Origin of the sequence: Pseudomonas sp. Pc102, assembly GCF_018408275.1 — a bacterium.
Taxonomy (GTDB): domain Bacteria; phylum Pseudomonadota; class Gammaproteobacteria; order Pseudomonadales; family Pseudomonadaceae; genus Metapseudomonas; species Metapseudomonas tohonis.
In genome coordinates, this window is sequence record NZ_AP021905.1 from 2136177 (window position 1) to 2193687 (window position 57511).

A 57511-nucleotide genomic window follows, 5' to 3' on the forward strand; every position below is an offset into this window, starting at 1 on the left:
AGGCCAGCCGTGCGCCGAGGCGATGGCCTTCACGCAGGGCCTGCCATTCCGGCGAGTAGTCGCAGAAGGGGAAGAACGCCGAGCGCGGCGGCGCGTCCGCCGTGGCGCCGCTGCGGTGCTGGGAGAGGATCGCCAGGGGCGGGCGGCTGCGCGGGTCGAGCAGGTCGGGGATCAGGGCGTCGAAGTCGGCCGGCCCTTCGATCAGCACCGCCGCCGGGCGCAGTTCGTCCAGCTGCGCGCGCAGGGCGAAGGCACAGGCCGGGCTGTGGTGGCGCAGCGGCGCGAAGTGCACGCCGGCCGCGGCCAGCGCCTGGCGGTTGCGCTCGGCGGCCTGCAGCCGCGCGGGCAGGCGCGGATCGGCGGCGGGGCTCGATTCGGGCGGCATGGGTCAGTCCAACAGGCCCTTGCTGGCGTCGAAGAAGTGCTTCCACTGGCCGTCACGGCGGGCGCGTTCGCGCACCACGCTGTCCAGGTAATGGCGCAGGCGCTTGGCGTCGTCGCGGTTGTCCTTGAACACCACGCCGAGCAGCTGCCGCGCCAGCTCGGCCGGGCCCAGGCGGCCGTCGCCGAGGTAGCGGGCCTCCAGCGCGGCGGCGTAGGCCACGCTGACCGCCTCGGCGGTGGACATGACCGCGTCCGACGCCTTGATCGCGGTGCCCTCGCGGGTGGTGCCGCCGCGCAGCTCCTGGAACACGGTGACCAGCAGGCCGATGACGTCGCGCTCGACCACCACCTTGCCGGCCTCCTCGCCCAGCTCCCGCAGCAGCTGGCGCATCACCAGTTCCACCTCGAACTCGCCGTCGGCGATGGGGCGCACCGTCTCGAAGTTGAAGCGGCGCTTGAGGGCGGCGGACATCTCGTGCACGCCCCGGTCGCGCAGGTTGGCGGTGGCGATCAGGTTGAAGCCGGGGCGGGCGTGCAACCGCCCGGTCTCGCCCAGCTCGGGGATCATCATCTGCTTTTCCGAGAGCAGGGAGATCAGCACGTCCTGGATTTCTGGCGGGCAGCGGGTGATCTCCTCGAAGCGCACCAGCTTGCCCTGGCTCATCCCCTGGTGCAGCGGCGAGCCCACCAGGGCGCGCGGGGTCGGGCCCTCGGCCAGCAGCAGGGCGTAGTTCCAGGAGTACTTGATGTGGTCTTCGGTGGTGCCGGCGGTGCCCTGGATGGTGAGCATCGAGTCACCGCTGATGGCGGCGGCGAGCAGCTCGGAGAGCATCGACTTGGCCGTGCCCGGTTCGCCCACCAGCATCAGGCCCTGGCGGCCGAGCAGGGTGACGATGGCGCGGTCCACCAGGGCATCGTCGCCGTAGAACTTGCGGCTGACGCCGAGCGCCTCGTCCCCGAGGATGAAGCGTCGCACCGAGCGCGGCGAGCGCAGCCAGCCGGGCGGCAGGTCGGCGCCGGCCTGCTGGTCGGCCTGGGCCAGGCGTTGCAGTTCCTCGGCGAAATGCTGTTCCGCAGCCTGGCGGAGAACGGTGCTTACCATGGGGTCTTCTTCTCCCACTGGGGATCGAAGCCGACGCAGGCATCGGCGGCGGCGCGGTAGTCGGCATAGGTTTCGGCGAGCAGGACCGGCGGGATGTCGGCCAGCGGCAGGCTGTCGCCACCGGACCAGCGACGGCCCATCTTCTCGAAGGAGAGCCGGGTCAGCGCGGCGGGGACGTTCTCCTCCGGCAGGCAGTTGCCGGTGAAGCCGATGTTCACGCGCAGGCCCAGGCTGTTGAATTCCTTGAAGTAGTGGTCGAAGAAGCCGCCGTCCTCGGCGGCCGCGCGCTGGTAGCCGAGCTTGGTCAGCGTGCCGCGCAGGGTGAAGGTGTCGCTCAGCCAGCCCAGGCGGTCGCCGATGGCGTTGCCGCTCTCCTGGTCGGCGACGGCTTCGGCGCTGATCTCCGGCAGCTGGCGCGACATCTGCGCGAACAGCGGCTTGACCTTGTAGTCCTTGAAGTGGCGGACCCAGGCCTTGGCCGTCTCGGCGTCCACCAGGGCGGCGTGGGCGAGGCGCACGAGGCTGCCGTCGGCCAGCTCCACCTCGTCATCGTCGAGGTCGATCAGGCTGCCGTCCTCGGTGGGGCGGAACAGGCGCGTCGCACCCTCGGCGCCCACTTCGGCCCAGACCAGGCGCTGCAGCAGGTGGCGCATGATCGGGTGCTGCTGCAGGTACTCGCGCCATTCCGCCACGGGCCACAGGCGCGCCGCGCACATGGCTTCGTAGAGGCGCTGGCTTTGCAGGTCGATCACCTGCTTGAGCTCCTTCTTGCTGGTGGAGAACTGCGTCTTGGCTTCCTTGATCAGCGCCGGGTCGTCGCTCTTGCGCGGCTCCGGCAGGGCCTTGACCACCTTGCCGTCGGGGTTGCACAGCTCCAGCTTGAGTGCGGCATCGAGGCGCGCGGTGAACAGGCGCTCGCCGTACTGCAGGGCGAGCACGCCGTTTTCGTCGAAGCCGGCGCTGGGGATGGTGCGGTCGGCCAGTTCGTCGGCGCTCCAGCCGTTGCGCTGGGCGATCTGCTCCACCAGCTCGCGGGCGCGTGTCTGTACCGAGGCGGTGCGGTGGCGGCGGGCGATGGACAGCAGCAACTGGATCACCAGCGGCTCGTTGCTGTTGGCGGCGGCGCTGAGCATGGCTTCGATCTGCGAGCGGCGCGGGTAGTGGTCGCGCATGTAGGCCTGGATCAGGCTCACCTGCTCGTGGCCGGTGGTGTGCCAGGTGAGGGCGAGGATGCCCTTGTCGGCGATGGCGCTGCCCAGGTAGGTGCCCAGATGCTCGCGCTTGAGCGATTCGAAGGCCTGTTCCTGGGTGATGTCGGCGTATTCGGGCGAGTACTTCGCCCAGGCCTGGTAGTTCTGCATCTGCCGCGCGACATTGGCCTGGGCGTAGGCGATGGCCTCTTCCAGGGTCGGGTTGCGGGTGTCCTGGGCGATGAAGGCCAGCAGCAGGCTCTTGCCCAGGGTGTTGCGGCTGGCGGGGGCCAGGCGCTCCAGGTAGCGGTTGAGCAGGCCGTTGCCGGCGGGCTCCTTGAGCTTGCAGGCGAGGATCACCCACCAGCGCAGGATGGCCGGCTCCACCGGGGTGCCGTCGAGCCACTGGCAGGCGGGCAGGTGGTCGAGGTCGAGCCAGGCGAGGCTGGCCGGCGGCTTGGCCTGCAGGCCTTTGTGCGCCTCGGCCAGCAGCACGTCCGGGGCCAGGTGGCCGGAGATGTCTTCGCCGAGGCTTTCCAGGGTGGTGAGCAGGGCGGCGCGCACGGTTTCGCGCTTTTCCTTGGCCAGGGTCGCCTTCAGCGCGGGAATCGCCTCGCGGTAGCCCAGGCGCTGCAGCCATTCGGCGGCCAGGGTGCGGATCTCCTGCTTGCTCGATGCCAGGGCTTCCACGGCGCGGTCGCCGATGTCCGGCAGGGTCTCCAGCAGTTGCTGGGCTTCGGCGCGGTTGGTCTTGCTGCTGCCCAGGGCCAGCTCCAGCAGCACGGGGATGAAGCGCGCCGGCAGGACGGGGAACTGCTCGAGCAGGGTCAGCGTGGTGGCCACGCTGTAGCTGTAGCGGCCCGGAGCGGGGCGCAGGCCGAAGGCCTCTTCGATGAACTCGGGGTGCTCGGCGAAGAAGGGCCAGACGCGCTCGGGGGCGATCTGCCCGAGGGGCGAGTTCCAGGCGAAGCAGATATCCGCCGTGGCCCGGGCGGGGTCGTCGTGGCCGCAGCGCTGCAAGGCGTCTTCCAGGGTGCGCAGGTCGAGGCGTTGCAGGGCGTCGCCCTTCAGCCAGTCGGCTACCTGGTACCAATTGAAGTGGCGGTTGCTCGGGGCGCGGAGGACATGCAGCAGGTTGACCTCGGCGTTGGCGGCCAGGCGCCCCTTGTATTGCAGCACCGCGTCGATGCCGGCCGGGGTCTTGCCGCGCGCGCCGCCGTTGAGGCGTTCCAGGGCGTCACGCAGGTCGGACTCGCCGAGTGCCTGGAGCGACTTGTAGGTCTTCTGCCGCCAGTCCCACTTGCGCTTGTGCTCGAGGTTCTGGCGTACCTCCTCCTCGGCGGCGAGGCGGCTTTCCTCCAGCAGCTCGGCGAGGTTCTGCCGCAGCAGCTGCAGGACGGCATCGCCCAGTCGGACTTCGGGGCAGCGCTCGAAGTCGCCGGCCTCGGGCAGCTCTTCCTGCAGGGCGCGGGTCTGGCTGTCCAGGCGTGCCAGGGCACTGGCCAGTGCCTGTTGCACGGGCTTGGAACTCTCCACCTCCAGGCGGGCCTGCAGCAGGGGGCGGGCTTCTTCGCCTGCGCGGGCGAGCATGTCGGCGGCCTGGGCGCGTTCGGCGTTGTTTCCTGCTTCCAGCAGCTGCTGCAGGTGGGAGAGCTTGACCTGCAGCGGCAGTGTCTCCACCTGGGGCGCGGCTTCGGCGCGGACGCTCTTGGCGGCGCTCACCGCCAGGCGCACCAGTACGTCGGCGTAGGCGTCGGCGAGGGTGCGCTGGCTGCCGAGCAGCTTCACCAGGGTCAGGCAACCGCTCGCCGACAGCCGCGAGGGCAGGGCGCGGGTGCTGGAGGGGTGCTGCAGCAGGTATTCGCCGGTGCCGGGCAGGTTGGGCAGCGCGGCGAGGTCGCGCCAGTGGTATTCGTTGAGGTCGCGGCGGTCGAGGATCAGCAGCAGGGCGTCGTCGGCCGGCAGGTCGTCCACCGCCAGCAGGCGTACCAGCAGGTCGAGGTTCCAGTGCTTGCGCAATTCCTCGCCGTGCTTGTTGCCGAGGTTCTTCAGGGTCGTGTGCAGGGCGTCGACCGCCAGGTAGATGAGCCAGTCGGGCACCTTGGCGATGCGCACCAGGTTGGCGCCCTGGCAGGCGGCTTCGAGCACCTTGCCGAAGCGGGCGAGGGCGAGCACGTCGGTCCCGGGGGTTACGACATAGAGCCGGGCGCGGGCGTTGGCGGCGGCGTTGATGCGCTTCTTGTGCTTCTGCGCGTCGTTGCGCAGGTTGCCGGAGGGGTGCCACCAGCCCAGCGTGGCGGGCATGTCGAGGAGCACGACGGCCTCCTCGGCCGGCACCTTGCGCAGGTCGAGCAGGACGCCTTCGTCCTGGCCGCTGAGCACGTGGGTGGCGGCGCGCTCGGCCAGGCCGGGCACCAGGATGTCGAGCACCTCGAGGCTTTCGACGACGTGCTTGGCAAAGGGCGTGGCCGGGGTGGAGGTGGTGGAAAGGCCGATTTTTTCCAGCAGCTTCTGAAACATGGTGAACCTGTCCTTGGCGATGCGGTGCCCGATGGTAATTCATCGGGGCGGTTCAAGGCCTCTGTCACGGGCGGTCCAATGTGCATTTCTGTTGCTCAGCTCATGTTTTTCCGGCGCGGGGCCATCCTGGGGATGTGCGAGGTCGATGGGGTGGCTTGAGAGGTTGAAGGTCCTGGTCTTAACTCGTGGACGTAGCGCCCATAACCACAACAAGGGGATGCCATGAGCGATCACACCGAGGAATCCAGTTCTGACAGCGGCATCGACGCTGTCGCCATCTTCTGCCTGATCCTGATCGCGGTGGCCACCGCGGTGTTCTGGGTCAGCCACCAGTAACCGACCCGCCGCCCCCTCTGGCAGCCAGCCACGGAACCCCGCAGGGCGTTGCCGCCCTGCGCGGGTTGCAGGCGGTATCCATGGGCTCCGTCTGTTTTGGTTGTTGCGGATTCAACGAGCTCGGGCACGGTGCCTTTCGGCTATGCATGGCACCCTGCCACGACCACCGCGTGGGTTTCGCTTCGCTCTACGCCACGCTACGGATGCGCTGCGCGCGCATCGATGACGACTCTGGTCAGGCGTGAGGGCTCCCGATGCCCTCAGTCGGGGCGTCAGAGCCCGGCGAGGTGCAGCACCAGCTTGACCACGCCGAACAGCGTCAGCGCGAAGACCAGGGTGAAGAGCACCCCGAGGATGATGAAGTGGCTGGGCTTGCCGCGGCTGAAGTCGCGCGAGCGATTCTTGCCGCTCTGTACCCCGAAGGCGGCGGCCGCGACGCTGTGCAGCATCTCGCGGAACGTCAGGGGGCGTTGGTTTTCGTCGTTGCTGTCGTCCATGGTGCACCTCCGTGGGGCACAAGCTTAGCTCGCCCCCGGCAGGCTGCCCGGATCAACGTGCGCGATGCAGCAACTGGCGGGTATCGAGCGTCCCGGCGCGGGCGCGCAGTTGGCCGCAGCCTCCGTCGATGTCCTGGCCGGCGGAGTTGCGCACCTTGGTCAGCACGCCACGGCTGTGCAGGTAGCGCACCAGTTCGACGATGCGTTCGCCGCCCGGGCGCTGGTAGTCGTCGGCTTCCAGGCTGTTGTAGGGAATGAGGTTCATCACCGCGAACTTGCCCTTGAGCAGGCGCAGGATGCCGTCCGCTTCCTCCAGGCTGTCGTTGATGCCGGCGAGCAGCGTCCACTGGTACTGGATGGGGTAGTCGGTGGTACGGGCGTAGGCCTCGCCCAGCTCGACCAGTTCCTCGGGGCTGATGCGCGGCGCCTTGGGCAGCAGGCGCTCGCGCAGCTCGGCGCGGCTGCTGTGCAGCGACAGCGCCAGGGCCGGCTTCACCCGTTGCTGCGGCAGGCGCTCGAACACCCGGGGGTCGCCCACGGTGGAAAACACCAGGTTCTTGTGGCCGATGCCGCCGTCGGTGCCCAGCAAGTCGATGGCCTCCAGCACGTTGTCGAGGTTATGGGCCGGCTCGCCCATACCCATGAACACCACCTTCTTCACCTTGCGATAGCGCCGCGCCAGGGCTACCTGGGCGACGATCTCCAGGCTGCCGACCTGGCGCAGCAGGCCGCTCCTGCCGGTCATGCAGAACACGCAGCCCACGGCGCAGCCGACCTGGCTGGAAACGCACAGGCCGTCGCGCGGCAACAGCACGCTTTCGACCATCTGGCCGTCGGCCAGGCCTACCAGGAGGCGCGCCGAGCCGTCGGCGGCGGGGTGTTCCGAGCGCAGCCGCGCCAGGTTGTCCAGCTCCTCGGCCAGGGCCGGCAGGCCTTCGCGCACGCTGATGGGCAGGAAGTCCTGGGCCTGCTGGCGCAGGGTGCAGGCGTCGAGGGGCTTGCCCTGCAGCCAGGCGCGTATCACCCGGCCCTGGTGGATGGGCTTGGCGCCGAGGGCGGCGAGGCGGTCGTGCAGGTCTTGGATGCGCATGGGGCGCGAATCCTACCACCGGCGTTGGCGCTTAAGTAGGGGCGCCCTGCCAGCGCAGGCGCCCCTCTGCGTACCGCGTCCTTCAGCGGCCCCGGCTCAGCTCCGCCAGGCGCGTCGCCGACTGGCGCATCGCCTGGCCGAGGGCGTCGAGGTCGACGGCATCGCGGGCGTTCTCCTCGCTGGCCGAGTGGATGCGCACCGCCAGTTCGTTGATTTCCTGGGTCACGTGGCTCTGTTCCTGGGCGGCGACGGCGATCTGCTGGGCGCGCTGGGAAATGTCGTCGAAGCTCTGCACCGTGGTGGACAGCGCCGCGGCGGCGCCTTCGGCTTCCTCCACCGCGTGGCGGGTGCGTGCCTCGCCGGCCTGCATCGCCTGTACCGCCTGGCGCGAAGCCTGCTGCAGGTTGGCGATCATGCCGCTGATCTCGTTGGCCGAACTCTGGGTCTTGGCCGCCAGGGAGCGCACCTCGTCGGCCACCACGGCGAAGCCGCGCCCCTGCTCGCCGGCCCGCGCGGCCTCGATGGCGGCGTTGAGGGCCAACAGGTTGGTCTGCTCGGAGATGGCCTTGATCACGTCCAGTACGGCGCCGACCTGCTGGCTGTCCTGCTCCAGGCGGGCGATCACGGTAGCGGCCGCCGCCATTTCGCTGGACAGCGACTGGATGGAGCGGCTGTTGGAGGCGACCTTCTGCTGGCCGTCGTTGACCACGGCCTGGGAGCGTTGCGCGGTGTCGGCGCAGTCGTTGGTGTTCTGCGCCACTTCGTTGGCACTGGAGGACATCTCGGTGATGGCCGCCGCCAGTTGGGTGTTCTCCTGGCGCTGCTGTTCGGCGCGCTGGAGCAGGGCGCCGCTGAGGCGGCCCAGGCTGGTGGCTTCGTCCTGCAGGCGCCGGGATTCGTCGGCAATCACCTGGAGCATGCCCTGCAGCCGGCCGGCGTACTGGTTGACCGAACGGCGCAGGCCGCCGATCTCGTCGTCGCGGAGGATGGTCAGCGCGCCGCCATGGCCCTGGCCGCTGCCGAGTGCGTCGATCTGTGCGGTGGTCTCGCCCAGTTGCTCGAGGATCTTGCGCCCGGCCAGCCAGACGAAGAACAGCAGCAGGCCGAGCAGCGGCAGGAGGAAGGCCAGCAGTTCATAGGTGAGCGCCTGGGCGAGCCCGGTGACCCGTGCCCTGGGCGTGACCAGGCCGACGGTCCAGTGGGTTTGCGGCATGACGAAGAGATTGGCCTGGCTGGCTTCGCCGAGCACCGCGTCGTCATCCAGGGTCACGCTGGCGGTGCCACCGGAGCCGAGCTTGCGGCGGGCTTCCGCCAATGGCGCCAGCCAGGCTTCGCGACCGGCGAGTTCGTCGAACTTCTGCATGCTGGCTTCGGCGGCGCTGCCCGGCAGGGGGAAGAACAGGATGTTGCCGGCCGGGTCGAGGGCGAAGGCGTAGCCCCCGGTGACCTTGCCCTGGTCGCGGAGGAAGGCGGCCAGGTCGTCGAGGCGCAGGTCGATGGTGCTGACCCCGGCGAAGCGGCCCTGCAGTTTGTACGGCACGCTGCAGGTGACCATGGGCACCTTGCTCACCGGGTCCTGGTAGGCCTCGGACCAGACGCAGGCATTGCCCGCTGCGCTGCGCGCGCCGGTGTACCAGGCGTCGTTGTGGTAGCCGGGGCCGTCGGGCTTGTTGTAGTCGTCGGAGTATTCCAGCGCGCCACCGGCGCCACGGGCCCAGAAGAAGCTGCGGCGGGCGGTGCCGTCGGCGAAGGCGTTCGGCTCCGGCCAGATGCCGCCGCCGGCGATGGCCGCATCGCCGCCGTTGTCGATCAGGTTGGGGAAGTTGTCGCGGTACAGCGCCTCTTCACGGGGCAGGACCTCGGCCAGGTGCGCCATGCCGACGGCCAGGCCTTCGATGCCGGCCAGCTTGAGGCCGAGCTGGCGGACGATGGCGCTGCCCGTCTGCTCGATCAGGGCGTTGCTTTCCGCCACCACCCGCGGCTGGCCGCGGAACACCATGATGGCGAAGACGGCGAGTGCGGTGAGCAGCAGGAGAAAGATCGCGCCTAGGGTCAGGCGGCTGGAGATGCGGTCAGGCAGCAGAGACATTCGGTACTCCTCGATTCCCGAGCTGGAAGGCGGCACACGGCAGAGGCGCGGCAGGCTCTTCTTATGCAATAGCAGTGCCCGCGCGGTTGCGCCTCTAGAAGGCGTGTCGGCAGATGTCGGGGTTCCTGCAGCGATTTCGGAGGAGCGGTCGTTTCTGGGGGCGTTCAGGGAGTGGTCGAGCGTGCCTTTGGCATCGCGGTGATGGGTTTCGCTTCGCTCGCGGAACGCCGCCCGACCCATCCTACGAAGAGCACCAAGCCGCGCGGACTGGGCACCCGTGGGGTGGGTAGAGCCCCGCGAAACCCATCGTTGCGCCGCTGGGAGCCAGAAAGAACCGGGCCCGCATTGCGCGGGCCCGTTCGTGATCAGTAGTCGTAGCCGAGGTTCGGCGCCAGCCAGCGTTCGCTCACGGCCTGGTCCTGGCCCTTGCGCTTGCTGTAGCTCTCCACCTGGTCGCGTTCGATCTTGCCGACGGCGAAGTACTGCGCCTCGGGGTGGGCGAAGTACCAGCCGCTGACGGCCGCCGCCGGGAACATGGCGTAGTGCTCGGTGAGGAACACGCCGCTCAGGCCGGCCTTGTCGAAGCTGGCGCTCGGGTCCAGCAGGTCGAACAGGGTGCCCTTCTCGGTGTGGTCCGGGCAGGCCGGGTAGCCGGGGGCGGGGCGGATGCCGTTGTACTGCTCCTTGATCAACGCCTCGTTGTCCAGGTGCTCGTCGGCGGCGTAGCCCCAGTACTCCTTGCGCACGCGCTCGTGCAGCCACTCGGCGCAGGCTTCGGCCAGGCGGTCGGCGAGGGCCTTGACCATGATCGAGTTGTAGTCGTCGCCCTTGGCCTCATAGGCCTTGGCCACTTCCTCGGCACCGATGCCGGCGGTGGTGATGAAGCCACCGACGTAGTCGACCACGCCGCTCTCCTTGGGCGCGACGAAGTCGGCCAGGCACAGGTTCGGCTTGCCGTCGGGCTTGATGGTCTGCTGGCGCAGGTGGTGCAGGGTGGCCAGCGGCTTGCCCTGGTCGTCGCGCACTTCGATGTCGTCGTGGTTGACCTGGTTGGCCGGCCAGAAGCCGAACACGGCGCGGGCCTTGATCAGTTTCTCGTCGATCAGTTTCTTCAGCATCGCCTGGGCGTCGGCGAACAGCGCGGTGGCGGCTTCGCCCACCACCTCGTCGGTGAGGATGCGCGGGTATTTGCCGGCCAGGTCCCAGGAGATGAAGAAGGGCGTCCAGTCGATGTATTCGGCCAGCACGGCCAAGTCGATGTCTTCCAGCACGCGCACGCCGGTGAAGCTGGGCTTGGGCGCGCGGTAGCCGGCCCAGTCGAAGTCCGGCTTGTTGGCGATGGCGTCGGCGTAGGCCAGGCGCTCGGTGCGGGCGGCGCGGTTGGCGGTGCGTTCGCGGGTTTCGACGTAGTCGGCGCGGGTGCGCTCGACGAAGCCGGCCTTGAGCTCCTTGGACAGCAGCTGGGTGGCCACGCCCACGGCGCGCGAGGCGTCGGTGACGTAGACCACGGCGTCATTGCTGTACTGCGGGTCGATCTTCACCGCGGTGTGGGCCTTGGAGGTGGTGGCGCCGCCGATCATCAGCGGCAGGTTGAAGCCCTGGCGCTGCATCTCGCGGGCGACGTGGACCATTTCGTCCAGCGACGGGGTGATCAGGCCGGAGAGGCCGATGATGTCGCACTTCTCGTCGCGGGCGGTCTGCAGGATCTTCTCCGCCGGGACCATCACGCCGAGGTCGACGATGTCGTAGCCGTTGCAGCCGAGCACCACGCCGACGATGTTCTTGCCGATGTCGTGGACGTCGCCCTTGACGGTGGCCATGAGGATCTTGCCCTTGGCTTCGGGCTTGTCGCCCTTCTCCGCTTCGATGAAGGGGATCAGGTGGGCCACCGCCTGCTTCATCACGCGGGCGGACTTGACCACCTGCGGGAGGAACATCTTGCCCGAGCCGAACAGGTCGCCGACCACGTTCATGCCGGACATCAGCGGGCCTTCGATCACCTCGATGGGGCGCGCGCACTGCTGGCGGCACTCCTCGGTGTCTTCGACGATGAAGGCGGTGATGCCCTTGACCAGCGCGTGCTCCAGGCGCTTGTCGACCGGCAGCGAACGCCACTCCTCGTTCTCCACTTCCTTGGCCGCGCCGTCGCCCCGGTACTTGTCGGCGATGGCCAGCAGGGCCTCGGTGGCGTTGGGGCTGCGGTTGAGCACCACGTCCTCGACGGCGTCGCGCAGCTCTTTGGGGATCTCGTCGTAGATCTCCAGCTGGCCGGCGTTGACGATGCCCATGGTGAGGCCGTTCTGGATGGCGTAGTAGAGGAAGACCGAGTGGATCGCCTCGCGCACCGGGTTGTTGCCGCGGAAGGAGAACGACACGTTGGACACGCCGCCCGAGCTCAGGGCATGGGGCAGGTTGTCGCGGATGTAGGCGCAGGCGTTGATGAAGTCGACCGCGTAGTTGTTGTGTTCCTCGATGCCGGTGGCCACGGCGAAGATGTTCGGGTCGAAGATGATGTCTTCCGGCGGGAAGCCCACTTCATTGACCAGGATGTCGTAGCTGCGCTGGCAGATTTCCGCCTTGCGCGCCTCGGTGTCGGCCTGGCCGGCCTCGTCGAAGGCCATCACCACCACGGCGGCGCCGTAGCGCTTGCACAGCTTGGCGTGGTGCTTGAACTGCTCGACGCCTTCCTTCATGGAGATGGAGTTGACGATGCCCTTGCCCTGGATGCACTTGAGGCCCGCCTCGATCACCTCCCACTTGGAGGAGTCGATCATGATCGGCACGCGGGAGATGTCCGGCTCGCCGGCGATGAGGTTGAGGAAGCGCACCATCGCCGCCTTGGAGTCGAGCATGCCCTCGTCCATGTTGATGTCGATGACCTGGGCGCCGGCTTCCACCTGCTGCAGGGCGACTTCCAGCGCCTCGGTGTAGTTCTCCTCGCGGATCAGCCTGGCGAACTTGGCGGAACCGGTGATATTGGTGCGCTCGCCGACGTTCACGAACAGCGAACTGCGATCGATGGTGAAGGGCTCCAGGCCCGACAGGCGGCAGGCCTTGGGGATCTCCGGGATCACGCGTGGCGGATGCTTGGCCACGGCCTTGGCGATGGCCTCGATGTGCCCCGGGGTGGTGCCGCAGCAGCCGCCGATGATGTTGAGGAAGCCGCTGGCGGCGAACTCCTCGACCACCACGGCCATCTCGGCCGGGGTCTCGTCGTACTCGCCGAAGGCGTTGGGCAGGCCGGCGTTGGGGTGGGCGGAGACGTGGGTGCCGGCCTTGCTCGCCAGCTCGGCGAGGTAGGGGCGCAGTTCCTTGGCGCCGAGGGCGCAGTTCAGGCCCACGGAGATCGGCTTGGCGTGGCTCACCGAGTTCCAGAACGCTTCGGTGGTCTGGCCCGAGAGGGTGCGGCCGGAGGCGTCGGTGATGGTGCCGGAGATCATGATCGGCAGCTCGACGCCCAGTTCCTCGAACACGCCCTGCACGGCGAAGATCGCCGCCTTGGCGTTGAGGGTGTCGAAGATGGTTTCGATGAGGATGAGGTCGGCGCCGCCTTCCATCAGGCCACGGGTGGCCTCGGTGTAGTTCTCCACCAGCTCGTCGAAGGTGACGTTGCGGTAGCCCGGGTCGTTGACGTCGGGGGAGATGGAGCAGGTGCGGCTGGTCGGGCCGAGGACGCCGGCGACGAAGCGCGGCTTGTCCGGGGTTTCCAGGGTCTTGGCGTCGGCCACTTCACGGGCCAGGCGCGCGCCCTCGACGTTCAGCTCGTACACCAGGGACTCCATGCCGTAGTCGGCCTGGGACACCTGGGTGGCGTTGAAGGTGTTGGTCTCGAGGATGTCCGCGCCGGCGTCCAGATAGGCCTTCTCGATGGCCTGGATCACGTCCGGGCGCGACAGCAGCAGCAGGTCGTTGTTGCCCTTGACGTCGCTCGGCCAGTCGGCGAAGCGCGTGCCCCGGTAGTCCTCCTCCTGGAGCTTGTAGCTCTGGATCATGGTGCCCATGCCGCCGTCGAGGATCAGGATGCGTTCCTTGAGGGCTTTGTGAAGGGCGTGCAGGCGGGCGCTGCGATCGGTGAGCGGGCTGGACATGGAGGACCTGACTAGCTGGGCGGAAAAGGTCGCAAAGCATAGCAAAGATGAAGGGGATCGACCGCCCGCCGGCTGTTGCATGAATATGGCTCATGTTGCTGTGGGCCGAAGCCGGGCGGCGCCCTGGTGGGCATGGAGTGCGGGGATGCGGGCGGAGCGGGGGCGTGCGGGGAGCGCGGCCGTGGATGAGGCGGGGTCATCCACGGCGCGGGGTGGATCAGCCGCGGCAGCTGGCCGTGGCGTAGACGAAGTACTTCACCAGGTCGCGGTCGGTGCGGTTCCAGACCTCGCCCACCGAGCGCAGGCCCTGGCTCTGGCCGACCGCACCGGCGATGCTGCCGCACCAGACGCGCGGGTACTTGCCGCGGTACAGGGTGCCGCCGATGACCACGGCGACGTGGCCGTTGTTGCGCGCCGGGTTGTGGTCGCTGCCCTTGATGCCGGCGATCACGAAGTAGCCCTGGGAGGCCTTTTGCGCGGCTTCGTCACCGCTGGCCAGTTCCTTCCAGCCAGTGGCCTGGGGCAGGCCGCCCATGATGGCGTCGGCGTTGCCGCCGGGAATCGGTACGCCGAGGGTGGCGGCCACCGATTGCAGGAAGCCGGAGCAGTTGTTCTTGTTCTGGGTACCGGCGATGAAGCTCTGGTCCCAGGCCGCGGTGCAGGCGTTGACGATGCAGGTGTCGAGGCTCATTGACTATCCCTATCAGGGTTTGCAGAAAGGCTGTACGGGTTGCTTTGCTTGGGTCTTGCAGCTGCCGCTGTCGTCGCAGTCGGCGCCGAGCACCAGCTCCTCGCCCTCGACGCTGGCGCGCTTGCCGGTGATGTCCTGGCGGTGCAGCACCTTGCAGGTGGCGGTGTCGTAGGCCACCAGCTCACCGTTGGAGCCGCTGAACTCGTAGGTCACCAGGCGCTTCTCGTCGCGGCTGAGGAACAGCGGGTCGCGGGCCCAGATGCCCCCGTCCTCGATGTTGCAGCTCTTGCCGCTGGCCTTGTCCAGCAGCACCACCGGCGGCTCGGGGAAGGCGTCGGGTTCGGCGATGTCCGGGTTCTCGTTGACGAAGCGCACCTGCAGGCGCTGGCCGTCGCCAACGAATGTGCTGGGCGCTTCGGGGCTGGCCACCAGCTTGAGCGGGGCGAAGCCGCAATCGGAGGCCTGGGCGCAGGCGCTGAGGGTCAGGGCGGCGAGGGCGCCGGCGAGGGGTTTCATGGTCAGGATCTCCTGTGGCATGGCTGGAGCCGGCCGGGGGCGGTCGGTTGCAGTCAGGAGGGGCGGGCGCGCCGGACGGCGGCCCTGGAGCACGTTCCCTGTAGCTGCGCCGACATCATCCCTGGTGGCCTGGCGTGTCGGCAGGATACGCCGGTGGCCGGCGGCGGGGGATGACGGCGTTCACGTCTGCGCGGCTTTGCGCGCCCCGGCGGACGGACGGCGGCGCTGCGGGGTGAGGCCGGCGGCGCGGATTGTCGATGTGGGTCACGAAAGCCCGTTCCTGCGCTTCACAACGGGGGTGTGGCTGTTGCAGATTGATGCTGGCACCTGGCTAGTGCAGCAGGCGAGGCCCTCGACGTCGCGATTGACGTCCTCCCGCACGACAGACTGAACGCATACAAGGAAGCAGTTCGATGGAACACGCGAAGAAAGTGATGGAAATGGCCGGCTACTTTGCTGGACATGCGGTACAAGGCGTCGCCAGCGGCGAGATGCTGATCCCCATCGTCGGCTACCTGGGCACCGACCAGCAGACCAGCATGGTGCGGCTGCTATCGGACAGCTCCGTGGAGGCCATGCAGCAGGGCGAGGCGCGCATCACCAGCCTGGACGAGGACAAGCTGGGCGCGGTGTTCATCCGCGACGGCCTGGTCACCCTGCCCACCGGCAAGACCGACTGCCTGATCGTCGACATCCGCTTCGCCTCGGACAAGCAGCGCCATTTCCAGTGGCTGCTGCCCTACCGCAACGCCGGCCATGAAGCCGGCTTCGCCGTGCACAAACCCAAGGCCTCGGCTGGCGCGGGTTTCTCCAACGACCAGCTGCAGGAGCTGGCCGCAGCCTTCTTCGATGGCCTGGAGAACAACGAGGAAGCCCTGGAGGTGTGGAATAGCAACTTCGTCGAGCAGGCGGGCGAAAGCTCCGGGTTCCAGGGCCAGGAGAACACCCAGTTCACCGCCGAGGAGTTCCAGGCCCTGCGCCGGGCGCCCTTCATGGTGTTCCTGCTGGTGGCCGCCGCCGACGGCAAGCTCGACAACAAGGAGGCGCAGGCCTTCGTCAAGCAGCTGGGGGAGTCGGCCAAAAACGGCGGCCAGCTGTATTCGCGCATCATCACCAACGTCATCACCGACGTGCCGCAGCTGCTGACCGAACTGCTGACCACCCCCCTCAACCATGCCCAGGAGCTGCTGCGCATCCGCCTGATCGTCGAGACCAAGGTGGCGCCGGAGGAAGCACAGGCGTTCAAGCAGGCGTTGCTGGGCCTGGGCAAGGCGGTGGCTTCGGCCTCCGGTGGCTTCCTCGGCTTCGGCAGCAAGATCAGCAAGGAAGAGAAGGCCACCCTGGAGCGCATCGCCGCCGGCCTGGGCCTGACCTACAGCTGAGCCGCCCCGGCGGCGGGACGATGGGCTTGGGCTGCGCCGCGAGGGGCCGCCCATCCTTGGCTGCCGCTTCGCTGCAGCGCAGCGCGGATGCCGGTAGAATCGGTCGTCCGTTCGCCAAGGAAAAGGTCCATGCCGTACCGCGCGTTGTTCGCCGCCGCCCTTCTGTTCATGAGCGCTGCGGCGTGTGCCGAGGAAGTTTCCTACACCCGCGACATCCAACCGATCTTCACCGAGAAGTGCGTGGCCTGCCATGCGTGCTATGACTCGCCCTGCCAGCTCAACCTGGGCAGCGGCGAGGGTGCGGCGCGCGGGGCGACCAAGCTGCCGGTGTACGACGGTACGCGCACCCGCGCACAGGCCACCACGCGGCTGTTTTTCGACGCCCAGGGCGAGGCGGCGTGGCGCGACAAGGGGTTCTACTCCGTGCTGCAGGGCCAGGCCCCGCAGGCAGCGCTGATGGCGCGCATGCTGGAGCTCGGGCACAGCACGCCGCTCACGCCCAACGCCAAGCTGCCGGAAGACCTGGACATCGGCATCAATCGCCAGAACCAGTGCCCGACCCCGGACGAGTTCGACGACTATGCGAAGAAATTCGCCCACGCCGGCATGCCTTTCGCAGTGACCGGCCTGGACGACCAGCAATACCAGACGCTGCAACGCTGGCTCGCCGCCGGTGCGCCGGTGGAGGCGAGCACGGTGACGCCGACTCCGGACGAGGCACGGCAGATCGCCGAGTGGGAGGGGCTGCTCAATGCCCGGGGTGCCCGCGAGGTGCTGGTGGGGCGCTGGCTGTTCGAGCACCTGTTCCTCGCCCACCTGTACTTCGATGAGGGCAAGAGCGGGCATTTCTTCCAACTGGTGCGTTCGCGCACGCCCAGCGGCAAGCCCATCGATCCGATCGCCACGCGCCGTCCCAACGATGACCCGGGCACCGATTTCTACTACCGCCTGTGGCCCATCCAGGGCGTGATCGTGCATAAGACGCACATCACCTACCCGCTGAGCGATTCCAGGCTGGCGCGGGTCAACGAGCTGTTCTTCGGCAGCGACTGGACCACCGACAAGGTGCCGGGTTACGGCGCGCAACGCCGGGCCAACCCGTTCGAGACCTTCGAGGCCATCCCGGCCCAGGCGCGCTACCAGTTCATGCTGGATAACGCCGAGTACTTCGTGCGCACCTTCATCCGTGGCCCGGTGTGCCGCGGGCAGATCGCCACCGACGTGATCCGCGACAACTTCTGGGCGCTGTTCCAGGACCCGCAGCACGACCTCTACGTCACCGATGCCGCCTACCGGGGCGAGGCGACGCCCTTGCTGGCGATGCCCGGGCAGTTCGATGAGATCGGCGGGTTGCTGAGCCTGTGGCACAGCTACCGCGACAAGCGCAACGCCTACGAGGAGCTGCGGCGCGACGCCTACGCCGATGCCCCGGTGCCCACCTGGGCGGATATCTGGAGCGGCAACGACAACGCCCTGCTGTCCATCTACCGCCAGTTCGACAGCGCCTTCGTGCGCAAGGGGCTGATCGGCGAGGTGCCACAGACGATGTGGCTGCTGGACTACCCGTTGTTCGAGCGCACCTACTACCAGTTGGTGGTGAACTTCGACGTGTACGGCAACGTTTCGCACCAGGCGCAGACGCGGTTGTATTTCGACCTGATCCGCAATGGCGCCGAGGTCAACTTCCTGCGCCTGATGCCGGCCGAGTCGCGCACCGCGATCCTCGACGACTGGTACCAGAACAGCGGCAAATTGAAGATGTGGCTGGACTACGAGGACATCGACGACGACACGCCCACCGGGCTGTTCCTGCCGGTCGAGCGCGCCAAGGGCTCCTTCGCGGCGCAACTGCTCAAGCGCTACGCCGACCTCAATGCAAGGCCCGACCCGATCAACCGCTGCACCACCGGCAACTGCTACCGCCTGGGCATCGACCCGGCGCTGCAGCAGGCCGAGCAGGCGCTGAGCCAGCTGGTCAGCCGGCCGGCGGCGGGGCTCAAGGTGATCGACCAGATGCCGGAGGCGACGCTGTTGCGCGTCGAGCTGGCGGACGGGCACCGCGAGGTCTACAGCGTGCTGCGCAACCGCGCGCACAGCAACGTGGCCTTCATGATGGGCGAGGAGCTGCGCTACCAGCCCGGGCTGGACACCCTGACCATCTACCCCGGCGTGCTGACCAGCTACCCCAATTTCATGTTCAACCTGCGCGCCGAGGAAGTGCCGGCGTTCGTCGCCGCGCTCGGGCAGGTGAAGGACACGCCGGCCTTCGACAAGGTAGTGGAGCGCTGGGGTATCCGTCGCAGCCACCCGCAGTTCTGGCGTTATTTCCACGACCTCTCGGCCTACATCCACGAGACCGACCCGGTGGAGGCGGCCGTGCTGGACATGAACCGCTATCAGAACTTCTGAGGATTTGTCGCGAATTATTCCTACTAAAACACTAGGACTTTATCCGTAGGACCTGATTGGCGTACACTGCGCCCCATGTTTGCGAGGAGTTGCCATGAGCGCCATCACCATTACCCAGGCAGCCGAAGACTATCTGGCTGACCTGCTGTCGAAGCAGAACACCAGCGGTATCGGTATCCGTGTCTTCATCACCCAGCCGGGCACCCAGTACGCCGAAACCTGCATCGCCTACTGCAAGCCGGGCGAGCAGAAGCCCGAGGACACCCCGCTGGCCCTCGCGTCCTTCACCGCGTGGATCGACGGCCTGAGCGAACCCTTCCTCGAGGACGCCGTGGTCGACTACGCCACCGACCGCATGGGCGGCCAGCTGACCATCAAGGCCCCGAACGCCAAGGTGCCGATGGTCAACGAGGACAGCCCGCTGAACGAACGCATCAACTACTACCTGCAGACCGAGATCAACCCCGGCCTCGCCAGCCACGGCGGCCAGGTGAGCCTGGTGGACGTGGTCGACGAAGGCATCGCCGTGCTGCAGTTCGGCGGCGGCTGCCAGGGTTGTGGCCAGGTCGACCTGACCCTCAAGGACGGCGTCGAGCGCACCCTGCTCGAGCGCATCCCCGAGCTGAAGGGCGTGCGTGACGTGACCGACCACAGCAACCGCGAGAACGCCTACTATTGAGGCGTTGAAGCGGTAAGGAAAAAGGCAGCCCCCGGGCTGCCTTTTTCATGTCCGCAATTCCCCCGCAGGGTGGCGTAGAGCGCAGCGAAACCCATGCTGCCCGATGCCCGGGGACACGCCGGATCGATGGGATTCGCGGAGCTCTTCCCATCCTACGGCCAACGGTAAGGCTCATGACGCGGTTTGGGCCTGGGCGGCCCTGCCGCGACGCACCATGAACAGCGCCAGCAGGACCACCGCCACTAGCGGCAACATGCCGAGGTTCACCGCGCTCCAGCCGAGCCCGGTGATCAGGGCGCCGGAGGCGAAGGAGGCGCAGGCGGCCACCAGGCTGTTGCACAGCTCCATCAGGGCCTGGGCCTGGCCGCGCTCCTCGGTGGCGTGCCCTTCCGCCAGCAGCGTGGTGCCGGCCACCAGCATCAGGTTCCAGCCCAGCCCGAGCAGGAACGAGCTCACCAGGAAATACGCCATGCCCAGCCCGGCCAGGGCGATGCCGGCGCTGAAGAGCAGCAGCACGGCGCCCGACAGGGCCACGCGGCGGCTGCCGAAGCGGTCCACCAACGGGCCGGCGGCGAAGGCGGGGAGGAACATGCCGAGCATGTGCCAGCGGATCACCTCCGACCCGGCTTCCAGCGGCAGGCCGCAGAAGCTCATGGCCAGGGGCGTCGCGTTCATCACCAGGATCATCAGCCCGTGGCCGATGGCGGTCGTGGCGATGGCGGCGCGGACCAGCGGGCGCTTGAGCAGGGCCTGGGTGGCCGCCCAGCCGGCCTTGGGCGGCCTGGGTGCCTGGCCTTCACGCAGCAGGCGCAGCAGTGCGAGGGCAACCAGCGCCAGGGCGGCGATGGCGAGGTAGGCGCCGACGAAGGGCGTTTCCAGGGCGTTGCGCGACCAGAGCGCCAGGCTCGGCGCCAGCAGTGCGGCGCAGATGCCGCCGCCGACCACATAGGCGGTGGCGCGGCCCTTGTGCCTGTCGTCCACGGCTTCCTGGGCGGCGAAGCGGTAGTACATGGCCGAGGCCTGGTAGGCGCCGATCGGCAGCGCGCCCAGGCACAGCAGGGTGAAGTCGCCAAGCCAGACGCCCAGGGCGCTGACCAGGCCGCCGAGCACGCCGGCGGCGGCGCCGAGCATCAGCCCCGGGCGGCGACCGTGGCGCTGCATGAACAATGACAGCGGCTGCACCGCCAGCAGGTTGCCCAGTACCAGCAGCGCCAGCGGCAGGGTGGCCAGGGCGTTGAGCGGCGCCAGTTGCAGCCCCACCAGCGAGGTGAGGGTGATGCCGATCATCGAGCAGCTCCAGTACAGGGCCTGGCCGGCGAACAGCAGACGGATGCTCGGGTTGCGCAGCAGCATGGGGACCTCAGCGGCTTACCAGTATTTGGGGTAGCGGGCCTCGCGGCTCGCGTTGTTGTAGACCAGCGCCACCAGAACCAGCAGCAGGGCGCCGCTGAGGGTGGGGTAGAGCAGGAAATCCCAGCCCGGCTGCAGGAGGAAGACGATCACCGGATTGGAGCCGGCCGGCGGGTGCACGGTCCGGGTCGCCATCATCAGGGCGATCGCGCTGCCCACCGCCAGTGCCACGGCCCACCAGTGCGGGCCGCAGACATACAGGAAGGCCAGGCCCGTGAAGGTGCTCAGCAGGTGGCCGAAGACGACGTTGCGCGGCTGCGAGAAGGGCACGTCGGGGAAGCCGAAGACCAGCACACAGGAGGCGCCGAAGGAGCCGAGCAGCAGGCTCAGGGTCAGCGCGTCGCCCAGGCCGGCGATGCTGGCGATGGCGAGGAAGCCGCCGAGCCAGGCGATGAACACCTGGCGCGCGGCGGGGCGAGGGGGCAGGGCGACGGCGTCGCCACGGAATTTCTTCATCAATTCGAGCATGGTCGTCTTCCGGGTTCAGGCGCGCTTGGCGCAGCCAGCGGGGTTGTGGATGCGCTGGCTCGATGGCGGATTGGCGGCGAGCTTGGCGGCGGGTCGGATGGGGCGCCCGACCAGCTTGCCGGCGCAGTTGGGGCAATGGCCGGCGAGGTGGGTTTCGACGCAATCGCGGCAGAAGGTGCACTCGAAGGAGCAGATCATCGCCTCGGCGGAGTCGGGCGGCAGGTCCTTGTCGCAGCATTCGCAGTTGGGGCGCAGTTCCAGCATGGCGGTTTCCTCAGGGCGTGGTGGGGCGTCCGAAGCGCTCCGCGTATTCCTGCGGGCTGATGGACAGGTGCTTGTGAAAGGTGCGCCGCAGGTTCTCGGGATGGCCGAAGCCAGTGAGGCGGGCGACGGTGGCGATGGAGGCCTGGGCGTCCTGGAGCAATGCGCGCGCCGCCTCCAGGCGCACCCGTTCGACGTACTTGCCGGGGCCCATGCCCAGCTCCTGGACGAAGGCCCGGGACAGGCTGCGTGGAGCCATGCGCGCCTGGGTGGCCAGTGCCTCCAGCGACAGGTCGCCACCGAGGTTGCCGGGGATCCACTCCAGCAATGCGGCCAGGCGCGGCGTGCGGCTGGGTTCGCAATTGAGCAGGGCGCTGAACTGCGCCTGGCCGCCGGGGCGACGCAGGAACAGCACCAGCCGGCGCGCGACCGCCAGCGCCATGGTGCGGCCGAGGTCGGCTTCCACCAGGGCCAGCGCGAGGTCGATGCCGGCGGTGACCCCGGCGGACGTGAATACGTGCGGGTCGCCGTCGCGGCCGTCGGGGGCGTAGGTGTGCAGGCGATCGCCCTGCACGTCGATGTCGCAATAGCCGCCGAGGGCGGGCACGTCGGACCAGTGGGTGGTGGCGCTGCGCCCGGCCAGGAGGCCGGCGGCGGCGAGGATCAGCGCGCCGGAGCAGATGGAGCCGAGCCGTCGCACCCGGGGCTCGGCCTCACGCAGCCAGGCCAGCAGGGGCGGGTTGCGGCACATGCGCTCGACGCCCATGCCACCGGCCACCAGCAAGGTATCGAGGCTGGCCGGGTCGACTTCGTGATAGGCGGCCTCGGCGACCAGGGCGAAGCCGGCGGAGGTTTTAACCGCGCCGGCCTCGGTGCCGATCAGGCGGATCCGGTAGGCATCGGGGAGCCCCTGGCGCTGGCGTTCGACGTTGGCCGAGGCGAAGACCTGCAGCGGGCCGGTCACGTCCAGGCTCATCACATCGTCGAAGGCCAGGCAGGCAATGGTGCGCAGGGTGTCCATGGCGGATTCCATCAGGTTGATGGCGCCAGTCTGCGTCCTGCCGGGTTTGGCGACAATGACAATAACCCCACAGATATTGCCAAGGTGCTGGCCGGGGCGTTCAGCCCGCCGGGTCGGTGTGCAGCGCCTGGAGGAAGTTCATCAGTGACGCTTCCTCGGCGCTGAGGCCCTTGCGCTTGCGGGCTTTCTTCAGGCCCTGCAGCTCGCCGGCGAGGAAGGCGTCGATGATGGCCGGGTGGACGTAGCACTTGCGGCAGACGGCGGGGGTGTTGCCCAACTCGCGGGAGACCTGGCGGATCACCTCCACCAGGTGCTTCTTGGCGCTCGCCTCGTTCTGCCAGCGGTGCTTGCGCAAGTGCTCCAGGGCCAGGGCGCTGCCGGCCCAGGTACGGTAGTCCTTGGCGGTGAAGTCCTCGCCGGCGTGGCCGCGCAGGTAGTCGTTGATGTCGTGGGAGCTGACGGTGCGGCGTTCGGCACCGTCGTCGAGGTACTGGAACAGGTGCTGGCCGGGCAGTTCCAGGCAGCGCCGGAGGATGCGCGCCAGTCGCGGATTGCTGAGCTTCACGCTGTGCTCGACGCCGCTCTTGCCCTTGAACTCGAAGCGGATGCTGCTGCCCTTCACGTCGACGTGGCGGGTGCGCAGGGTGGTGAGGCCGAAGGATTTGTTGTCCCGCGCGTAGCGGCTGTTGCCGATGCGGATCAGGGTGCGGTCGAGCAGGGCGACGACGGCGGCCATGACCTTGTCGCGGCCCAGGCCGGGCTCGTCCAGGTGCAGGTCGATTCGCCGGCGCAGGGTCGGCAGGGCCTGGCCGAAACGCAGCAGGCGCTCGTACTTGGCGGCGTCGCGTATCTCGATCCACAGCGGGTGGTAGCGGTATTGCTTGCGCCGACGGGCATCCCGCGCGGTGGCCTGGATATGGCCTTGTGGGTCGGCGCAGATCCACACCTCCTGGTAGGCGGGCGGGATGGCCAGTTTGTTGATGCGCTGGATCTCCAGCTCGTCGCGGATGGGGCGGCCGGCGAGGTCGATGTAGACGAACTTGCCGCGCTGCAGGCGCCGGGCGAAGCCGGGCATGCTGTCTTCGACGTAGCGCAGTTGCGGCGGCAGGGCGGGTGGTGTTGCGGCTGTCATGCGTGCGCCTCCACGGGTGAGGCCTGGTGCTTGCGGCCCAGGGCGTGCGACCAGGCGTGGCCGTCGCAGCGGGGGCAATGGGCGTCCTGCCCGCGGGCGAGGCGCTGGGTGAACCCGCATCGGTTGCAGGCGTAGAGGCCGTCCTCGCTGGGGCGCTCCACGGTCTGGCGCAATTGGCGGGGTAGCACGGAGAGGCCTTCGCGCACCTCGCTGTCATCGAAGAAGTAGAGGCTGACATCGCCATTCACTTCGAGTATGGCCAGCCTTACCTGGCCCAGGTGCTCGACGCTCTGGCGGCGCAGCTCCATGAAGAACTCGTCGCTGGAGATGTTGTGACGGGCCAGGGCGTCGATGTTGTAGAGGCCGTCGCGGATGATCACCACCGGTTCGCCCTCCAGCCAGGCGCCGAAGCGGCGGCTGTGCTCCATGGCGTAGGTGGTGACGCGGTACAGCACCAGCAGGGTGACGAAGACCACGAGGACCGGCAGCAGGGGCACGTCTTCGTAGAAGGAAACGTCGCCGGCGGCGGAGCCGAGCGTGAGGATCACCAGGACCTCGAACAGGGATATCTGGCGGACACCGCGCCGTCCGGAGACCTTCAGGAACGCGAACACCACCATGAAGGCGAAGAGGGCGCGCAATGCGACTTCGGCGAGGAAGCCGAGGGGGAACTGATCGATGAGGATTCGCTGCCAATCGAATGGGCTCATGGCCTGTGTGCTCCTTGCGCGGGTCGAAACGAGGCTTCGCGGGCGGTTGCCGCATGTGCTCGGGGCTGCAAGGTTATGGACAGCGAAGGCGGGGAAATTTCGTCAGTGACAGACGAGGCGGCGTCGCGATGACGCCAGGGCGGGCAGCCGGGAAGCTGCCCGCCGCGCAGTGGGCACAGCGCTGGAAGGTGTTACTCGGGCATTTTCCAGGGGTCGAGGCTGTAGCCCTTGCGGCTCAGCTCCTCGCGGGACTGCTTGAGGATGCTGGCCAGTTGTTGGGGGTCGCAGTAGGTGCTGCTGGCGATTTTCGAGCGGCCCAGCAGGCGCGTGCTGGTGCGGTCGATGACGCTGAGGCTGAGCTCGCCGTTGCCATCCTGAGGGGCCCAGGCCACGCACTGGAAGGGTTGGAAGGCGCGGCCGGCGATGATCAGGGCTTCGTTGACGCGAAGTGTTGCGTTCATGGGGTGGGTCTCTCCGTATTGTGCCCAACGAGGTCGACGGGGGCGGTCGTATCGACCGTTGCCTGCCGTCGTGGATATGGATGGCGAAACCTGACCAGGAAGTCACAGCGGGTCGTGAATAAATAACTATTTGTCGCGGCAATGAATGGAATGGCGATAACGCTCTCGAAAAAGCGTCATTTCCGTGCGCTCGACGGCCCGGCTCGGGTATACAGATGCGCCGTGTACCGGGCCATCCGCGCCGGTATGATCCCTTCCATGTCCGCCATGCACCTGTGAACCATCGGGGTAGATGCAGTGCCTATTCGCCGTAACCGATCCCTTGCCGGCTGTGCCGTGCTCGCGTTTTCCATCCTGCTGGCGGCCTGTTCCGCCCAGCCCACCTCGCCGGGGCTGCGTGGCCTGCCCGAGGCGGTTGAGCTGAGCAACGTACCGTTCTTCGCCCAGCACGCCTACCAGAGCGCGCCGGCGGCGCTGGCAGCGCTCTTCACCCAGCAGGGGGAGACGGTGACGCCGGGCATGGTGGAGAAGGAATTGCGGCTGCCGGAACGCGAGGAGGGTCTGCAAGGGAACCTGGCCGATGTGGTGCACCGCCACGGGCTGCTGGTCTACCCGCTGGGCGACCAGGTGGAGGACCTGCTGGTGCAGGTGGCGGCGGGCAATCCGGTGCTGGTGCACCTGCGTCAGGGCTATGGCTGGCTGCCGTCCTGGCGATATGCGCTGGTGGTGGGCTATGACCGCCACAAGCAGGTGTTGCTGCTGCGGGCCGGCGGTGAGCGGCGCCTGCCGATAGGCTTCTCGGAGTTCGAGTCGGACTGGGAGGGGGCGGGCCACTGGGCGGTGCTGCTGCAGGCGCCGAACCAGTTGCCTGCCGAAGCGGACATGGCGCGCTGGAAGCAGGCGGCCGACGCCCTGGCGGGTGCCGGCCAGGCCGATGCGGCGAATATCGCCAGGAAGCAGCTGCGTTGAATGCCCGCACAGGGCTTCTGCCCCAGTAAAAATCCACGCTCGTGGAACCTGGACTTGCGTTGGCCCCCAAGTAAGAAGGGGCCAGCCAGACTTCGGAGTTTGGATGAAGGGTGTGCCACGCGCCTGGAGAGCCTGCCGGAAGCACCGTGCGGCGGTGCGCACGGCACGCCCCACAGCATGTGTTCATCCAGCGGGGCCCTCAATTCAAATCGTCACAGGCAGAGCCGATGACTCGTGACCGCGCCCCGGGGACGTGGTTTCCCGCGTTCCAATGAAAAACGGCGCCCGAGGGCGCCGTTTTCATGTCGCGAGGATCAGATCCCCAGCTTGTCACGCAGGCTGTAGTACCAGGCACCGATGGCGCTGAACGGGACCTGGAACAGACGGCCGCCCGGGAAGGGGTAGTGCGGCAGGCTGGCGAAGGCGTCGAAGCGTTCCGCCTGGCCGCGCAGGGCTTCGGCCAGGACCTTGCCTGCCAGGTGGGTGTAGGTGACGCCGTGGCCGCTGCAGCCCTGGGAGTAATAGATGTTGTCGCCGATGCGGCCGACCTGGGGCAGGCGCGAGAGGGTCAGCAGGAAGTTGCCGGTCCAGGCGTAGTCGATCTTCACGTCCTTGAGCTGCGGGAAGGTCTTGAGCATCTTCGGGCGGATGATCGCCTCGATGTTCGCCGGGTCACGCGCGCCGTAGACCACGCCACCGCCATAGATCAGGCGGCGGTCGCCGGAGAGGCGGTAGTAGTCCAGCAGGTAGTTGCAGTCCTCGACGCAGTAGTCCTGCGGCAACAGGCTCTTGGCCATTTCTTCCGACAGCGGTTCGGTGGTGATGACCTGGGTGCCGCAGGGCATGGACTTGGATGCCAGTTCGGGCAGCAGGTTGCCCAGGTAGGCGTTGCCGGCCACCACCACGAACTTGGCCTTCACCCGGCCTTTCGGGGTGTGCACGACCGGGTTGGCGCCACGCTCGACGCGGATGGCGGGGGATTGTTCATGGATGATGCCGCCGAGGGATTCCACCGCTGCCGCCTCGCCGAGGGCCAGGTTCAGCGGGTGGATGTGGCCGCCGCTCATGTCGAGCATGCCGCCGATGTAGTTCTCGGTCGATGCGACTTCACGGATGCGCTTGGCGTCCAGCAGTTCCAGCTGGGTATGGCCGTAGCGTTCCCACAGCTTCTTCTGGGCTTCCAGGTGGCCCATCTGCTTGGGCGTGATGGCAGCGAACACACCACCGTCCTTGAGGTCGCACTGGATGTCGTACTTGGCGATGCGCTCGCGGATGATGCGGCCACCCTCGAACGCCATCTGGCCGAGCAGTTGGGCGTCCTTCGGATTGGTGGTGCGCTCGATCACGTCGATGTCGCGGCTATAGCTGTTGACGATCTGGCCGCCGTTGCGACCGGACGCACCGAAGCCGACCTTGGCCGCCTCGACGATGGTGACCTTGAAGCCGTTCTCCAGCAGGAAGAGTGCGGTGGACAGGCCGGTGTAGCCGGCGCCGATGATGCAGATGTCGGTCTCGGTCTCGCCGACCAGCTCCGGGCGCTGCGGTACCGGATTGGCCGATGCTGCGTAATAGGATTGGGGGTAGGGAGTGTGCGTCATCTTGAATCTCTGTTTTTTATTTTTTACGGATGGCGTGATGCTACCCGAGTTGAAAATGGCCGGCTAGGGGCTGTGCAAGATATTTAACGCAGCGTCGAACAACAAAAACTTCACTTTTTCAGTCAGTTAGCGAAAAAAGTTGTTGACGCCGAAATGCATCGCTGTAGAATGCGCACCCATCGAAGGCACATAGCTCAGTTGGTTAGAGCACCACCTTGACATGGTGGGGGTCGTTGGTTCGAGTCCAATTGTGCCTACCAAATCGAAGCCGCTCAGGCGGTGCAAAGAAGGCGATCCGAAAGGGTCGCCTTTTTTGTTGCCCGCAAAAAATCCAAGCATGCGGCAGGGTGCAAGCACTGCCTCCCACTCCCTTCCGCTGCTCCTCCTCGCGCCGCCAGATGTCCATATATCGGAAACATGCTGCCGCTTCGCTTGGTTATGTCTGTGCGCTATCTAATCTTCATGGGCATTCACCAGCGAGGAGGCGGGTGCCATGGGGAATCGAGTCGGGTTCGTGCGCCGGGCGGCAATGGCGGCTGCCGGGGCGTTGCTGTTCTCGTCGGGTGGAGTCGCCCAGGCGGGTGATATTGGTTTCGGAGTCGGTGTCAGCTATGTCTTCGGCGGCGGCGTTGCGGCAGGGATAAAGGCATTCGGCGATGACGAGGACGCTATCGCGGTTGGCTCGGTCGGGCTCGACTATCTATTCGCCTCGTCTGCCTTTCGGCCAAACATAGGGATGACCTACCAGGGCGAGGGGTATTTCAGTGGCGGTGATGTCGGCTACAACCTCATCACTGAACGGGTGGATTTTGCTGCGGGAGCAGGTTGGGCGGATGAGGATGATGCCCATGCCCTGTTCGCGTCGGAGGAGCCTGTCTTCCTTCCGTGATGCGTGCTCGGTCCGGCGCGGTTCCGATGGATAAAAGAATGGGAGCAGTGCGGTATGCCCGCGCTGTCGAGGATGTGGTGCGATGCGGTCGCTGGGTTCAGATATCGGCGATGAGCATGCCGTGCATTACACGGTAGAGGCCGTCGTTGATCCTGATTGTCAGTGGCTCCCGGCCGATGATTCGTGCCCCTTCCTTGAGCAGTTCATCGATGTGCGCACGCAATGCATGAAAGTTCCGTTGTTCCTTCACGGATTGGTCTCCCCTGGAGAAGATGCGAGCAGAATAGCAGTAGCTGTGACAGGGCTCGTATTCTGAAATTCCGTTGCGCTTCGAAGGTTTCAACTATCGCGTGGAAGCATGGTGCGGAGATGGGCGCCAGTCATGGCAGAGGGAGTGCCGGGCGTAACGCCCGGACTCGATCAGGCGGCTGCGGAGTGGCTGATCAGCATCCCGCAGTTGACGCGATACAGATGGCCGCTGACCTTCAGGGTCAAAGGGTCGCGGCTGATAATGCGGGCTCCGTCCCTGAGCAGCTCATCGATGTGGGCGCGAAGAGCAAGGAAAGTACGTTGTTCCTTCATCGTATGACTCCTTGGTCGATTTATTCGGCGGAGCATATCAGCGCAACTGTGAACTGATATGGATTCTTGTGTGATTGTTGTCACATTTCGATGATGGCAATTGAATGTCAGTTCCGGGTCGGGGCTCGTCCTGGCAGTAGGTCATGGGGCGGCGGTCGATGAGTGTCGTGTCGAAGTCATGTCGCTTGCTTCTAAGCCACTGATTCTTTTGTGCTAAAGTGCCGCCCTTCGCGGTTCTTCCTGCTCCTTCCGTGTTCTTCGCGTCGCCAGCGCCAGTCGTCCTGCCTATATAAAGGCGTGCCGCTCGCGTCCACGCTTGTCACTGTCACGTGTTTCTGGAAGCATCCGCGGTTCTCGACACCTCCAGTGACCCTGGTTCGGCTCGGTTGGCCTTCGGGCTCTGCCATCGTGTGGCAGGCATACCACCGGATCAATTACTGGCTCATCCCAACCCATGTGGCCTTTGGTAGAGGTCACCACTAGGAGAGGAGGCGCCATGCCCATCATTACTCTTCCCGACGGCAGTCAGCGTTCGTTCGATCACCCCGTGTCCGTGCTCGAGGTGGCGCAATCCATTGGCGCCGGCCTGGCCAAGGCCACCGTCGCTGGCAAGGTCGACGGCAAGCTCGTCGATGCCTGTGACCTGATCGAAAACGACGCGACCCTGCAGATCATCACCCCCAAGGACGAGGCTGGAGTCGAGATCATTCGTCACTCCTGCGCTCACCTGGTCGGCCATGCCGTCAAGCAGCTCTATCCGACCGCCCGCATGGTGATCGGCCCGGTCATCGATGAAGGCTTCTATTACGACATCGCCTTCGAGCGTCCCTTCACGCCCGAGGATATGGCCGCCATCGAAAAGCGCATGGCCGAGCTGATCGACAAGGATTACGACGTCATCAAGAAGGTCACCCCGCGCGCCGAGGTGATCGAAGTGTTCAAGGCCCGTGGCGAGGACTACAAGCTGCGCCTGGTCGAGGACATGCCGGATGAGAAGGCCATGGGCCTGTACTTCCATGAGGAGTACGTGGACATGTGCCGGGGCCCGCATGTGCCCAACACCCGCTTCCTGAAAGCGTTCAAGCTCACCAAGATTTCCGGCGCCTACTGGCGCGGCGACTCGAAGAACGAGCAGCTGCAGCGTGTCTATGGCACTGCCTGGGCCGATAAAAAGCAGCTGGCCGCCTATGTCCAGCGCATCGAAGAGGCCGAGAAGCGCGATCATCGCCGCATCGGCAAGCAGCTCGACCTGTTCCACCTCCAGGAAGAAGCCCCGGGCATGGTGTTCTGGCATCCCAACGGCTGGACCCTGTACCAGGTGCTGGAGCAGTACATGCGCCAGGTGCAGCGCGAGCATGGCTACGTTGAGGTGCGCACGCCCCAGGTCGTGGATCGTATCCTCTGGGAGCGCTCGGGCCACTGGTCCAACTACGCCGAGAACATGTTCACCACGGCTTCCGAAAGCCGCGACTACGCCGTCAAGCCGATGAACTGCCCGTGCCACGTGCAGATCTTCAACCAGGGCCTGAAGTCCTATCGCGACCTGCCGCTGCGCCTGGCCGAGTTCGGTGCCTGCCACCGCAACGAGCCGTCCGGTGCCCTGCACGGCATCATGCGCGTGCGTGGCTTCACCCAGGACGACGCCCACATCTTCTGCACCGAAGAACAGGTGAAGAAAGAGGCGGCCGATTTCATCAAGCTGACCCTGCAGGTGTATGCGGACTTCGGCTTCAGCGATATTTCGATGAAATTGTCGACTCGCCCGGCCAAGCGCGTGGGATCCGACGAGCTGTGGGATCGCGCCGAAGGTGCCCTCGCGGACGCCCTGAACGAGTCCGGCCTGGCCTGGGAATACCAGCCGGGGGAGGGCGCTTTCTACGGTCCGAAGATCGAGTTCACCCTCAAGGACTGCCTCGGCCGTAACTGGCAGTGCGGCACCCTGCAGTACGATCCGAACCTTCCGGAGCGTCTGGATGCCAGCTATATCGCCGAAGATAACAGCCGTACGCGCCCGGTGATGTTGCACCGTGCAATCCTCGGCTCCTTCGAGCGCTTCATCGGCATGCTCATCGAGCACTATGCGGGCCTGTTCCCGGCGTGGCTCGCTCCGACCCAGGCGGTGATCATGAATATCACCGACAAGCAGGCCGATTTTGCCCTCGAAGTGGAAAAAACCCTCAACCAAAGCGGGTTCCGTGCCAAGTCCGACTTGAGAAACGAAAAAATCGGCTTTAAAATCCGCGAGCATACTTTGCTCAAGGTTCCCTATCTCCTGGTTATTGGAGATCGGGAGGTTGAGACACGATCCGTTGCTGTGCGAACCCGTGAAGGCGTCGATCTGGGCTCCATGCCCCTCGACCAATTCGTCACTACGCTTGCGCAGGCGGTTTCCCGGCGTGGTCGCCAAGAATTGGAGTAATCATTATTAAGCGTGAAATGAGACAAGATAAACGAGCTGCACCCAAGGCCCCGATTAACGAGAATATCTCGGCTCGAGAGGTGCGACTGATTGGTGCAGACGGCCAGCAAATTGGCGTCGTCTCGATTGATGAAGCGCTTCGCGCTGCTGAAGAAGCAAAGCTGGATCTGGTGGAGATTTCCGCTGATGCAGTGCCGCCCGTCTGCCGAATCATGGACTACGGCAAGCACCTGTTCGAGAAGAAGAAGCAGGCTGCTGCGGCGAAGAAGAATCAGCACCAGCAACAGATCAAAGAAATCAAGTTTCGTCCAGGGACGGAAGAAGGGGATTACCAGGTAAAACTACGCAACCTGGTACGTTTCCTTAATGAGGGAGACAAGGCCAAGGTATCGCTTCGATTCCGTGGTCGTGAGATGGCTCACCAGGAGCTGGGCATGGAGCTGTTGAAGCGGGTCGAAGCCGACCTCGCCGAACTCGGCACCGTTGAACAGCATCCTAAGCTGGAAGGACGCCAGCTGATGATGGTCATCGCTCCCAAAAAGAAAAAGTAACCACCAGGGCACTGGCAGGCCTTGCGGTTATGCGTAATCACTCAATGCGGAGTATCCGAACATGCCAAAGATGAAAACCAAGAGCGGTGCAGCCAAGCGTTTCCTCAAAACCGCTGCTGGCTACAAGCACAAACACGCTTTCAAGAGCCACATCCTGACCAAGATGTCCACCAAGCGTAAGCGTCAACTTCGCGGTAGCGAACTGATGCATCCGTCGGACAAGGCAAAAGTCGAGCGCATGCTGCGCGTTCGTTAATCGGTCAAGATTCTAGAGGAAATTACTCATGGCTCGTGTAAAGCGCGGCGTCATCGCTCGCAAGCGTCACAAAAAGATTCTGAAACTCGCCAAAGGCTACTACGGCGCACGCAGCCGCGTGTTCCGCGTTGCCAAGCAGGCGGTGATCAAGGCTGGCCAATACGCCTACCGTGACCGTCGTCAGCGCAAACGTCAGTTCCGCGCTCTGTGGATCGCTCGTATCAACGCTGGCGCTCGTCTGAACGGTCTGTCCTACAGCCGTCTGATCGCTGGCCTGAAAAAAGCGGCCATCGAGATCGATCGTAAGGTTCTGGCCGATCTGGCAGTGAACGAAAAAGCGGCGTTTGCTGCGATTGTCGAGAAAGCGAAAGCCGTACTGGCTTAAGTCCCCGACAATCACCGGGCCATCCCGGTGCTGAACGTCACCAATAGGGGAAGAGCCTTGCGCTCTTCCCCTATTTCGTATCTGGAGTCTGTACATGGAAAATCTGGATGCGCTGGTCTCTCAAGCGCTTGAGGCAGTGCAACAAACCGAAGACGTGAACGCCCTCGAGCAGATTCGCGTCCATTACCTTGGCAAGAAAGGCGAACTGACTCAGGTGATGAAGACCCTGGGCGACTTGCCGGCCGAGGAACGCCCCAAAGTCGGCGCGCTGATCAATACCGCCAAAGAGCGCGTTCAGGATGCCCTGAATTCCCGCAAGGACTCGCTTGAGCAGGCCGCCCTCGGCGCCAAGCTCGCGGCCGAGCGTATCGACGTTACCCTGCCTGGTCGTGGCCAGGTCTCCGGCGGCCTGCATCCGGTCACCCGCACCCTGGAGCGCGTCGAGCAGTTCTTCACCCATATCGGCTACGGCATCGCCGAAGGCCCCGAGGTCGAAGACGACTACCACAACTTCGAAGCGCTCAACATCCCAGGCCATCACCCGGCCCGCGCGATGCATGACACCTTCTACTTCAACGCCAACATGCTGCTGCGTACCCACACCTCGCCGGTCCAGGTGCGCACCATGGAATCCCAGCAACCGCCGATCCGCATCGTCTGCCCGGGTCGTGTCTATCGTTGCGACTCGGATATCACCCACTCGCCGATGTTCCACCAGGTCGAAGGCCTGCTGGTCGACGAGGGCATCAGCTTCGCCGACCTCAAGGGCACCATCGAGGAATTCCTCCGCGTGTTCTTCGAGAAGGACCTGGGCGTGCGCTTCCGTCCCTCATTCTTCCCCTTCACCGAGCCTTCGGCCGAAGTCGACATGCAATGCGTCATGTGCTCCGGCAAAGGCTGCCGCGTGTGCAAGCAGACCGGCTGGCTGGAAGTGATGGGCTGCGGCATGGTGCACCCCAACGTGCTGCGCATGTCCGGCATCGACCCGGAGAAATACCAGGGCTTCGCCTTCGGCATGGGTGTCGAGCGTCTGGCCATGCTCCGTTATGGCGTCAACGACTTGCGTCTGTTCTTCGATAACGACCTGCGGTTCCTCGCGCAATTCCGCTAGGCCCGCCGTCAGAAACGCGACCCTTGCCCGCATGGGCGTCGCGCAGTTCAGTTGAGTGACCCCCGCCCATGCGGGGTGGCGTTGACCAGGCCCGCCATCGGGCTTTCCGTCACCCCCGCGATGCGGGCCCGCTGAGCCGCCGACCACCGATGCACGCAAGGCCGAAACGAATCCTTAGGAGAGCTGGATGAAATTCAGTGAACAGTGGCTGCGGAGCTGGGTAAGCCCGCAGGTATCCCGCGACGAGCTGGTGGCCCGTCTGTCGATGGCCGGCCTGGAAGTGGACAGCGTCACCCCCGTTGCCGGCGCCTTCAGCGGCGTGGTGGTGGGCGAGGTGCTGAGCACCGAGCAGCACCCCGACGCCGACAAGCTGCGCGTATGCCAGGTGAGCAACGGCAGCGAGACCTTCCAGGTCGTGTGCGGCGCCCCCAACGTACGCCCCGGCCTGAAGATCCCCTTCGCCATGATCGGCGCCGAGCTGCCGGGCGACTTCAAGATCAAGAAAGCCAAGCTGCGCGGCGTCGAATCCTTCGGCATGCTCTGCTCGGCCAACGAACTGCAGATCAGCGAAGACCACGGCGGCCTCATGGAGCTCGCCGCCGATGCGCCGGTGGGTGAAGACTTCCGCCGCTACCTGGAGCTGGACGACGTCGTCATCGAACTGGGCCTCACCCCCAACCGTGGCGACTGCCTCAACCTCTCCGGCCTCGCCCGCGAAGTCGGCGCGCTGTACGACGCCCCGGTCACCCGCCTGGCCATCGCCCCGGTCGCTCCGGCCCACGACGAAGTGCGCCCGGTCGAAGTCCTCGCGCCCAAGGCTTGCCCGCGCTACCTCGGCCGCGTCGTGCGTAACGTCGACCTTTCCAAGCCCACCCCGCTGTGGATGGTCGAGCGCCTGCGTCGTGCCGACGTACGCAGCATCGACGCCGCCGTCGACATCACCAACTACGTGATGCTCGAACTCGGCCAGCCCATGCACGCCTTCGACCTCGCCGAAATCAACGGCGGCATCCGCGTGCGCATGGCGGAGGAGGGCGAGAAGCTCGTCCTGCTCGACGGCCAGGAAGTCAGCCTGCGTGCCGACACCCTCGTCATCGCCGACCACACCCGTGCCCTGGCCATCGCTGGCGTGATGGGTGGCGAGCACAGCGGTGTGAGCGACAAGACCCGTGACCTGTTCCTCGAAGCCGCCTTCTTCGACACCATCGCCGTGGCCGGCAAGGCCCGTTCCTATGGCCTGCACACCGACTCCTCGCACCGCTTCGAGCGGGGCGTGGACTGGCAACTCGCCCGCGAAGCCATGGAGCGCGCCACTGCGCTGCTGCTGGAAATCGTCGGTGGCGAAGCCGGCCCCATCATCGAGAGCGTGAGCGAAGCCGACCTGCCGAGCATCGCCCCCATCACCCTGCGCGCCGAGCGCATCGCCCAGATGCTGGGCATGGAGATGGACGCCGCCGAAGTCGAGCGCCTGCTCACCGCGCTGGGCCTGGGCGTCACCTCCGTCGGCCAGGGCCAGTGGAAGGTGGAAGTCCCCAGCCACCGCTTCGACATCAGCCTGGAAGTGGACCTGATCGAAGAGCTCGGCCGCCTCTACGGCTACAACCGCCTGCCGGTTCGCTACCCGCAAGCGCGCCTGGCGCCCAAGGCCCGTGCCGAATCCGCCGTCGAACTGCCGGCCCTGCGTCGCCTGCTGGTTGCCCGTGGCTACCAGGAAGCGATCACCTACAGCTTCATCGATCCCAAGCTGTTCGAGCTGTTCAACCCCGGCGTGCAGCCGCTCATGCTGGCCAACCCCATCTCCGCCGACATGGCTGCCATGCGCTCCTCCCTGTGGCCGGGCCTGGTCAAGGCGCTGCAGCACAACCTCAACCGCCAGCAGAGCCGCGTCCGCCTGTTCGAAAGCGGCCTGCGTTTCGTCGGCCAACTGGAAGGGCTCAAGCAGGAAGCCATGCTCGCCGGCGTCGTCTGCGGCAAACGCCTGCCCGAAGCCTGGGCCCACGGCCGTGACGGCGTGGACTTCTATGACGTGAAGGCCGATGTCGAAGCGCTGCTCGGCGCCGCCGGCGCGCTGGATGACTTCGACTTCGTACCCGGCGAACACAATGCCCTGCACCCGGGCCAGACCGCCCGCATCGAGCGCGACGGCCAGCTGGTCGGCTACCTCGGCGCCATCCACCCGGAGCTGGCCAAGGCCCTGGACCTGGATCAGCCGGTCTACCTGTTCGAACTGGTACTGGCCGAAGTCATGCGTGGTCGCCTGCCCAAGTTCCGCGAGCTTTCGCGCTTCCCCGAAGTGCGTCGCGACCTGGCCCTGCTGGTTGATCGTGAAGTGGCCGCCGAGGCCGTACTCGACACCATCCGCGAGGCGGCAGGCGAGTGGTTGACGGACCTCAGGCTATTTGACGTCTATCACGGTAAAGGCATTGATCCGCTTAGAAAAAGCCTGGCCGTCGGCTTGACCTGGCAGCATCCATCGCGCACTCTTAACGACGATGAGGTGAACACCACAACGCAAAACATCGTCACCTCGCTGGAAGAAAGGTTCAACGCCACGTTAAGGAAGTAGCGTATGGGGGCTCTGACGAAAGCTGAGATGGCTGAACGTCTGTACGAAGAGCTTGGCCTGAATAAACGGGAAGCCAAGGAACTGGTGGAGCTGTTTTTCGAGGAAATCCGTCAGGCGCTGGAGCATAACGAGCAGGTGAAGTTGTCGGGTTTCGGCAACTTCGATCTGCGGGATAAGCGTCAGCGTCCGGGGCGTAACCCGAAGACAGGAGAGGAAATCCCGATCACGGCTCGCCGTGTCGTGACGTTCCGTCCGGGGCAGAAACTGAAAGCCAGAGTCGAAGCTTATGCTGGAACCAAGTCATAACGACGAATTGCCGACGATACCCGGCAAGCGTTACTTCACCATTGGCGAGGTCAGCGAGCTCTGCGCAGTCAAGCCCCACGTGCTGCGTTACTGGGAGCAGGAATTTCCCCAGCTCAACCCGGTAAAGCGGCGCGGCAACCGGCGCTACTACCAGCGCCAGGATGTGCTAATGATTCGGCAGATCCGGGCGCTGCTTTACGATCAGGGCTTTACCATCGGCGGGGCGCGCCAGCGTCTCTCCGGCGACGAAGCGAAGGACGACACCACCCAATACAAGCAGCTCATCCGGCAGATGATCGCCGAGCTTGAAGACGTCCTCCTGGTTCTGCGTAAGTAAAAAAACCTGAAAAAAACCTTCCACAATTCAAAAGCTTAAAGTATAGTTCGCTCCGTTCCGCAAAGCGGGGCAAGCAACAAAGTCGGGGCGTAGCGCAGCCTGGTAGCGCACTTGCATGGGGTGCAAGGGGTCGAGTGTTCGAATCACTCCGTCCCGACCAAAAAACCCTAGAAAATCCAGTCACTTAGCGGTGACTGGATTTTTTTATGGGCGCATTTTTTATCTCAGGCCCTAGAGAGTACTTGTGGTGACCGTTTGGTGACCGTTTGTGCTGGGCTTGGTTCTTTAACCTGGGGTACCCCTCAAGTAATCGGCCAAAAGCGGACGTCCGTGACTGGCTCTATTGAGCCGAAGTGGCCATTCGCTTTCCCAAGATCCCATTGAGTTACTCGGCCGCTAGTCGCTTGCCACTGGATATGCCATACAGGTCCATTGGCACGCGTTTCTTCACAAACGCATCCGCCCCCTGAGACGTTCAACAAATGCGAGGCTCAGCAAGTAGCTATGATTTGCGTTGATTGCATAAGGCCGGCTCCACTCAAGAAATTGGTCGACACACACGGCGCGGAGGGTGAATGCAAGTACTGCGGCCGTCTTGGGCATGCTATAGAGTCGAAGCAGCTGTTCAACTACGTTTACGAGCGCGTTGCGGAGAATGTTGCCAGCAAGGATGACCTGTCCCACTACGAGCTCGGCTTGCTATATCACTGTGGATCGGACTTCGTTGCCGTTTCGACTATCGATATCGTCCTCGCGGAGTGGTTTGAGCTCGGCAACGAACCTTACTTTGAGGATCTCTGCGGTGCCGTTCCACCTGAGTTCAAGGTGGATGACGCGGGGGACGAAACGCATTTTTATAGCGATGATGGCACGTTGGAGCAGAACATCTACGAGGACCGCTGGAAGAAGTTCATTGAGGATGTCCACTACAAACACCGCTACTTCAATGTCGGAGCCGACCAGTTCCTCCATTCCGTTTTTTCGGTGCTGGTGAGCGACGGCAACCAGCCAAAGCCGGAGGTAGTGCGGACCATCGCACATGGCGAGGTGCTCTACCGGGCACGCCATGCCCAGAACCAAAAGCAGGCGGAAGAAATCATCGGCAATCCTGCCGGTCAGTTCGGGCCCACGCCAAAGCATCTGGCCGGCAGCCAACGGATGACCCCGAGTGGCATCTCCGCCCTATATTGCGCATTGGAGCGAGAGACCTGCCTCAGCGAAATCCGCTCCATCACCGGCGACCATGTGGTCAGTGTCGCCCTAACACCTATCGGCGAGCTGCGACTTCTGGACCTCACTGCTCTGGACCGCTTAGAGCCACCGGCGCTCACGTTGCTAGACGAAGGGTTCCGCGAGTCACTACATCAGAAAGTGTTCCTAGGCTCGTTGGTCAAGAAGATGTCCCGGCCCAAGGTGCGCAACAACGAGTTGAGCTATTTGTCGACGCAGGTGGTCTTCGAGTATTTGCGGCTGCATTTCGGCAAGTACGTGGATGGCCTGGTGTTCCCCTCCGTCCAAACGGGCGAGGCAGGGACCAACGTGGTCATCTTCCCTGAAGCCAGCCGACTTTCCTACGTGCCTCCGGCCGATCCTGATTCGGTGGGCGGGCCTGCCCCAATCGCCGTACCACCGGAAAATCTATTTGGGCCGCCGGCCAAACTGGCCGTCGTGGCTGACTCCATCCGGTTCCACAAGGTCACTGCGATTGAAACTAAGGCCAAGGAGTACAAACATATTTACGGCCTGTTCATGAGTGACTTGAACCGTAAGCGCCTAGGCTCGGAATTTGAATAAGTGGGGTGATGGCGAAAGTTTTGGCTTCTGCTAGGAGAGAGCCCTATCCATAGGGGCCAGTTATGGACGTCCGCTCCGGCCAGAAGCAGCCACTTAGGTTGCGCTGCTTTCGACCCGCTCGCATTGTTTTGTCGGAAGGTCGCTCGTGCGCGGACGGAAACATCCCCATACCGGTCTTGTTAACGTACTGGCCACATGACAGGATCTAAAACTTGATCCTGTAGCGATTGCATAGCATGTCGAACGCCTCCGATACCGAAGAAGCCGCAGCCCCGTCAACGGGGTCGGTTTTTCGTGACGCCTTCCGCCTCCTATGCATTCTTTTAGAGGGGAGCTCACTCGCAACAGAGGGCGAAGGCGCCGAAGGATTTGATCGGGTTTTTCACGGCGAGAAGCGTGCTCAGGCGATCGTATTCTACGTTTGCTACCCCGACTACCTAGCGAATAGGCTGCTCGACCTACACGATGCTGGCCAGCCAGGGCTTCTTAGTACGGTCGAGAAGATCTTCGCCGAAGATGAGCCGAGCGTAAGGTTGGCAAAGATGATCCGCTGGCACCGCGGCGCCTACTTTGATCTTGATAACTCGCTCGGCGTGCTGAGCTTCTATGAGTTAATCCGCCCCGTTCAGAGGACGCTCCCCAATCTCGGTTCTCAGCATGACTACCTGCTCGGACCTAAGGCTGCAGCCTTCGTGCAAGACGCCGTAAAGTTGCAGCCTGCCCTCGCTTGGTATCTCGAGCGGGCGCGACTCGCAATGAAGGTTAGCGGTCTGAAGTCCGGTCACGCCCTCAAGGCCGAACAGTATAAGTTTGTGGAATATGAAGGAACGAAGCACAGCGGTGTGATTCCGTCGATCGCCGATCAGGTCAAGAAGCGCTTCGATAAGGCCAAAGTGGGGGACAGGGATGAGCGTCAGTAACACAATCAATTGGATTGACGAGATCGCCGCTAAATCGCGTGTCGAACGAGACGAAGTCACTAAGATCCTCCTCTCCCACGGTATAGAAGAGGACTCAACTCTTCCTCGAAAGCGCTCTCTCACCCTCAAACGGGTGCTGTTCCGCGGGATAAAGCACGGCGAAGAAGACCCATTTGAATTCCTGTGGGACGGCCTTGGCAACGGGATTTGGGGTCTTTTAACCGACGACAACGGCAAGGGTAAGTCCTCGATTCTTGGGCTGGTGCGCGGCGCTCTCCGTGGCGAGCTCCCAGGAAGTCGGCTCAAGCCAGATGTTTGGGGTTGGCTGAGCGAGTTCGAACTTGATTTCCTTATTGACGAGCACATTCACAGGATTTGCTTGATGAAACCTGCGGGTGCGACCGAGGCTGCAGCTGCTGTCGCCACTTTGTCGCGATTCGATAACGGTAGGGAGTTGGTGATTAAGCGAGGAATCCCCGACGACGCTTTTGGGAAGGCGGTCGACTCGCTGTTTATGGATGAGCTCGGCTTTTCCCGAGTGAGGGCGTACCGGGCTAGGCAAGGAGAAGCCGCGGAACATGGCTGGCCGGCCATGTGCGCTGCGCTTTTCATCACCGGACCAGGCGATACCCTTTTCGGCGATACCGCTCAAGACGCCATCCATCTACGCCTGATCCAACTCTTCATCGGCTTGCCCTGGATCACAACTTACACTTGCGCGTCTACCGGCCTGAAAGCGGTGTCAGCTCGCCTCGCGAAAGAGACAACTGGCAAGAGCGACCGGGTCGTGAGCCGTATCAGGGAGCTCGAGGATCAGATCCAAGAACTTGAGATCAAGCTTAAAGACGAACCCGACCTGACCAAACTTAGATCCGATTTGCCTAGTCTCGATCAGGAGCTGGTAGAGCTGCGCCAGATCGCTGAGGATGCGGGCGCCCTCGTGCTTAAGCGCAACGCCCTGTACGACGACGCGAAGATCGCTCGGGCGGAGGCTCGTCGAAGGCTATTGCAGGCGAAAGATGACGCCGAAGCGCGTGTTGTGTTCAAAAGGCTCAAGCCAACCTGCTGTCCCTCATGCGCTCGCGAATTTGAAAAAAATAGGTTCGCGGCGACTGAAGCACCAGCGTGTGGGCTTTGCGGAAAGGAAGAGGATGAGGTCGGTTCGACAGAAGAATTGATCACAGAGTTAGAAGCGGAGGCTGCCGATACCCTGGAGTCTCAGAAAACGGCTGAAAAAGCTGTGGACGAGGCCAAGATCGCTTGGGAGAAGGCTTCCGCTGCCGTCACTGCCGCCAGTCAACGGATCTCAAAGGTTCAGGCCGAGCTTCGCAAGGGCAGTGCTGCAGAGGAAATCAGGCTGGACATTGCAAAGCTGAAGGCGCGAATCGAAGAACTGGAGCTTGCGACTGGGCCGTCGGTCGATGTCGACCTCATCCGTCGAGAGGAGGCCGTTCTAAAGGCCGCCGAGAAGGTAACAAAGTCGCTCTTTGAAGATCTTCAGACTGAGATCCTCACGGAAGTTTCGGGCGCACTAATGAAATTCTCAGAGGCGTTCGGGGTTCGGAACCTGCAGAGCATGACCCTCAATGGTGCCGGCCATCTCAAGATTGAGCAGGGCGGGCAGATCACTTCCTTCACAAAGCTCAACGCAGGCGAGAATCTTCGCGTTAGGATTGCGGCGGCGCTCGCGGTTCTCGAGGTCGCCGAACGGCGTGGCCACGGGCGGCATCCCGGGTTAATAGTCCTCGATTCCCCTGCGGCGCAGGAGATGTCACACCAAGACTTCGCCGCCTTGGTCGAGAGCGTTGTTACTGCCGTCGATGAATTCCCTAATGTTCAGATAGTGGTCGGTGCCGTCAATAGGCAGGAACTGATCAGCCGCGTGCCTCGCGAACGGCGTCGCCATGCTGAGGGTGCCAATCCCTTGTTCTAAGGTATGCCGATGGATGACTTGACCGATCGCCTGATAGAGTCGGCCGGCGATGGTCGCCCGATCACGCTAAAGGGCCGAACCGATTTAGAGATCGAGTGCGTGATCAACACGCTGGCTGACCATCCGTTCGGACCAGACGTGTTCGTGGGGCTGTGCAGATCGGGCGAGCCGCGTGACGCCGCGTTGGCACTGAAGATCGTCGAGCGCACCTCCAGTCCCGCTGTAATGGGGGAGATCGTGCGTGAGGTCGTCTCCGGCCTACCGCTACCAGCTGCACTCATCGACGCTCTGCACGGTGCGATGATCGACCGCTCAGTCGATCACGCCGGGCATTGGGGCTTGAGGAGCCAGGCGCTGTTGGGAGCTTGGCTTCTAGCGCGGTCTAAAACGAGTCTCGGGTACAAGCTGGTAGCCAGCCTTTTGGAAACGGCGTCTGACGACGATGTCCAGTACCTTAGGCATGTCGCCAAAATCACCGGCCTCGTGAATGCACATCTTGCGGTTCCTGATCTCCAAGCAAAGCTAGTGAATCTTGTCGAGATCGCTGCATGCCGCGACGAGGCGGCCATGGAGCTTGGTCTAATCGAACTCAAGAGAGGCTTGGAGGACCGACAACGCGGGACGGCCCTTGAAGCCTTTACGAAGGCCAGAGATCTGTTCGCTATGGCCAGCGCTACCTCTGAAAGGCGTGCGGATGCGGAACTCTATCGCCGTAGCTTGACTATGCTCCTAGAGTTCCAAAACGGTCGCCGATCGGTTCCGGTAGCCGATGAGGTAAGTGCGATCACACAAGCTGCGTTCGAATATTCAATACACGCGATCCCGAACGATCCGCGTCTCGTGAACACTTGGCTTACAGACCGCGCCGGAGAAGCAATAGCTTGGGCCACGCTCGCGCTCAGACTTGAACGGCTGGAGGAGAGCCTTGGTGAGGCTGTGTGGCTCGAGGCGGCGATGGTCATCGAGCGACAACTGCTTGTCTGCTACTCGGCCAGTCGCTCAACCTTGAAGCGTACCTCCGACGGAGGTCTAGAGGCTATTCTCCGGCCGGCAATCTCAGATGCGGTCCAGCGGGAGCACACAAGGCTTCAGATTCTTGAGCTCTGGATCGACAAGTATTCAGACAGCGACATGATCGTGGACGCACGGATGCTCCGGAAGGAGGCGTTGGCGGCTAGGGAGGCCAGCATCTTACGAAACTCTACCGAGGAGGCGTCTACTGACCGAGTCGCCGCCTTGCTGGGCTTGGGCCTCGTTACGCATGCGGGCAAGTCTTTAGCACTTGAGGAGGTCGCGGCTGGAGTTGTGCAGGTAATCCTCACTTCAACACCACTCGTGGTGAGGCAGAAGCTTGAGGAGCTGGTCGCGGCGCTTCGGGCTAACTACGACTACGCCAACAACCCCGAGGCGCGGGCACTATTCAACAGCGTTCTAATTAGGACTTTGGCTTGGCAGTACGAACTCGAGAACATCGAACCGGGCAAGCGTTTGCTTTCGGACTACCTGTTCAATCCCAACGCCAGCGAGGCGGATCTACAACAGGATTATTTGGCCACGGTTCAAGCAGGTACAGGCGGAGGTGGAGTGAGGTCAGAAGCTCGGGCGATAGGACATGGCCGAGCCGATGTGGCCTTTGACATGGGCCTCGTGACGATCGTTGCAGAGCTCAAGAAGACTAACCACAACCGCACTCTGGAGGAACTGCTCGACGATCATGGCCTCCAGGCGACCGCATACCAACGATCCAACGTCCGACTGGGCTTGCTAGTCGTTTTAGACCTTGTGGATCGCGGCGGCACCGGGGAGCACTTCTCCGCATCATCGAAACTCCTTGAGAAAACCCCTCCGGGGACAACGACATCATACTCCGTAGCGGTATTCAGAATTCAAGGGCGCAAGACCACACCGTCTGCTATCAAGAAATCCCCAAAGCGCAAGCACTGGGCACAGACATAAAAGCGTTAAATCCAGCACGACGGCGCAGATGGCGAGACTAAGGCCATATAAGTCACGTACATCGTTCGCCACAGACAATAAGGCCAAGCCAACAGCTTGAATGCTCAGCCAAGTGCGAATGCCCACTTCGGGTCTGAAAAAGCCCGACCTTAGTGGCTGCTCCTGGCCGACGTCTGATGCGATTGGCTCGAACCGGCCACTTCTAGCCGTGTCCTAATAACGTTTAGGATAGTTCAGTGATACCGCCCAGCTCAGAAGAGTAGGAAGTGTCTCTTACTCTCCACCAGCATTCGATTTTCTTGGCCCACTCGGAGATCATTTTCCCGCCAGCCCCACGATGAAGCGCGTCATTGACCTCTTCTGCCCATATCGCAATCTGCCGATGTAGCTGGGGAGAGATCGATTGTTCCTGCCAGATGCGGTTCAGATTGAGGGTCGCTCCCAGCTTGAGCGCTAGAATCGAAACTGTGTAGGACGTGATGTTGGCTTGGAATGCCGGGAACATGGGGCGGATGATCTTGTGAGCAGACTTGAACAGGATCGCCTTCGCAATCATCTGTTTGTACTGCTCCTGATCCGGTATCACGTTCTCACCAGCACTTTCCCTTTCCATCAGCTCATCCATGAATGCCTGGAAGTTTTTCTGACTGCCGAGGCTGACGATATGGGGCTTCTGATCCCAGGCAAACAGGAATTTGGCTAGGTCGGGCTTGGTAAGTTTGCGGTAAGGGGGGATTGTCGCCTGGAGTTTTTTCTTCTGTGCAGGGGTAGTTGCTTCCTTCTCCAGCATCACCTTGTAGCTGCCAGCTGAACGCTCGTAGAACCAGCGTCCAACGCCATCGGGGCAGTAAGTGCGCATGGACAGTTTTTCCAACTCTCGATGGAAGGGCTTGTTGGCGGACAGGTCGGACTGTTTGACAACGTTCTGGCTGTTTGCATACCGCGAAATATTGGCAATCAGCTCCTCATCATCAGCCTGCCCGGAGCGGAGCACGATGATCTTGGCCGGAACTCGGACACTGGAAAGATCAATGTCCGGGTGCTTTTTCTTGGCGAAGTAGATGGATGCAGTAGTCTGACCGCCATTTACAATCTGCATGCCCTGGAGCCAGAGAATGCCTGTCGAACCATCTGCCGCGGTGTCGAGCTTGGCTTGGTCGGCAACAACGACGATGCCGTTGTTATAGGCCATGAAACGGTCGGGGTGGTCGCGCAGGCTGTCACGGATTCCCTTGTTGACCCCCTTGCTGCTAACTCCCAGAAAGGAGCGCACGTTTGCCTCAAGGATGCGGGGACCATACTTCTCGTAAAGGAATCGCAGGGCTTCGCCTGGTACGGCTGTCAGGGCATAGTCATACTCATCGTCACCGGATCCAGGAACCCACACGCTAGGCAGGGCAGTCCCGCAGATGTCCCTGAAGTTTACTACCAGTTCATCCCGCGGACGCCCCTGCTGCCAGTGGTTGAAGAGGCGTTGAATGTCCATGATCTCTAGGCGGACCTGCTTGCCCTCGACCTCCTGCGGTGCATAGTTTCTCGTTTTGGCTACGGCATCCGTGATGACGAAAATACGGATGCTATCCAGCGTCTTGAAGATGCGCTCGACTTCGGTAACAAGGGCATAGGCATCGTTGGTTTCATCGAGCTTGCCGGATAGCTGGCCTGTTGCGCAGAACTTCAGAAACTGCAGCCCTTCCTTGGCAGCCTTTCCTGCTTCGGAGTCCGGAAGCGGCTCTAGCTCATCCACTCCCTTGTAGAGACTGACAAAAAGATCGAGGCGGTCTGGGTTGCCAGAGTCATCAATAGTGTCAGATACGGAGTAGCCGCTGATTTTTACCTTGTACGTACCTACCTTCGCTTCGTAATGGCAGACAGTTGGTTCAAAGGTGATTCCCTCGTCTGCCATGTGTGTCATGACATGCTCGGTGAAAACGGCCTCAGGAGGAATGGGGGCCTCCCCTGGGCCAATATCCTTTTCAACTTCATCGCGGATCGCGGCCTGCGTTTCACGCAGAAAGTCGACGAGCTCCATCAAACGACTCCTAACTGTTCGAGTACATCACCCATTGAGTGGTTGTTTGCCGTAACTAGAGAAAGGTCCAGCTCATATGCGGCATGGCGAATTGCCGAAGAAACGTTGAAGAGGGTTAGCCTGGGAAACTCCCCGTCCACAAGATGCAACCTTGTGTCGGTCAGCAGGAATCGACGTGTATAGACTGCCGCGTGCATGTCCAGATATCCGGCCTTATGGAGAGCCAGCTCGAAAAGGCGCATTGCGGCGGGGTCGGCGTCAAGGCGCTGCCGAGTTGTATCAACGAGCTCAGTGAGCGTTTTACCCGCCTCCTGAGCGCTGAATCGAAGCCCGGCCAGAAAGAGAGGCGGGCAGTTGGTGTCATCCAACTGCTCAAGTGAGCCAATCCGAACAGGGAAGCCGTCCGGAATCATTGTCGACTTAATTTCCACGCTTCCAAGGCCGATCTGGAAGTCGTGCAATCCGTCATGCGGACCTTTCCATGCATCCACTGCCGTAAACTGAAGGATTCCCGCATCCAGCAGAAGATTCAGAAATCGCAGCTCCCCGACCAGCCCCAGCTCCTTCTCTGGGCCTAGGCCTTCTCGTCCCTGACGCATGAACTCCTGCCACCCCCGTACCCGCCCGAGGAAGCGCTGATAGAGCGTTTCCTCGGGAGAATCGCTGAATGACTGGAGTAGGTGCACGATATCGGAGACTACCTTGGCAAACAGTTCAAGACTGCCTGCGGGCTGACGAACAATAGCGAGCCAATTGTGGTTGCCGCCAGTTTCTCCGAGTGTGGCTCGCTCCATACGGAAGCCCTGCCCTTGGGGAAGCTGCGTCGCCGGTGCGATTTTTGTAGTCGCAAATCCGACTAGAACCGCCTCCTCGTTACCTGGTGAGTGTCGGGCGGCCTTGATTCGGCAGGAGCCCGTCTGCTGAACCAGATCTATTGCACGCCAGCCGGGAGTGGCGGCGTTGCCAGGTAGTGCTCTCCAGACTCCCAGAATTTCGAGGTCACTCACTTGAGCCATACTGCTGCTCCCAAAGCACATTAGTGACTAGATAGGGCACGGATTTGCCGGCATTGCTGGAAGGGAAGCTGATGGCAAATGCCACGACAGGTGTAGTTACACCGGTGACGTTTGAGTCCTCGGGATCCAGTAATGAAATGATCAGGAGCCCTTTATCCGGTCGAGGTTCTATCCCATCTGCGCCTAGGCCTTTTACATGCCTGATTGCAGGGCCGTTGGGGGTCTCGGGGGGCTCTTTGCGTCTGGATCGTCCCGGATCCTTCACCCAGGCCCGTTTGGTTAACTCAAGCGCTGCGTTCCATCCGGCCTCATCAAGATCCATGGCCTCGTCTTGGGGGGATAAAAGTCTACCTATGGAGTATTTGCCCTCTCCTTCGGTTGCCTTGTCCTGTCGCTGCATCATTCTGACTGGGCTGCCTACGATATCGACTGTCCTCTTTGTCCCTCCGCCGATAACAGCCACCGTCCAAGATGTAAGTTCCCCGGAAAAACTCATTTCTTCAATGAAGTCTGCCAGAAGATCACTTTTTACCTTTCTAGAGTCGGGATGGGTCTGATAACCACGTAGGAAGCGGGTAACCGATTGCGCTGTTGCGTCGGTCCACTGAATCCCGCTCCAGCTGTCCTTCTTGCCATTGCGCTGCTGCGGGGGGATTGAGGAGGGACTTCCAAGCTCATCGGCAAGGGCCATGAGAGTAGACAGATTCTTTTCCAGCACACCCTTGTCGGTGTAAAAGCTGACAGTCTCGACGACATCGCCACTGAAAGAGAGATACAGGGTTTTGGCCGTACGCATCTTCAGTGGCGAAGTGACCATAAGTACTGGGTGAGAGCGCACCTTGAGGCCATATTCTCTGGGCGTCAGTCTACTCTCCATCATGAAGTCGAACTCAGCCCGTAACTCCTCGGCGGCGTCGGCAATATGTTCGAACCACTCAACCAGATCATTGGTCGTGTAAAGGCGGCACAAATCGAGGTAGCCGGGCCGGTAGCCAAACCAGCGCCCCATCTGCATCAGTGTGTCGTACATCTTGGATGCGCGCAGGAAGTAGCTGGTGCAGAGCCCTTCGAGGGTCAGCCCCCGGGCAAGCTTGTCGCCTCCGATAGCAATGACTTTCAGTCCCGTTGCGCTGTCGGCATAGTCAAGAAGATCCGTGGCCTTGCCATTGATCATGCGCACATCTATTTCATCAAGCACATCCAGCAGCACGGCCTCGATGTTCTGCCAAGAGGTAGCAGGGTGGCGGGACTCTTCTTCAATCTGGGCTTCGATCTCGAGGCTGGTGCTGACGAAGTCTCTTTCCCAGAGGCTCCTCAATTCGGCCAGTGCGCTCAGATGGTCGGTGCGTCTCCGGAATCGCTGCTTCAGGCCGTGAACATAGCCCAGAACCTGGCGGTGAACATGCTGCTGAACCTGGTTGAATCTGGTTACGTGGATCAGCATTGAGCTGTGCTGGGAGCCCTGTCCGCGGAGGCCTCTGATCGCGCATGAAAGAATGAATGCGTGTATGGCTTCGGTCAGCGAGGCAGGCATTGCGTCCTGGCCTTCGAGAAGTGGGACATGACTGCTTTTGTGGCTGACTGGCATCCAGCCACTCTTGCCGTCTTGGGAGCACTGATCCTTAACTATTCGGACCAGGTTCAGTGCGCCTGTGCGCCCGCTCTCACCAGCTAGCCCGAATACCCTCGACGGCCCCACATAGCTGGACGGCGCCGAGAGATTGGTGATGAAGGCGGAGGGGAATAGATCCGGCCCCTCATTGGCGGTTTCACCATGCTCGTGAATGTAGATGTTGGCGAAGGGGGTAGCGGTATAGCCGACATACGCCTTTCTTGAGAACGCGTGGAGGATCTGACGGATCAGGCTGTTGATGGCCGTGGGTTCATGATCCAGATCGGGGTTGCCGTCTTCGTCGACAACCTTCTCGCCAGTGTCGACAGATGCGTGATCGGCCTCGTCATCAATTATCAGCAACGGCAGATGTGTAACGAGCGGGCGACCGCTTTCCGGATCCTTGGTTTCGGCTACATGGGATTGGATCCAGGTCAGCAGTCGTGTCAGAACCGTTTTGTTCTTCTTGACGACAAACAGCCACGGGCGCTGCTCGGGCGAGACACCCAGATTCTTGGCAAACTTGGTGTTGAAGTCGCCGGTTTCCGTTCTGTTGGTCACATACTGGGGCCGGAGTGCCGGCGAGGGGTCGATTTTGCCGACTCCAATGAGCTTGTTTCCACTGCCTTCGATGGCGCTTGTTTCGTAGCCCAGAAACCCCTCGTCCAGACGCATCTGGGTCTGTGCTCGCAGGTTGTTGTGCAGCCCCGCAAGCACGATGATGATCTTGTATCCGGCATCCGCTGCCTTGCAGATCAGGCCAGTGTAGTTGCCAGTCTTACCTGATTGTACGTGGCCAACTACCATCCCTCGTCGATCCCAGGCGCCATCTCGCTTCGGGTCCTCAAGCATCGACAGAACGTTGTCTGTGGTTTTGTCCAGAGCCTCCATCGCACTCAGGGGTAGTTTCAGCTCCTGCCATTCGCGGTAGCGTTGCCAGTATCGCCAGTCCTTCTTGCGCTCGCTTGTGAGCCATGGCTCATGGCCGTTCAGGTCTACCAATGAAGAGTCATCACCTACCCATACGCTGAAGCGTCTGATCAGCTCCTCAGTAACGGACTCCCTATCCAGGTCCTCGCCCTTACCCGGCATGATCTTCAGCACCATGTCGATCTTCTGCGAAATGAGCTGAGGGGTGATAGCCGACTTGTCCTTTTCGTCAGCCAGCATTTCCTGAACGAACTTGACCACACTCCATTTATTTTCATCAGACATGAGGCGTCACTCCTTAAAGACTGTCTGGCAAAGCGCTAATGAGGGCAGGGTACGCGTGGAACGGCTCCATGTTCTTCAGCTGCTCCTTTGCGGCGGCGGCGGAATAGCCTTTTCTTTCGATCATGCTGCGATACATCACCATCATGATCTCGCTGACCTCTTGCGGCGGTGTCCTGTCAAATCCCGTGCAGGGGTATCCTTGTTCTCGGCCGTATCTATCCAGATTCGCTGAACAGGAACCGTCTCCTCGATCACGCGAAGCATGGCCTTGAGTTGTGGAAGAAGGCTGCCAGCATCATCCAGAACCGCTCTAATCGCCGGGTGCTCCGTGTCGATCCGATATCGCATGCCGTCCGATAGTCTTTCCACCTTCCAAGCCTCCGCAATATGCCGGTTGCCCAGCATCGTCGGCTTGCCTCGGTGGGCAAAGGCTCGTCTAGCTCGGCCGCGAGTCTCTTCGGCAAGCCTTGTCAGCCAGTCCCGTAGATACACTGGTGGCCGGGCAGTTGATTTCCTGATGTCGATCTTCCAGTCCGCATCTGCGGAGTTGGGGATGTCGAGACGAATTCGGGCAAGGCGATGAGCTTCATCCTTAGTCCATGAGCGGCCTGTGCCAAGTCCTAGCCAGCTGCCTGCCACCAGCAGTCTTTCGTTTCGATAGATGTAGAAGCCCTGCTGTGCGGTCCAGCCTTCCGGGCCGGCCAGGCGCTCGAAGTCTGCGGGGGAGAGCATGTCCTTGTGCGGCAGAACGTGGCACTCGGCCTCGATATCCTTGCGGCTGGGGTGTTTGAATACCGGAGGGTTATATGGCTTTCCGGGATGATCCGTCATGAAGGGGTCCCAGGGTTTGATCGGCTGGCCATTCAACAGAATTCGCAGTCGAGGCCTGGTACCTTCCAAGTATCTGTGAAACACCATTCCCAGGTGCTGTTCGACTTTGTCGACCAGATTGAGAAAGTCCTGCACTGTTGTCCCAGGCGTGACGATGCGATCCAGCTCTTCCCAGAGAACCAAGGTGCCCGTTGCGCTGGTGAGGCGTTCCAGAAATCCTTCCGAACCGGGATGGGGGCCCTCCAGCAAATGCCAGCCGTCGTCGGCACTGCTTGCCAGAAAGTCGAGATCCCAGCGGAGAGTCTGTAGGCCATCGGGGCCACGTGTGGCAACGGTCATCCTTCGGCACTGGGAAAAGGACGCAGTCTTTAGGCCGAGACCGAAACGGCCCAGATCGCCTGCCGATCTCTCCTCGAGAGGACTCCGATCGCCTAGGCGCATGGCCCGATCGAGTCCGTCTGCGGTCATCCCCGAACCGTTGTCTAGGCAAAGCACACGGCTTTCCTGCTCAGCCCAGATGAATTCGATGCGCACTTCGTTCGCGCCGGCAGCAATGCTGTTGTCGATGATGTCTGCCAGAGCTGTCTGGGTGTTGTATCCCAGCCCACGCAGTGCTTCGACCATGGCGCTGGCCTTGGGGGGAGCACTGCGGCTTTTGAAGGAGGATTGCATGGCTGGACTCCCTGTCTGCACAGCTCTTCTATCGAGCTGCCTTTCCTATGTTGATGATACGGGCGACCACGCCGGCGATTTGATTTGCCAGAAGCGGGGGAACCGCGTTGCCAACCTGGTGGAACTGTTGGGTTCGGTTCCCCAGAAAGAAATAGTTGTCCGGGAAGGTCTGTAGCCGGGCTGCTTCGCGAACGGTCAGGCTGCGGCACTGCCTTGGGTCGTAGTGAATGAAATAGTGACCGTCCTTTGCAATGTGGCTGGTGATCGTCGTGGACGGAATCCCCCTGCGCTGAACGCGGAAACGATCGCTGAACTTGCCGGTTTTCCAGTTCTTGTGGTCCGGTTCCAGCCCCGGGAGATTGAAGTCGTGGTGGCCTTTGGGAGAGTCTTCATAAAGCTCGGCATACTCAGCCGCGTAGACGTATCTGCGCAGGTCGGACTCCATGTGTCCGCGAGCCTCGTGGTTTAGCCAGTATCTGAGCCGATCATCAAGGAGCCAGCCATCCAGATGTGTGCCTGTCAGCCCATCCCATTCGCTCTTGCGGTGAACGCGGAGTGCACCATTGCTCATCCCCTCGCCCGAGAATGTGCTGGCAAGTATTTCTAGGCGCTTTGCGAGTGTGAGTCTGCGGGGGACATCAGTCAGCTTGCTGCACTCGTGACTCAGCATCTCTAGGTTCTGGCGAATTAACTCTGCCCATGCCTCTGGAGAGTCCTTCATTCGTGTGAGTGTGCTTCGCAGAGGTGGGAGGCGGCCAATTACCTGGTCGATTGAGGGCCCAGTCGAGGGGGCAAGTTTGTGGTCGCCCAAGGCGCCGAAATATTCCTCCGAAACCCCGAGGAGAATAACCCGGTGTCTTGCCTGCGGGATCCCGTAGTTCTCTGCTCGGATGATGTAGTTTGCCGGATCGATGCTATCCGGAGACGCACCATCCTCGAAAATGTCGTCTGCCACGAGCGAGCAGATTCTGTACTTGGGGCCGTTGCCGTTTTCTCCGAATGCCGCATCCGGATCTGAAAGATCCTGCAGGATCTTCGGGAACATCTGCTCGCCAGCGACACGTGACGAGAGGATGCCTTTGACGTTTTCCATTACGAAGACAGCGGGGCGCTTCTTCTGGATGATGCGCAGGTACTCTCGGTACAGGAAATGGCGATGGTCGTCCTCTGCCCTGTAGTTTTGCTTGCCGCGATTTCTCGCCCGGCCAACGATAGAGTAAGCCTGGCAGGGTGGGCCACCGATCAGAACCCATGGCTTGGTCTCGTCCAAGCGGGACTTGAGAATGCGATCGAGACGTTCGTTGCCCTCTGCGGTACCCAGTTCGAGCTGTTGCGCCTCTTGTTCGGCGTGCCTCCAAGCATCCCGAGTTCTGCTGGTGTATGGGGGAGCGGCATCAGCGGTTTCGCAGAAACTGTAGTATTCCTCTAGATCTTCAGGCTGGTTGCGCTTGAGAAGCCTGTAAAAGGCCCTCAGTTGAAGAGTGGAATGTGCAGACTTTTCCATTTCGGCTGAGACTTTGATTTCAAAGGCCTCGCCCTGGCTGTCCCTATAGGATGAAAAGCCTTCTCCAAGGCCACCTGGACCTGCAAAGAGATCTACTACCTGAATGGGGTGGGTACGACTCATGAATCCACGCTGTATCGAAACGGTTCAAGATGGACATCGTTGAGCCTGCCCGAAGATCCCGAATGATGTCGGGCATCAGGGGGAAGGACACGAAACCTGAGATGCTGGTGCGCAGGTTTTTGCATGCCCACGGCTATCGTTACCGGCTGCATCGCAAGGATTTGCCGGGAAAACCAGACATTGTACTGTCTCGGCTGAGGGTCTGTATCTTCGTACATGGGTGCTTCTGGCATCGCCATCCGGGGTGCCGATTTGCTGTGCTTCCCAAAACTCGAACAGAGTTCTGGGAAGCCAAATTCTTGGGGAATGTGGCAAGGGACGAACAAGCGATTAAGTCTCTGAATGAATCTGGTTGGAGGACGATTGTCGTATGGGAATGCCAGCTTCGCGGGTCATCGACTGTCCTGCATGAGCTGCTTGTGGAGCTGCAAAAGCTTGCCTCGAGTCTCCAAGGTCGCCTAGATCACCCCACCTTATGATTCTCGTTGAGAGCAGACAGTACGGGCTCGACCCATGGGTGGCATTCCCATCCACCAGAGTCCGTTTTCTTAAGGTAGTGTCCGAGAGAACCCAGCAAAAGGCGACGAATTTCCGTCATGGGATATCCGAGCACTGCCTCCGCATGTACGGCCCTGTCGCCCGGATTGTCAGAAAAATATCTCAGAAGATCGAGGGCAATCATGCCCAGCTGCGAGGTTCGCTCGATCAGCGCACTCTCGTTCAGGAGCGGGGGGGCTATCGGACTTATGAAGGTCTCTAGTTCACTGGTCAGATCTTCAAGTGCTGGGATGGGCGCGCCTGACTCTCTTGCGCGGTAGGAACCGATGCTTTCCTGCAGATTGGTAGCGGCAGCCCTGAGTGAACTGTCGTCCACATCCGGCATTTCTGTATCATCTAAAGAGGCGGACCACTCCCAATCCATATCTACTCCGGATAGGTGCGCTGATTCCGGGGGCAGCTCGGCCACAGAGGAGGGGGTGATACCGGCGCTGTCTTGAGTCCTTCCCGCCCGTTCCCGGAACAGCAGCTGCATCTGCACAAGTCGAAACAGCCGGTGAGCGTTGCGATGCTCTCTGAGAAATTCCACCAGCAGCTCGCGGGATTGCTGTTCGAATCTCAGCGCCACCAGAGAGGCTACAGCCTTGGTTACACCAAGCGGTAGGCTTCCCCTAAAGCAGTCCTGCAGCAGTTTCTCGCAGGAATCTGTTTGATCAGGAAGCACTGGCGGTAAAAGATTCTGGATGAGAACGGCCCACTCTGCGGAGCTACATTCCTGGTTGGCAGGCCTATCTAGCTGGATGCAACCATCGACAACAGGCCAATATTGCTCGCGATATTTGACCGCAGGCATGCCTTCGTCGAGCTTGGTTGAGCAGACGATCCGGTCAATCTCTCGACCGTCGGACATTACTCGAATGATTTCTTCCATCGCCTGATCCGTGCTGCTCAGCTCCATACCTTGGGCCGCCATAGAGGCCTTGTGCCATATGATGCCCTCAAGATGGTCGGTATCCAAGTGTGAAGTGGGTCACGAGGGGGCTGAGCCTTTGCGCCTGAAAATCAGGCTTGGGCCATCCGGGATGATTTGGCCTTTTGAGGTTCTACCTCAGCCGGAGTGCTGCGTTACTGATCTTGGTCATTCTTTCCATAGAACATCTCTTCAATCTCATCGGCGAAAGGCGTCTTTATGTCATCGGGGACAGGGGGCATGCCGGCTAGCACGGGAATGGCTCTGAACACAGGAGTACCATTTATGGTTATGAGCACGCTCTCGCCCTGTTCAGTGACTTTTATTATCTCACTCAGTTGAGGTGCTGCCTCTATTATTTCTATGGTTTTCATCTTGTTCTCATGGTTTTCGTTTTTGGAAGAATTCGTGGAAGTATTCTCTTGCAACAGCCTCTTTTATAAGAGCCATGCCGAACCAGCGGTAGCTCCATAACAATAACTCTCTCAGATCATTTATGACATATGGTCTGGTGATTTTCTCTGGTAGTTCTCCTAGGAAAATGTCTGTGCTTACGGTGGCTGGTATCAGCATGTCACGACCATCCTCATCTTTTCCTATCCATGTGGTTTTGTAGGAGAAAGTGTGGTCTGGATAGGCTTTAAACATGCAATACTTCGTGTCTGGGCTCGGGATTTGTGCCTGGCATATTCTTTTGTGTATTTCAACTGATTTATTTATAAGTTCCTTGGGTTTGATATTTATTTCGATAAGAAACTCTCTGAAGTCTGAAAAGCCGATGAGCTTGGCTTTATGATCTAGCAGTTCTTCAGGGGTTGTGGTGATGTTTTCCTGCTTGATAAGCATATTTTTCAGGGTTGTGATTAAAACTTCTCTATCGCTCATGTGCGCGCTCTCGGTATTGTTGATTTCTTCAGCTTGAAAGACGAGAGGGGCGCTGTAAAGGCTGGCGTGGGAGGATAACTAACTATTTGGTTATTGCTGTAACTAATTTGTTGGTTATTATGCGTGCTGTAACTTGCTGTAACTCTTGGGGGTGTTGTAATGCATGGCTTGTTTTGATGGTGCTGTGTCGAGAAAATCATATTCGGCGTAGTCCGACAAGCGGTCATCGATAGCCTTGCGGTCACATCAAGAATGCTGAGGTGCTTTGCTTTAGTGTGGGTGCGCTTGTTGACGGTTGTTTGGCCCAGCTCTGGTGGTGGGCGTATCTGTGTAAGGTTAATTTTGCTGCGTTTGTTGGTTCAAACTGAGGAGTACGTGCTGAGAGAGGGTTCTTACACTTAACATTTACACGGCGAATTCTTTAACTTGGGATGAACAATATTTAACTTGAAATATGTGTAAGGTTGGTGGTTGAGGTGGCTGCCCTTTTAGGGTTGACTAGGGTCAGATATGTTCGCGGCGTCTAAGACTTTAACGAATGCTGTTTTTGCTGTGCGCGTTATGATCTATCGCTGAGTAATAGTTGAAGTGTTCCGGTATCCTAGCTGGCGTCCGAAGCTTCAACGCTTGTCGATTGGCTTTCAGGGGCAGCCGGGTTTGGGAATGAATCGACACCAAGACAGGAATGAGAGCGCTGGCACTGTAGTCGCAGACGTGTCGCTGTTTCTGAGTTTTTGCGACACGTCATATAGTCATGTCGCTGGCAGCGACACGTTTTTATAGATTCAGGCGGCCGGAGTGAAACAAGCTGCAGGCAGGACGCCGGCTTCAGAAACCGGCGTATCTAGCTCAAGCTTCAGCACTACACCTTCAAACAGAGCTCTTCGGTGTTCGCCCATTTCCCGACCCCGGGAAGCCCTCTATAGCGCTCTATAAGCGTTTCTGAGGGTTCGGGAGTATTACTGATGCGTATCTCCGGAATTATGCTTATAACGCGTTCTACGGGCGTTCTACTGAATGTGCTAAGGGCTGTCGACGCTGCGCGAAGTTTTTCGAACAGCTCAAGCCTGAATTGATCCGGGCTCTGTCTTGCCAAGCGTTTGTAGATCCGTGTCTGTTGCCCACGCTTTCGCTGCATTTCTTTCCGATACTCACGGTGCTGATCGATGATCCGGAGCAGTTGGGGGCAGGAGGGGGCACTGACATTTGGGCGTATAAGATCGTCAAGGCTGGCTTTGAGTGCTTCAACGCTCGGGAGATGTCTAAGCCAGTACATGACTTCATCATAGAGTTCTTCCCCAGCCCGGCTTGCCGAGTTCGTTGCAAACCTGGCCTTTCCGCTGATCTGGTTATCCCGTCTGAGTGTCTTGCAGCAGTAGCTGGCCCAGCGCCCGGGGTGGTCTATCGGTTTGAGGAAAACGGCTTGATTCCCGGCCACCTCTACGTAGTCGGGAGCGAAAATGAGCTTCAAGGAAGCTCTCAGCGCCGGCACCTGATCAGGATGGATCTTCAAGGCAGCATGGAAGTGTAATCCGGGATTGCAACCCTGCCGATCAGCTGCATCTTCAAGTACGGCAGCGATTTCAGACGAGACTTCCGGGAGCCCTCGGATCTTCCTGCCGATATAGTCTGCTGCTCCACGAGATGCCTTCTTAGCGTGGGAAGCAGAGATGGGGCCGAGATTGCAGGAAACAGCGAATGAATTTCCCATCCTACCGACGGCAGCCATGTTGAAGACCTGCCTCAGGTCCTCTGGTAGGCGACTCCATCTAGGTAGTTTTAGGCTTTGGAAGATTTCAGCAGCGGATCGGCTGTTGTTAAAAATCTCGATCCTCAGCTCCAGTAGTCTTTCCTTCTCCTCTTCAGTCAGTGAGTAACTAGGTAGATAGTTATCTATAACTACGAGCTTCTGGTGGCGTAGGTACAGATCGATCAGAACCCCAGTATTTACTGGGGTTTGACGGTATCTGCGTGTCTTGCTGGGGTGGGGTGAACGGTACAATGTGTGCATGGCTTGCGTGCGTCGCATCGATTTAGTTGGTGTGCATCTGAGCGGCTGCGAGCCGTTCTTTTTGCCACTGTTCGATTGCCTGAGAGTCCCAAGCCACGGCACGCAACCCGAGCTTCACAGAAGCGGGAAAGTTACCTGCCTTCATCAGGTTATAGATATGTGAGCGCTTGAAGCCGGTCAGTTCCTCGACCTGGGGTAGGCGGAGGAACCGGCGGGGATAACTAACGGCTGACTGAGTAGGCATGGAATGGATGTTCATCGAGGAATCCTTAGCGCATAGCGCAGGTTGGTTTCTCGCTCAATACAACCTTGCGACGCGGCAGATGTCATTCCATTTGGATTTCCTGCAAATCCAACCGGATTTTTGTCCCCACTGGCCGTTCTAACTCGTCCGCTGCTTTACGCGCCCGATTCGCGTCTGCGAAAAGGTTGCGTAGGTTCGTAGCTCCGAGGCCGAGTATGCCTTTGTACTTTTCCTCAATGGCCGCAACGATAGATTGCTGGTTGTGCCTTGGGCGGGAGTCGTCCTTCAGCATTTCTATAAGCTCGGATATCACTACCAAGTGATTCGCGTGCGGAGGTGGCGAGGATGTCAATGGTGCACTTCCAGATGACGTAATCGCTTTTTCCAGCTCTGTTCGCCTGAAAAGGAGACGCAGGGAGCTTCGCTTGGCTGAAAGCTCCCATTCAACTTGGAGTAGCCGAGATGCCGCAGGGTCCGGGGCGTCAAACACATCGCCAAGCAGGTAAAGCGTAGTGTCGTCAGCCCCATGCAGCGCGTCCTCGGGGTTGAGAACCAGATACTCACCAACACCATACACGGAGGCTCGGCTATCCAGCTCTTCGCCCTCAGTCATCCTGAGGCGTACATAAACCTGGAAGAGCTTCAGTTCCGTGCAATAGCCGGCCAGATCTTCCATGGTGAGCTTAGGATCATGCTTTCGCAGTAGGGCAAGCGCCTGTTTTGGAGTTAGCCACTCGGCTTCTGCTAGGAGACGGGACATTGGATGAATCACCCTTGATGGATTATGCGAGTTTCAGCGTCACGACGTTGGAGCAGTCTTCGCTCGTCAGTCGATGGAGGTGAGTTCCAAGCTTTTGCCAGGCTTCGGCCATTTCTGCGGCATAGCTATG

General features: G+C 62.1%; 49 protein-coding genes and 2 tRNA genes (2 of these 51 only partly in view). 20 read left to right on the top strand and 31 right to left on the bottom strand.

The features are described from left to right. From PHLH3_RS09935 to PHLH3_RS09975, 9 genes are all read right to left on the bottom strand, one after another. On the bottom strand, positions 1 to 385 hold the 5' end (the start) of the coding sequence (locus PHLH3_RS09935) for a DUF5682 family protein (protein ID WP_213629065.1). It extends 2084 nt beyond the left edge of the window; 385 of the gene's 2469 nt are visible here — the first part of the coding sequence; the start codon lies at positions 383 to 385; the stop codon falls past the left edge of the window. A 3-nt stretch (positions 386 to 388) separates the two neighbouring features. Beyond that, positions 389 to 1486 (bottom strand): AAA family ATPase, encoded by a 1098-nt coding sequence (locus PHLH3_RS09940; RefSeq protein WP_213629066.1) that lies wholly within the window; start codon positions 1484 to 1486, stop codon positions 389 to 391. After that, positions 1480 to 5196, bottom strand: a complete 3717-nt coding sequence (locus PHLH3_RS09945) for a DUF4132 domain-containing protein (protein WP_213629067.1) — start codon at positions 5194 to 5196, stop codon at positions 1480 to 1482. Before PHLH3_RS09945 ends, PHLH3_RS09940 begins: the two co-directional genes overlap by 7 nt. Positions 5197 to 5804: 608 nt before the next feature. Further along, the gene (locus tag PHLH3_RS09950) at positions 5805 to 6029 is read right to left on the bottom strand and encodes a DUF2970 domain-containing protein (protein WP_111261356.1); all 225 of its coding nucleotides are present in this window, start codon (positions 6027 to 6029) and stop codon (positions 5805 to 5807) included. A 52-nt stretch (positions 6030 to 6081) separates the two neighbouring features. Beyond that, positions 6082 to 7119, bottom strand: coding sequence for an RNA methyltransferase (locus tag PHLH3_RS09955; RefSeq protein WP_213629068.1), 1038 nt, complete (start codon positions 7117 to 7119; stop codon positions 6082 to 6084). An 82-nt stretch (positions 7120 to 7201) separates the two neighbouring features. Beyond that, positions 7202 to 9208, bottom strand: a complete 2007-nt coding sequence (locus tag PHLH3_RS09960) for a methyl-accepting chemotaxis protein (protein ID WP_213629069.1) — start codon at positions 9206 to 9208, stop codon at positions 7202 to 7204. A 365-nt stretch (positions 9209 to 9573) separates the two neighbouring features. Further along, positions 9574 to 13296, bottom strand: coding sequence for a methionine synthase (gene metH / locus PHLH3_RS09965; protein ID WP_213629070.1), 3723 nt, complete (start codon positions 13294 to 13296; stop codon positions 9574 to 9576). 217 nt (positions 13297 to 13513) lie between these two features. Continuing rightward, positions 13514 to 13987 (bottom strand): hypothetical protein, encoded by a 474-nt coding sequence (locus PHLH3_RS09970; RefSeq protein ID WP_111263772.1) that lies wholly within the window; start codon positions 13985 to 13987, stop codon positions 13514 to 13516. A 12-nt stretch (positions 13988 to 13999) separates the two neighbouring features. Continuing rightward, positions 14000 to 14503, bottom strand: coding sequence for a hypothetical protein (locus PHLH3_RS09975; protein WP_173178419.1), 504 nt, complete (start codon positions 14501 to 14503; stop codon positions 14000 to 14002). Positions 14504 to 14916: 413 nt separating this feature from the next. Here PHLH3_RS09975 and PHLH3_RS09980 point away from each other — a divergent pair, with 413 nt between their 5' ends. From PHLH3_RS09980 to nfuA, 3 genes are all read left to right on the top strand, one after another. After that, a complete protein-coding gene (locus PHLH3_RS09980; RefSeq protein WP_173178420.1) occupies positions 14917 to 15885 on the top strand; it encodes a hypothetical protein in 969 nt (322 codons plus the stop codon). 129 nt (positions 15886 to 16014) lie between these two features. Beyond that, on the top strand, positions 16015 to 18294 hold the full coding sequence (locus PHLH3_RS09985; RefSeq protein ID WP_213629071.1) for a fatty acid cis/trans isomerase: 2280 nt from the start codon (positions 16015 to 16017) through the stop codon (positions 18292 to 18294). Positions 18295 to 18388: 94 nt separating this feature from the next. After that, positions 18389 to 18973 (top strand): Fe-S biogenesis protein NfuA, encoded by a 585-nt coding sequence (gene nfuA, locus PHLH3_RS09990; protein WP_111263776.1) that lies wholly within the window; start codon positions 18389 to 18391, stop codon positions 18971 to 18973. Positions 18974 to 19144: 171 nt separating this feature from the next. Here the strand turns inward: nfuA and PHLH3_RS09995 are convergent, their stop codons facing one another. From PHLH3_RS09995 to PHLH3_RS10025, 7 genes are all read right to left on the bottom strand, one after another. Then, entirely contained in the window at positions 19145 to 20326 is a 1182-nt protein-coding gene (locus tag PHLH3_RS09995; RefSeq protein WP_213629072.1) for an MFS transporter, read from the bottom strand. A 15-nt stretch (positions 20327 to 20341) separates the two neighbouring features. Then, positions 20342 to 20851, bottom strand: coding sequence for an HPP family protein (locus tag PHLH3_RS10000; RefSeq protein ID WP_213629073.1), 510 nt, complete (start codon positions 20849 to 20851; stop codon positions 20342 to 20344). Between the two features lie 15 nt (positions 20852 to 20866). Continuing rightward, positions 20867 to 21115: a DUF1272 domain-containing protein gene (locus PHLH3_RS10005; protein ID WP_021217999.1), complete on the bottom strand. Its 249-nt coding sequence runs from the start codon at positions 21113 to 21115 to the stop codon at positions 20867 to 20869. A 10-nt stretch (positions 21116 to 21125) separates the two neighbouring features. After that, positions 21126 to 22133: a DJ-1/PfpI family protein gene (locus tag PHLH3_RS10010; protein ID WP_173178425.1), complete on the bottom strand. Its 1008-nt coding sequence runs from the start codon at positions 22131 to 22133 to the stop codon at positions 21126 to 21128. A gap of 100 nt (positions 22134 to 22233) precedes the next feature. Beyond that, positions 22234 to 23265, bottom strand: a complete 1032-nt coding sequence (locus PHLH3_RS10015) for a DNA topoisomerase IB (protein ID WP_213629074.1) — start codon at positions 23263 to 23265, stop codon at positions 22234 to 22236. Continuing rightward, positions 23262 to 23975: a YetF domain-containing protein gene (locus PHLH3_RS10020; protein WP_213629075.1), complete on the bottom strand. Its 714-nt coding sequence runs from the start codon at positions 23973 to 23975 to the stop codon at positions 23262 to 23264. Before PHLH3_RS10020 ends, PHLH3_RS10015 begins: the two co-directional genes overlap by 4 nt. 191 nt (positions 23976 to 24166) lie before the next feature. Continuing rightward, the gene (locus tag PHLH3_RS10025) at positions 24167 to 24436 is read right to left on the bottom strand and encodes a hypothetical protein (RefSeq protein ID WP_111263782.1); all 270 of its coding nucleotides are present in this window, start codon (positions 24434 to 24436) and stop codon (positions 24167 to 24169) included. 336 nt (positions 24437 to 24772) lie between these two features. On the opposite strand from PHLH3_RS10025, the gene PHLH3_RS10030 reads away from it, so the two are divergent. After that, positions 24773 to 25405 (top strand): PA2778 family cysteine peptidase, encoded by a 633-nt coding sequence (locus PHLH3_RS10030; RefSeq protein ID WP_244863006.1) that lies wholly within the window; start codon positions 24773 to 24775, stop codon positions 25403 to 25405. Positions 25406 to 25719: 314 nt separating this feature from the next. Here PHLH3_RS10030 and PHLH3_RS10035 read toward each other — a convergent pair whose 3' ends face one another. Beyond that, positions 25720 to 27003 (bottom strand): FAD-binding oxidoreductase, encoded by a 1284-nt coding sequence (locus PHLH3_RS10035; protein ID WP_173178428.1) that lies wholly within the window; start codon positions 27001 to 27003, stop codon positions 25720 to 25722. 183 nt (positions 27004 to 27186) lie between these two features. Here PHLH3_RS10035 and PHLH3_RS10040 point away from each other — a divergent pair. Continuing rightward, positions 27187 to 27263: transfer RNA gene (locus PHLH3_RS10040), tRNA-Val, on the top strand. Positions 27264 to 27496: 233 nt separating this feature from the next. Beyond that, a complete protein-coding gene (locus PHLH3_RS10045) occupies positions 27497 to 27892 on the top strand; it encodes a hypothetical protein (protein WP_213629076.1) in 396 nt (131 codons plus the stop codon). Positions 27893 to 27989: 97 nt separating this feature from the next. On the opposite strand, the gene PHLH3_RS10050 is transcribed toward PHLH3_RS10045, so the two are convergent. Next, positions 27990 to 28142, bottom strand: coding sequence for a hypothetical protein (locus PHLH3_RS10050; protein WP_178083011.1), 153 nt, complete (start codon positions 28140 to 28142; stop codon positions 27990 to 27992). A 170-nt stretch (positions 28143 to 28312) separates the two neighbouring features. Further along, complete coding sequence (locus PHLH3_RS10055) at positions 28313 to 28474, bottom strand: hypothetical protein (RefSeq protein ID WP_173178431.1); 162 nt, start codon at positions 28472 to 28474, stop codon at positions 28313 to 28315. A 496-nt stretch (positions 28475 to 28970) separates the two neighbouring features. On the opposite strand from PHLH3_RS10055, the gene thrS reads away from it, so the two are divergent. From thrS to PHLH3_RS10120, 13 genes are all read left to right on the top strand, one after another. Next, entirely contained in the window at positions 28971 to 30893 is a 1923-nt protein-coding gene (gene thrS, locus PHLH3_RS10060; protein WP_111263786.1) for a threonine--tRNA ligase, read from the top strand. Beyond that, positions 30893 to 31444: a translation initiation factor IF-3 gene (gene infC / locus PHLH3_RS10065; RefSeq protein WP_173178453.1), complete on the top strand. Its 552-nt coding sequence runs from the start codon at positions 30893 to 30895 to the stop codon at positions 31442 to 31444. Before thrS ends, infC begins: the two co-directional genes overlap by 1 nt. A gap of 61 nt (positions 31445 to 31505) precedes the next feature. After that, positions 31506 to 31700: a 50S ribosomal protein L35 gene (gene rpmI / locus PHLH3_RS10070; RefSeq protein ID WP_021701550.1), complete on the top strand. Its 195-nt coding sequence runs from the start codon at positions 31506 to 31508 to the stop codon at positions 31698 to 31700. 28 nt (positions 31701 to 31728) lie between these two features. Further along, a complete protein-coding gene (gene rplT, locus PHLH3_RS10075) occupies positions 31729 to 32085 on the top strand; it encodes a 50S ribosomal protein L20 (protein ID WP_004422590.1) in 357 nt (118 codons plus the stop codon). A 94-nt stretch (positions 32086 to 32179) separates the two neighbouring features. After that, positions 32180 to 33196: a phenylalanine--tRNA ligase subunit alpha gene (gene pheS, locus PHLH3_RS10080; RefSeq protein ID WP_111263788.1), complete on the top strand. Its 1017-nt coding sequence runs from the start codon at positions 32180 to 32182 to the stop codon at positions 33194 to 33196. A gap of 187 nt (positions 33197 to 33383) precedes the next feature. Continuing rightward, positions 33384 to 35762 (top strand): phenylalanine--tRNA ligase subunit beta, encoded by a 2379-nt coding sequence (gene pheT / locus PHLH3_RS10085; RefSeq protein ID WP_213629077.1) that lies wholly within the window; start codon positions 33384 to 33386, stop codon positions 35760 to 35762. Between the two features lie 3 nt (positions 35763 to 35765). Next, complete coding sequence (gene ihfA, locus PHLH3_RS10090) at positions 35766 to 36068, top strand: integration host factor subunit alpha (RefSeq protein WP_003282572.1); 303 nt, start codon at positions 35766 to 35768, stop codon at positions 36066 to 36068. Continuing rightward, the gene (locus PHLH3_RS10095) at positions 36049 to 36405 is read left to right on the top strand and encodes a MerR family transcriptional regulator (RefSeq protein WP_111263790.1); all 357 of its coding nucleotides are present in this window, start codon (positions 36049 to 36051) and stop codon (positions 36403 to 36405) included. Before ihfA ends, PHLH3_RS10095 begins: the two co-directional genes overlap by 20 nt. Positions 36406 to 36488: 83 nt before the next feature. Then, positions 36489 to 36565 (top strand) — tRNA-Pro (locus PHLH3_RS10100). A gap of 344 nt (positions 36566 to 36909) precedes the next feature. Continuing rightward, the gene (locus PHLH3_RS10105) at positions 36910 to 38199 is read left to right on the top strand and encodes an RES domain-containing protein (protein WP_213629078.1); all 1290 of its coding nucleotides are present in this window, start codon (positions 36910 to 36912) and stop codon (positions 38197 to 38199) included. A gap of 236 nt (positions 38200 to 38435) precedes the next feature. After that, entirely contained in the window at positions 38436 to 39119 is a 684-nt protein-coding gene (locus PHLH3_RS10110) for a hypothetical protein (protein ID WP_213629079.1), read from the top strand. After that, the gene (locus PHLH3_RS10115; protein WP_213629080.1) at positions 39106 to 41052 is read left to right on the top strand and encodes a hypothetical protein; all 1947 of its coding nucleotides are present in this window, start codon (positions 39106 to 39108) and stop codon (positions 41050 to 41052) included. Before PHLH3_RS10110 ends, PHLH3_RS10115 begins: the two co-directional genes overlap by 14 nt. Positions 41053 to 41061: 9 nt before the next feature. Continuing rightward, complete coding sequence (locus tag PHLH3_RS10120) at positions 41062 to 43008, top strand: hypothetical protein (RefSeq protein ID WP_213629081.1); 1947 nt, start codon at positions 41062 to 41064, stop codon at positions 43006 to 43008. A gap of 223 nt (positions 43009 to 43231) precedes the next feature. On the opposite strand, the gene PHLH3_RS10125 is transcribed toward PHLH3_RS10120, so the two are convergent. From PHLH3_RS10125 to PHLH3_RS10145, 5 genes are all read right to left on the bottom strand, one after another. Then, on the bottom strand, positions 43232 to 45040 hold the full coding sequence (locus PHLH3_RS10125; RefSeq protein WP_213629082.1) for an AIPR family protein: 1809 nt from the start codon (positions 45038 to 45040) through the stop codon (positions 43232 to 43234). Beyond that, positions 45040 to 46056 (bottom strand): PD-(D/E)XK motif protein, encoded by a 1017-nt coding sequence (locus PHLH3_RS10130; RefSeq protein ID WP_213629083.1) that lies wholly within the window; start codon positions 46054 to 46056, stop codon positions 45040 to 45042. Before PHLH3_RS10130 ends, PHLH3_RS10125 begins: the two co-directional genes overlap by 1 nt. After that, positions 46040 to 48883 (bottom strand): Z1 domain-containing protein, encoded by a 2844-nt coding sequence (locus PHLH3_RS10135; protein WP_213629084.1) that lies wholly within the window; start codon positions 48881 to 48883, stop codon positions 46040 to 46042. The genes PHLH3_RS10130 and PHLH3_RS10135 overlap by 17 nt, the downstream gene beginning before the upstream one ends. A 141-nt stretch (positions 48884 to 49024) precedes the next feature. After that, the gene (locus PHLH3_RS10140; protein ID WP_244863007.1) at positions 49025 to 50386 is read right to left on the bottom strand and encodes an ATP-binding protein; all 1362 of its coding nucleotides are present in this window, start codon (positions 50384 to 50386) and stop codon (positions 49025 to 49027) included. 28 nt (positions 50387 to 50414) lie between these two features. After that, the gene (locus PHLH3_RS10145) at positions 50415 to 52013 is read right to left on the bottom strand and encodes a DNA cytosine methyltransferase (protein ID WP_213629085.1); all 1599 of its coding nucleotides are present in this window, start codon (positions 52011 to 52013) and stop codon (positions 50415 to 50417) included. A gap of 29 nt (positions 52014 to 52042) precedes the next feature. Between PHLH3_RS10145 and vsr the strand changes: the two genes are divergently transcribed. Next, on the top strand, positions 52043 to 52492 hold the full coding sequence (gene vsr / locus PHLH3_RS10150) for a DNA mismatch endonuclease Vsr (RefSeq protein WP_213629086.1): 450 nt from the start codon (positions 52043 to 52045) through the stop codon (positions 52490 to 52492). On the opposite strand, the gene PHLH3_RS10155 is transcribed toward vsr, so the two are convergent. The 7 genes from PHLH3_RS10155 to PHLH3_RS10185 form a co-directional block, all read right to left on the bottom strand. Then, positions 52477 to 53442 (bottom strand): hypothetical protein, encoded by a 966-nt coding sequence (locus tag PHLH3_RS10155; RefSeq protein ID WP_213629087.1) that lies wholly within the window; start codon positions 53440 to 53442, stop codon positions 52477 to 52479. The genes vsr and PHLH3_RS10155 overlap by 16 nt on opposite strands. Before the next feature lie 194 nt (positions 53443 to 53636). Continuing rightward, a complete protein-coding gene (locus PHLH3_RS10160; protein ID WP_213629088.1) occupies positions 53637 to 53855 on the bottom strand; it encodes a type II toxin-antitoxin system prevent-host-death family antitoxin in 219 nt (72 codons plus the stop codon). A gap of 7 nt (positions 53856 to 53862) precedes the next feature. After that, complete coding sequence (locus PHLH3_RS10165; protein WP_213629089.1) at positions 53863 to 54366, bottom strand: hypothetical protein; 504 nt, start codon at positions 54364 to 54366, stop codon at positions 53863 to 53865. A gap of 862 nt (positions 54367 to 55228) precedes the next feature. Next, positions 55229 to 56377 (bottom strand): hypothetical protein, encoded by a 1149-nt coding sequence (locus PHLH3_RS10170; protein WP_213629090.1) that lies wholly within the window; start codon positions 56375 to 56377, stop codon positions 55229 to 55231. Between the two features lie 22 nt (positions 56378 to 56399). Beyond that, positions 56400 to 56636, bottom strand: coding sequence for an AlpA family transcriptional regulator (locus PHLH3_RS10175; protein ID WP_213629091.1), 237 nt, complete (start codon positions 56634 to 56636; stop codon positions 56400 to 56402). A 67-nt stretch (positions 56637 to 56703) separates the two neighbouring features. Next, positions 56704 to 57381, bottom strand: a complete 678-nt coding sequence (locus tag PHLH3_RS10180) for a hypothetical protein (protein ID WP_213629092.1) — start codon at positions 57379 to 57381, stop codon at positions 56704 to 56706. Between the two features lie 22 nt (positions 57382 to 57403). After that, positions 57404 to 57511: the final stretch of a site-specific integrase gene (locus tag PHLH3_RS10185; protein WP_213629093.1), read on the bottom strand. 1266 nt of this gene lie beyond the right edge of the window; 108 of the gene's 1374 nt are visible here — the last part of the coding sequence; its start codon lies beyond the right edge, outside the window; it ends in the stop codon at positions 57404 to 57406.

Bases quoted from the DNA above. Each gene is read 5' to 3' on its own strand.
- PHLH3_RS09940 (WP_213629066.1), bottom strand. From the start codon at position 1,486: ATGGTAAGCACCGTTCTCCGCCAGGCTGCGGAACAGCATTTCGCCGAG.
- PHLH3_RS09945 (WP_213629067.1), bottom strand. From the start codon at position 5,196: ATGTTTCAGAAGCTGCTGGAAAAAATCGGCCTTTCCACCACCTCCACC.
- PHLH3_RS09950 (WP_111261356.1), bottom strand. From the start codon at position 6,029: ATGGACGACAGCAACGACGAAAACCAACGCCCCCTGACGTTCCGCGAG.
- PHLH3_RS09955 (WP_213629068.1), bottom strand. From the start codon at position 7,119: ATGCGCATCCAAGACCTGCACGACCGCCTCGCCGCCCTCGGCGCCAAG.
- PHLH3_RS09960 (WP_213629069.1), bottom strand. From the start codon at position 9,208: ATGTCTCTGCTGCCTGACCGCATCTCCAGCCGCCTGACCCTAGGCGCG.
- metH (WP_213629070.1), bottom strand. From the start codon at position 13,296: ATGTCCAGCCCGCTCACCGATCGCAGCGCCCGCCTGCACGCCCTTCAC.
- PHLH3_RS09970 (WP_111263772.1), bottom strand. From the start codon at position 13,987: ATGAGCCTCGACACCTGCATCGTCAACGCCTGCACCGCGGCCTGGGAC.
- PHLH3_RS09975 (WP_173178419.1), bottom strand. From the start codon at position 14,503: ATGAAACCCCTCGCCGGCGCCCTCGCCGCCCTGACCCTCAGCGCCTGC.
- PHLH3_RS09980 (WP_173178420.1), top strand. From the start codon at position 14,917: ATGGAACACGCGAAGAAAGTGATGGAAATGGCCGGCTACTTTGCTGGA.
- PHLH3_RS09985 (WP_213629071.1), top strand. From the start codon at position 16,015: ATGCCGTACCGCGCGTTGTTCGCCGCCGCCCTTCTGTTCATGAGCGCT.
- nfuA (WP_111263776.1), top strand. From the start codon at position 18,389: ATGAGCGCCATCACCATTACCCAGGCAGCCGAAGACTATCTGGCTGAC.
- PHLH3_RS09995 (WP_213629072.1), bottom strand. From the start codon at position 20,326: ATGCTGCTGCGCAACCCGAGCATCCGTCTGCTGTTCGCCGGCCAGGCC.
- PHLH3_RS10000 (WP_213629073.1), bottom strand. From the start codon at position 20,851: ATGCTCGAATTGATGAAGAAATTCCGTGGCGACGCCGTCGCCCTGCCC.
- PHLH3_RS10005 (WP_021217999.1), bottom strand. From the start codon at position 21,115: ATGCTGGAACTGCGCCCCAACTGCGAATGCTGCGACAAGGACCTGCCG.
- PHLH3_RS10010 (WP_173178425.1), bottom strand. From the start codon at position 22,133: ATGGACACCCTGCGCACCATTGCCTGCCTGGCCTTCGACGATGTGATG.
- PHLH3_RS10015 (WP_213629074.1), bottom strand. From the start codon at position 23,265: ATGACAGCCGCAACACCACCCGCCCTGCCGCCGCAACTGCGCTACGTC.
- PHLH3_RS10020 (WP_213629075.1), bottom strand. From the start codon at position 23,975: ATGAGCCCATTCGATTGGCAGCGAATCCTCATCGATCAGTTCCCCCTC.
- PHLH3_RS10025 (WP_111263782.1), bottom strand. From the start codon at position 24,436: ATGAACGCAACACTTCGCGTCAACGAAGCCCTGATCATCGCCGGCCGC.
- PHLH3_RS10035 (WP_173178428.1), bottom strand. From the start codon at position 27,003: ATGACGCACACTCCCTACCCCCAATCCTATTACGCAGCATCGGCCAAT.
- PHLH3_RS10045 (WP_213629076.1), top strand. From the start codon at position 27,497: ATGGGGAATCGAGTCGGGTTCGTGCGCCGGGCGGCAATGGCGGCTGCC.
- PHLH3_RS10055 (WP_173178431.1), bottom strand. From the start codon at position 28,474: ATGAAGGAACAACGTACTTTCCTTGCTCTTCGCGCCCACATCGATGAG.
- thrS (WP_111263786.1), top strand. From the start codon at position 28,971: ATGCCCATCATTACTCTTCCCGACGGCAGTCAGCGTTCGTTCGATCAC.
- rpmI (WP_021701550.1), top strand. From the start codon at position 31,506: ATGCCAAAGATGAAAACCAAGAGCGGTGCAGCCAAGCGTTTCCTCAAA.
- rplT (WP_004422590.1), top strand. From the start codon at position 31,729: ATGGCTCGTGTAAAGCGCGGCGTCATCGCTCGCAAGCGTCACAAAAAG.
- pheS (WP_111263788.1), top strand. From the start codon at position 32,180: ATGGAAAATCTGGATGCGCTGGTCTCTCAAGCGCTTGAGGCAGTGCAA.
- pheT (WP_213629077.1), top strand. From the start codon at position 33,384: ATGAAATTCAGTGAACAGTGGCTGCGGAGCTGGGTAAGCCCGCAGGTA.
- ihfA (WP_003282572.1), top strand. From the start codon at position 35,766: ATGGGGGCTCTGACGAAAGCTGAGATGGCTGAACGTCTGTACGAAGAG.
- PHLH3_RS10095 (WP_111263790.1), top strand. From the start codon at position 36,049: ATGCTGGAACCAAGTCATAACGACGAATTGCCGACGATACCCGGCAAG.
- PHLH3_RS10105 (WP_213629078.1), top strand. From the start codon at position 36,910: ATGATTTGCGTTGATTGCATAAGGCCGGCTCCACTCAAGAAATTGGTC.
- PHLH3_RS10110 (WP_213629079.1), top strand. From the start codon at position 38,436: ATGTCGAACGCCTCCGATACCGAAGAAGCCGCAGCCCCGTCAACGGGG.
- PHLH3_RS10115 (WP_213629080.1), top strand. From the start codon at position 39,106: ATGAGCGTCAGTAACACAATCAATTGGATTGACGAGATCGCCGCTAAA.
- PHLH3_RS10120 (WP_213629081.1), top strand. From the start codon at position 41,062: ATGGATGACTTGACCGATCGCCTGATAGAGTCGGCCGGCGATGGTCGC.
- PHLH3_RS10125 (WP_213629082.1), bottom strand. From the start codon at position 45,040: ATGGAGCTCGTCGACTTTCTGCGTGAAACGCAGGCCGCGATCCGCGAT.
- PHLH3_RS10130 (WP_213629083.1), bottom strand. From the start codon at position 46,056: ATGGCTCAAGTGAGTGACCTCGAAATTCTGGGAGTCTGGAGAGCACTA.
- PHLH3_RS10135 (WP_213629084.1), bottom strand. From the start codon at position 48,883: ATGTCTGATGAAAATAAATGGAGTGTGGTCAAGTTCGTTCAGGAAATG.
- PHLH3_RS10140 (WP_244863007.1), bottom strand. From the start codon at position 50,386: ATGCAATCCTCCTTCAAAAGCCGCAGTGCTCCCCCCAAGGCCAGCGCC.
- PHLH3_RS10145 (WP_213629085.1), bottom strand. From the start codon at position 52,013: ATGAGTCGTACCCACCCCATTCAGGTAGTAGATCTCTTTGCAGGTCCA.
- vsr (WP_213629086.1), top strand. From the start codon at position 52,043: ATGGACATCGTTGAGCCTGCCCGAAGATCCCGAATGATGTCGGGCATC.
- PHLH3_RS10155 (WP_213629087.1), bottom strand. From the start codon at position 53,442: ATGGAAGAAATCATTCGAGTAATGTCCGACGGTCGAGAGATTGACCGG.
- PHLH3_RS10160 (WP_213629088.1), bottom strand. From the start codon at position 53,855: ATGAAAACCATAGAAATAATAGAGGCAGCACCTCAACTGAGTGAGATA.
- PHLH3_RS10165 (WP_213629089.1), bottom strand. From the start codon at position 54,366: ATGAGCGATAGAGAAGTTTTAATCACAACCCTGAAAAATATGCTTATC.
- PHLH3_RS10170 (WP_213629090.1), bottom strand. From the start codon at position 56,377: ATGCACACATTGTACCGTTCACCCCACCCCAGCAAGACACGCAGATAC.
- PHLH3_RS10175 (WP_213629091.1), bottom strand. From the start codon at position 56,636: ATGAACATCCATTCCATGCCTACTCAGTCAGCCGTTAGTTATCCCCGC.
- PHLH3_RS10180 (WP_213629092.1), bottom strand. From the start codon at position 57,381: ATGTCCCGTCTCCTAGCAGAAGCCGAGTGGCTAACTCCAAAACAGGCG.